We start from the raw sequence: 41,577 nt of genomic DNA, 5'->3' as shown, positions 1-41,577 counted from the left end.
GCGCCGGACGCACCCGGCGCGGCCCCCGCCACCCTCACGCCAGCCAGACCGGCAGCGGCCGCACACCCTCCCGCAGCGCCGCGGCGAACGCGGTGAACTCCTCCTGGCGCGCCGCCCCGGCCCGCATCGCCAGCGCTATCCGGCGCATCGGCGCGGGCTCCGCGAAGTACGCGGTGGCCAGCTGGTCGTTGCGCCCGGTCTCGACCCGTACCGCCGTACGCGGCAGCAGGGTCACGCCGAGCCCGCCGGCCACCAGCTGGACCAGTGTGGAGAGCCCGGCGGCCGTGGTCGTGACCGGCACTCCGTCGGCGCGGCCGGCCTCCCGGCAGATGTCCAGTGTCTGGTCCCGCAGACAGTGCCCCTCGTCGAGCAGCAGCAGATCCAGCTCGCGCAGGGCGTCCCGCGGGATGTCCGTACGCCCGGCCAGCCAGTGGTCGCGCGGGGTGACCAGTACGAACTCCTCTTCGTACAGGGGGAGTTCCACGACCCCCGGCGCCCCCAGCGGCACCGCGAGCAGCAGCAGGTCGAGCCGCCCGGCGGTCAGCCCCTCGATCAGCGACGAGGTCTGCTCCTCGTGCACCTGGAGGTCGAGGTCCGGGTACTCGCGGTGGACGAGCCGCAGCACGGTCGGCAGCAGATACGGGGCGACCGTGGGGATCACACCGAGCCTGAGCACCCCGGTGAAGGGCGCCCGTACCGCGTCGGCCTCGTCCATCAGCTCACCCACGGCGTCGAGCACCGCTCCGGCCCGCACCGCCAGCCGCTCCCCTGCGGGCGAGAGAAGCACCTTGCGGGTGGTCCGCTCCAGGAGCTGTACGCCGAGGACGTCCTCAAGCGCCGAGACGGCGCCGGAGAGCGCGGGCTGGCTCATCCCGATCGCGGCGGCCGCGTCCCGGAAGTGCAGATGCTCCGCCACGGCAGCGAAGGCCCGCAGCTGCGCCACGGTGGGCTGCTTGCCCCGGACGACGGCGCCGCCCGTATATATGTGGGTCACTGATAGGTACCTCCGATCACGACAACCAAGTCTAGCTATTTCTGTGATCAATGGATCCTGTGTCAGTCTGTAACCCGTCCAACCCCCAGGAACGCCCCAAAAGGGAATTCCGAAGCTGCAAGGAGAGTACGTGCTCACTGTCGGTGACCAGTTCCCCCAGTTCGACCTGACTGCCTGTGTGTCGCTGGAGAGCGGCAAGGAGTTCGCGCAGATCGACCACAAGACCTACGAGGGCAAGTGGAAGATCGTCTTCGCGTGGCCCAAGGACTTCACCTTCGTGTGCCCGACCGAGATCGCCGCCTTCGGCAAGCTGAACGAGGAGTTCGCCGACCGCGACGCGCAGGTCCTCGGCTTCTCCGGTGACTCCGAGTTCGTGCACCACGCCTGGCGCAAGGACCACCCGGACCTCACCGACCTGCCCTTCCCGATGATGGCCGACTCGAAGCACGAGCTCATGCGTGACCTCGGCATCGAGGGCGAGGACGGCTTCGCGCAGCGCGCCGTCTTCATCGTCGACCAGAACAACGAGATCCAGTTCACGATGGTGACCGCCGGTTCCGTGGGCCGTAACCCCAAGGAGGTCCTGCGGGTCCTCGACGCCCTGCAGACCGACGAGCTGTGCCCCTGCAACTGGACCAAGGGCGAGAACACCCTGGACCCGGTCGCGCTCCTCTCGGGCGAGTGAGCTGATTCCACGATGTCACTCGACGAACTGAAGTCCGCCATACCGGACTACGCCAAGGACCTGAAGCTGAACCTCGGTTCGGTGATCGGCAACAGCGACCTGCCGAAGCAGCAGCTGTGGGGCACCGTCCTCGCCTGCGCCATCGCTTCGCGCTCACCGCGGGTGCTGCGCGAGCTGGAGCCCGAGGCCAAGGCGAACCTCTCCCGCGAGGCGTACACGGCGGCCCGCTCCGCCGCGGCGGTCATGGCGATGAACAACGTCTTCTACCGGACCCGGCACCTGCTGTCGGACCCGGAGTACGGGACGCTCCGCGCCGGTCTGCGGATGAACGTGATCGGCAACCCCGGTGTGGAGAAGGCCGACTTCGAGCTCTGGTCGCTCGCCGTCTCCGCGATCAACGGCTGCGGCCAGTGCCTCGACTCGCACGAGCAGGTGCTCCGCAAGGCGGGCGTGGACCGCGAGACCATCCAGGAGGCCTTCAAGATCGCGGCCGTCCTGCAGGCGGTCGGCGTGACGCTCGACTCCGAGGCCGTGCTGGCCGAGTAGCGGTACGGAGACAGGAAACCCCGGTGACGTGCGGAAACGCACCACCGGGGTTTTCTGCACTCATCCGTTTGGGCGAACGGTTCCGGTACCGGACGGCCCGGCACCCGGCGGCCTACGATGAAGGTCTCGACATCAGCCACCAGGAGGCGCCATGTCTGCCGCAGCGGTCGAGCATCCCTGCCACGACGGGCCCGAGCCGAGCCTGCTCGAAACAGCCGATCTGATCACTGACCGGCTGCCGGGCCTCCGCGTCGAGATTCTCGGGGGAGAAATCACCGTGACCCCACCGCCGGACGGCCCTCACGGGGAATCCCTCACCGACCTGGTGCTCGCCTTCGCCTCCGCCGGGCTGCACAGCACCGAGTCCCGGGTGATCCAGGCCATCGGTCTGTGGCTGCCGACCGGCGCGGAGGACTTCGCCATCCCCGACCTCGCGGTGGTCGACGCGGACTACCGTGACCACCTGGTGGAGCACAACTGCTACGACCCGGCGGTCTTCCGGCTCGTCCTGGAGGTCACCTCGTCCAACTACAGGACCGATCTCCAGACCAAGGTCGGCACCTACGCGGCCGCGGGCATCCCCGTCTATGTGATCGTGGACCGCCGTAAGCAGCGTGTCCACGTTCTGACCGGTCCGCAGGATCAGGGGTACGCACAGCACGCGGTGTACGCCCCCGGGGCGATGTTCCCCGTTCCGGCGCCGGTCTCGCCCGACGGGAACGAGCGCGAACTCTCCGTGGACGCCGCCCTGCTGCTGTCCCGGGACTGACCGTCGCTCCCTGCCCGGGCTCCGCCCTCACCCGGTCCCGTCGGTCCCCAGCGCCGAAGTCTCGGCAGGCGGCATCGTCTCCGGTTCCGGGCCGGGCGCGGGCGGTGCCGTGACCGTCGCGTCGGAGGCCGCCGGCGCCGATGCCGTCCCCTGCGGGGGCCCGGCTTGCTGTCGGGGAGCGGCGGCCATGGCGTGCTTCATGCTGTACGCGCGGAGGTAGCCGACCACCGTATTGGTCACGGCCACCAGCGGAACCGCCACCACCGCTCCCCCGATGCCGGCGATCATGCCGCCCGCGGCCACCGAGAGGACCACCGCCAGCGGATGGACCCGGACCGCCCGGCCGAGGATGAACGGCTGGAGCACATGGCCCTCGATCTGCTGGACGGCGAGTACGACGATCAGCACCATCAGCGCCGTGAACGGCCCCTGGGTCACCAGCGCGACGACCACCGCGAGCGCACCGGAGATCACGGCGCCCACCAGCGGGATGAACGCGAACAGGAAGATGAAGACGGCCAGCGGGACGGCCAGCGGCACATCGAGGAAGAAGAGCCCGAGGCCGATGAAGATCGCGTCGATCATCGCCACTATCACCGTGCCGCGCACATAGGCGGTCAGTGTCCGCCAGGCGCGCGGGCCCGCGCCGGCGACTCCCGGACGGGCCTGGGCCGGGACGAGCTTGAGCGTCCACTGCCAGATGCGCGCCCCGTCGTACAGCAGGAAGAGCGTGGAGAACATCGCCAGCAGCATCCCGGTGAGGAACTCCACCATGACCGTGACGCCCTGGAGGCCGGCCGAGGTGATCTCGTTGGTGTTGGTGCCGACGGTGTCGCTCAGGTTCTTGGCGATCTCGTTGATCTGCTTGTCCGTCACATGGAACGGACTGTGCAGCAGCCAGCGCCGCAGCTCCTGGATGCCCTCCTGGACCCGGCTGGAGACCGTGTCCAGATTCTCCATCACCTGCCAGACCACGAACCAGCCGACGAGACCCATGATGACGAAGCCGAGGATCGCGGTCAGCGCGGTGGCGAGCCCCCGTGGCAGGCCGGCCCTGCGGAGCCTGGCGACCGTCGGCTGGAGGAGCGCCGTGACGAGCAGCGCGGCGACGAAGGCGAGGACGACCAGCTGGATGGCGCTGATGACCCGCATCAGCACCCAGAGGGTCCCCGCGAGGACAAGGAGCCGCCAGCCCGCCTCCGCGGCCACCCGCATGCCCCACGGCACCGCTGCCACCGGGTCGGGGCGGGCCGCGACGGCCGGCGCGTAGTCGGGGGGCGGCGGCACCTGGCCCGGCGCCGGATGGCCTTCGGCCCCTCCGGTGTGCGAGCCCGCTCCGTCGGTGACGCCGTCCGCGTCGTCCGCGGAGCGGCGCTCCTCCAGCCTCTCACCCAGATGGGTGAGTTCGGATCCCACGCGTTCCAGCCAGTCCGGCAGTTTCGACATGATGTTCCTCTTCCCCCGACCTCGCTCCTCATCCGGAGCCGACCGTACATGCAGGGAGCCCCCCGCCGTGGAGACGGCGGGGGGCTCCCTGAAGTTGAGCGGACAGGCGCTCTAGTACCAGCTGTTGGCCTGCCAGAACGACCATGCGCCACAGGGGCTGTGGTAGCGGCTGTTCATGTAGTTCAGGCCCCACTTTATCTGCGTGGCCGGGTTGGTCTGCCAGTCGGCACCCGCGGAGGCCATCTTCGAACCGGGGAGAGCCTGGACGAGACCGTAGGCACCGGAACCGGCGTTGGTCGCCTTGTAGTTCCAGCCGGACTCATGGCTCACGATGTTGCTGAAGCACTGGAACTGGTCGGACGGCATCATCTGCCGCGCCATGGCCTGGACCTGAGAGGCCGTGTACGAGCCCTGCGAGGAGAAGCTGCTCGCGTCGCGGACGGAAGAGCGGCTGGACGCCAGCTTCTTCTCCTCCGCGCGCTTCTTCGCGGCTTCCTTGGCCTTGGCGACCGCCTCGTCGGCGGCTGCCTTCTTGCTCTTCGCGTCCTTGGCGGCCTGGATACGGGCCGACTCCTCCGCGGACTTCTTCGCCGCCGCGTCGGCCTGCACCGCCTGGGTGTCGGCCTGCTCGGTCAGCGACGCGACCTGGGCCTGCTGGCCGTCAGGGACGTCTGCGAGGGTCGTCGTGTCCGCTGCGGAGGCTGCATCGATGTTGTCGCCTGCGGGCATGGTGCTGCCCGATGCGACGCCGACAACTGCTCCTACGGTGGTGACCGCAGTGGCTGACGCCACCGCGAATCCCCGGACCGAAATCCGGCTCACACGGTTTCCTTCCAGCAGCGACCGCTCGTGACCTCGCGGACGCAATCGTGCCCTTGGCGCGGGCCTCCCTGGCGTACAGGTCACGGGAGGCACTGACCCGGTGGACAACTCCCTTACGGAAGTGCCGCGTGGTACTCGGGCGGCATGCGGCGGCAAGTGTTGAGTTGTGTGGTGCCGCACCCCTGGGGGTGCACATGTGCCGCATGCGGGGCCTGACGGAAGCAAGACTCTGCCCGACGCCGCCGCTTCAAGGCAAACGTCGGTCGAGTGTTAAAGCTCACACCCCGTTTGGCGCACGAGTTTTCTGGAGATTGCTGCGCAACAGAGAGCCGCCCGGATAGGCTCCTGCGCCTTGCCGGGCGGCTCCAACTGGCCCCTACCGTAAGGGTGGGGGTTCTGGCAATACCCCTAGAGCTGTCCGTCCTCCAGCATTTCGGTCACCAGTGCGGCGATCTGCGAGCGCTCGGACCGGTTGAGGGTGACATGGGCGAAGAGCGGATGCCCCTTCAGTTTCTCCACGACGGCGACCACTCCGTCGTACCGGCCCACCCGCAGGTTGTCCCGCTGGGCGACGTCATGGGTCAGCACCACCCGCGAGTTCGAGCCGATCCTGGAGAGCACCGTCAGCAGGACGTTCCGCTCCAGGGACTGGGCCTCGTCCACGATGACGAACGCGTCATGCAGGGAGCGGCCCCGGATATGAGTGAGCGGCAGGACTTCGAGCATGCCCCGGCCGACCACTTCCTCGATCACGTCCCGGCTCGTCACCGAGGAGAGCGTGTCGAAGACCGCCTGCGCCCAGGGCCCCATCTTCTCGGACTCGGAGCCCGGCAGATAGCCGAGTTCCTGCCCGCCGACCGCGTACAGCGGACGGAAGACCATCACCTTCTGGTGCTGTCTGCGCTCCAGGACGGCCTCCAGGCCCGCGCAGAGCGCCAGAGCGGACTTGCCGGTGCCGGCCCGGCCGCCCATCGAGATGATGCCGATGTCCGGGTCGAGGAGCAGATCGAGGGCGATGCGCTGCTCGGCGCTGCGGCCGTGCAGCCCGAAGGCCTCGCGGTCGCCCCGTACGAGCTTCACATTGCCCTCGGCCGTGATCCGGCCCAGCGCCTTGCCGCGCTCGGACTGGAGCACCAGACCGGTGTGCACCGGCAGATCGGCGGCCTCCGGTACGTAGAGGGTGTCCTCGGAGAACAGGAGGTCCACCTGGTCGGGCGAGAGGGCCAGTTCGCTCATCCCGGTGTAGCCGGAGTCCGTGATCGCCAGTTCGGCGCGGTACTCCTCGGCGAGGAGCCCCACGGACGAGGCCTTGATACGCAGCGGGAGGTCCTTGGAGACGACGGTGACGTCGAACCCCTCGGCCTGGAGGTTGCGCGCGACCGCGAGGATGCGTGAGTCGTTGTCCCCGAGCCGGTAGCCGGCCGGGAGCACGCTGGGATCCGAGTGGTTGAGTTCGACACGGAGGGTCCCGCCGAGTTCCCCCATGGGAAGAGGGGCGTCGAGACGTCCGTACCGCACCCGGAGATCGTCCAGCAGGCGCAGCGCCTGCCGGGCGAAGTAGCCGAGCTCCGGATGGTGCCTCTTGGCCTCCAGTTCCGTGACCACGACGATCGGGAGCACCACCTCGTGCTCGTCGAACCGGGCCATGGCGTTGGGATCGGCCAGCAGGACGCTGGTGTCAAGAACGTAAGTGCGCCTGTCGGGCATGCGGCGCTTAGTGCTGGTCACCACGGAAGGACGTACCCCCTTTGGACACAAGCCTGAGGTCGGGGAGCGACGGCGTCGCGGGCTGCTGGGACCGGAGCGGGCCTCCACCAGCGCGGAGGCCGGACCCGGCCCTCCACGTCGTCTCCCGCGCTCACCGCACGGTCGTCCTGGTGCAAAGGGCCTCCCGGGCGAGCGGACCGGGCCGCTCACTGAGATACGACATCCGTGGACCGGACGTCGACCTGCATGGGGTATTCCCGCGAACGCCCGCGGCCATGCCACGGCGTACGACCGGTTCCTGCCAGTGGCGGTCAGGGCAGGGAGGTTTTCACCCGCACGTCATCCGTGGCTGACCGGCGCGACATCCGCGCTCCACCGGGTGCCGGCTCCGGAAAAGCGAATACTTCAGGCCATCACTCGAAAGGGTGCACGACGAGCGCGCCGCGGCGCGGTGGGTGCGGGACGGGAGGGGGCTCAGGCGCCGTAGCGCCGGTGGCGGGCCGCGTAGTCGCGCAGCGCCCGCAGGAAGTCGACCTTGCGGAAGGCGGGCCAGAAGACTTCGCAGAAGTAATACTCGGAGTGGGCGCTCTGCCAGAGCATGAACCCGGAGAGCCGCTGCTCCCCGCTGGTGCGGATCACCAGATCCGGGTCGGGCTGGCCGCGGGTGTAGAGGTGTTCCGAGATGCGCTCGACATCGACGGTTTCGGCCAGCTCCTCGAAGGACGTGCCCTTCTGGGCGTGCTCCAGGAGGAGGGAGCGGACCGCGTCGGCGATCTCCTGGCGGCCGCCGTAGCCGACCGCGACATTGACCAGTATCCCGGTGTTGCCCGTGGTGGCCTCTTCGGCCTCCTTGAGTACGGCCTGGGTGTGGCCGGGGAGCAGATCGAGCGCGCCGACGTGGTGGACCCGCCAGCGGCCGTCCGCCGCGAGGCCCCTGACGGTGTCCTCGATGATGCCGAAGAGCGCGGTCAGCTCCTCCTGGGGGCGGTCGAAGTTGTCCGTGGACAGCAGCCAGAGCGTGGCGACCTCGACATCGGTCTCCGCGCACCAGCCGAGAAACTCGGTGATCTTGTCGGCCCCGGCCTTGTGGCCCTGTGCGGCGGTGCCGCCGGACGCCTTGGCCCAGCGCCGGTTGCCGTCCAGGATGAGTCCGATGTGCTTGGGCACCTGGTCGTGGTCGAGGCGGCCTTCCACCCGACGTGCGTAGAGCCCGTACACCAGGTCGCGCAAGTTCACTGCGATTCACCTCGCGATGTCGTGCCGGACGCCCTGCCCGACGTGCTTTTCCGGCTGGGGGTCCCGGGATGCGTCCTCCCGGGAAGGCACTGCACGGAGTCCACAGCTCTGTGTCCATGGCTCTGTGCGGTGGCAATCGGCCCGAGCCGCCACAGTACTGCGCAGGGGTCATGACAGCCCAACCCGGTCTGTCACAAGTCCGTGATAGGGAAGGGCCTGTGACTGATTCTCTTCGTTATTTCGCCGCCGATGACCGATACGACTCCATGGAGTACCGGCGCACCGGCCGCAGTGGGCTGAAACTCCCCGCTGTCTCGCTCGGCCTGTGGCACAACTTCGGCGACGACCGCACGCTCGACTCACAGCGCGCGATCCTCCGCCGCGCCTTCGACACCGGCGTCACCCATTTCGACCTGGCGAACAACTACGGCCCGCCGGCCGGCTCCGCCGAGCTCAACTTCGGCAAGCTCTTCGCCCAGGACTTCGCACCGTACCGGCATGAACTGGTCATTTCGACCAAGGCCGGCTATCTGATGCACCCCGGCCCGTACGGCGAGTGGGGCTCGCGCAAGTATCTGCTGTCCTCGCTGGACGCCTCGCTCGCGCGGATGGGTCTCGACTACGTCGACATCTTCTACTCCCACCGCTTCGACCCGGAGACTCCCCTGGAGGAGACGATGGGCGCGCTGGCCTCCGCCGTGCAGCAGGGCAAGGCGCTGTACGTCGGGGTCTCCTCGTACAACAGTGAGCAGACCGCGGAGGCGGCCCGCATCCTCAAGGAGATGGGCGTCCCGGCGCTGATCCACCAGCCCTCGTACTCCATGATCAACCGCTGGACGGAGGAGGACAGGCTGCTCGACACCCTGGAGACGGCCGGTATGGGCTGCATCTCCTTCGTGCCGCTCGCGCAGGGCCTGCTCACCGGCAAGTACCTGAAGGGCATCCCGGAGGGTTCGCGCGCCACGCAGGGCAAGTCGCTCGACCCCCAGCTGCTCTCGGACGAGGTCGTGCGCCGGCTCAACGGGCTCAACGAGATCGCGAAGCGGCGCGGGCAGTCCCTGGCGCAGCTGGCGCTCAACTGGGTGCTGCGCGATCCGCGGATGACGTCCGCGCTCATCGGCGCCTCCAGCGTGAAGCAGCTCGACGAGAATGTGGCGGCGCTCACGGCGGCCCCGCTCTCCGCGGACGAACTGACGGAGATCGACTCGTTCGCCGTCGACACCGCGGGCACCAACATCTGGGCCGGCCGGAGCTGACCGCCGCGGGCGGATCAGGGCAGAAAAAACGGGCCGGTCCGTGGGGGGGATACGGACCGGCCCGAGGGGGGGTTTCCACCATAACCCTTCGTAAGTCGTGTTGGCGCCACGCCGTGCCCGGCCAATGCCGGGCGATTACGCTCCGAATCCGCCCAGCAGCAGACCGGTGAGCGCTCCCGCCACCATGAAAGGGCCGAACGGCATCGCGCTCTTGCGGCCCGCGCGCCCCCGCAGGATCAGGCCGACTCCGTACACCGCCCCGTAGACGAACCCCGCGAGGGTGCCGAGCAGCAGGACGCCCCAGCCGTACCAGCCGAGGGCCACTCCGAGACCGGCCGCCAGTTTGACGTCGCCGAAGCCCATGCCGTTCGGGTTGATCAGGAAGAGTACGAAGTAGCCGCCGCCCAGGGCGAGTCCGCCGAGCAGGGCGCCGGTCCAGGAGCCCCGTGCGCCGGGCAGCAGCGCGGCGGCCCCGAGCAGGGCCGCGGTCGCCGCCGCGATGGGCAGCGTGAGGATGTCGGGCAGCCGCTGCACCGCGCGGTCCACCAGGGCCAGCAGCACCAGGGCGGGCACGAGCAGCACCCAGACGGCCGCCTCCGGCGTGGCCCCCGCAGCCGCCGCGAGCGCGGCACAGCACAGGGCGGTGAGTACGGCGGTCACGGGGGTGCTGGGGCCGTACCACCCGTCGGCGCCGCGCGCGGGGCCGAGCCAGCCCGCGATCGGCTGCCCGGACGGGGTGGCGTCCTGCCAGGGAGCACCGGGGGCCACCGCGAGCCGGTAGGCGGGGCGCGGCAGCAGGGCCCCCACGGCGGCGCCGAAACAGGCGGCGATGACGACGATCAGCGCGGCAGACACCCGGCGAGTTTAGACCGGCCGGGTGGGGCGGGGGCGGGCGTGGCCGCGGGCCGGGCGGGCGGCGGGCGGCTGGTGTGGGCCGGCCCGGTGCCCGGCGGGCGGCGGATGTGGCCTGACCCGTGCCCGGCGGGCTGCGGGCGGCGGATGTGGCCTGACCCGTGCCCGGCGGGCTGCGGGCGGCGGATGTGGCCTGGCCCGTGCCCGGCGGGCGGCTGGTGTGGGCCGGCCCGGTGCCCGCCTCACCCGTGCCCGGCGGGCGGCAAGCGTGGGCCGGCCCGGCCGGGCGGCTCAGGGGTTCATCGGGGCTTGCGGGCCTCGATCAGGAAACGTGTCGTGTGCGCGATGAACGGTCCATCGGCCTCGATCTGCTCGTGGAGCGCCCGGAGCTGCGGCAGATACGCCTCGGTGGTGAAGCCGGGCACCATCCAGACCACCTTGCGCAGGAAGTAGACGACAGCCCCGATGTCGAGGAACTCGGTGCGCAGGCTCTCCAGCCGCAGATCGACCACCTCAAGGCCCGCCGCCAGCGCCGCGGTGCGGGCCGCCTCCGGGTCGCGCCCCTTGCGCGCCTCGGGCTGCGGGCCAAGGAAGTACTCGACAAGCTCGAAGACGCTCGCCGGGCCGACCTCCTGGGAGAAGTACGTACCCCCGGGCGCCAGCACCCGGGCGATCTCCTGCCAGTGCGCCTTCACCGGGTGGCGGCTGACGACCAGGTCGAAGGCGCCGTCGGCGAAGGGCAGCGGCGGCTCGTCAGGGTCGGCCACCACCACGGCGCCCAGCGGGTGCAGCAGGGCGGTGGCCCTGGCCACGTTCGGCGGCCATGCCTCGGTGGCGACCGTCAGCGGTGGCAGCTTCTCCACTCCGGCCAGTACCTCTCCGCCGCCGGTCTGGATGTCGAGCGCGGCCGAGGCACGGGCCATACGCTCCCCCATCGCGCGGGCGTAACCCCAGGAGGGCCGCTCCTCGGTGGCGCGCCCGTCCAGCCAGGAGAAGTCCCAGCCGTCGACGGATACGGAGTCGGCCTCGGCCACCAGCTCTTCAAAGGTCCTGGACATGGAGACCGAGTCTGGCAGGCCGGGCACCCCTCCCGCCAGCGCATTTACCTCCGGCAGGGTGCCGCCGCCCTCCACCGGTGGGCCTGTCAGGCCGAGATCTCGGCCACCGTGGGGCTGTTCGGGAAGTAGCCGGCCAGACCGGTGACCCGCAGCATCCGCAGATGCAGGGCGCGGGTGCAGACCAGGTCGATCGAACCGCCGCGGTCGAGCACCCGGCTCCTGGCCCGGCAGAGCACCCCGAGGGCGGCGCAGTCGATGAAGGTCGCGGGGCGGAGGTCGACGATCACCCGCGCGCCCTGGGGCGCGGTGGCGGCATCGGTGCACTCACGGATACGGGCGGCCGCGAGGAGGTCGATCTCGCCGCGCAGTTCGACCACGGTGAAGCGGCCCGCGGTGTAACTGCGGACGGCCGGGCCGGGGGCGGGCCGCCCTTCCGGCGTCGTGCTCTCCGCGTGCTTGTCCTGCTCTGTCTTCTCCGTGTGCTTTTCCTTAGCATTCATGGCCGACCCCCGGGTCGGTCGCTGTGACATCGGGTCGGCCGGCGGAAACGGGCCGGTCGTCGAGGGCCGGGGCGACCTGACACACCTTAAGAAGCGGCACGGTGCAGAAACGTGCATGCTTGCCGTGATTCACCTGGCCGGGTGAAGCAGCCGGTGAACGTCGTCCTGTCCGGAGAGAGTTGTCGGAGTGCCCCGCGCGTACCGGACCCGTGCGTACGGACCGGGCAGCGCCTAGGCTGGTCCGTACGGCATCGCGCGCCGGTCACCGGCCGGGTGAGGCGTGGAGGTGCCCGTGAGGTGCCCGTTGGAGGCATTCCACCGTGTCGGATCCAGACGCAGTGCCGGAAGCAGAAGCAGCAGCAGCGGAAGCAACGACAACCACGTCAGCGGGGGCAGCGGTACCGGGACCCGCATCACAGCCCGGGGCCGACGCGGCATCCGGGCCCTTCCCCGTCGAGCTGAACCACACCATCGTTCTTTCCCGGGACAAACGGGAGTCCGCCGACTTCCTGGCCGGCGTGCTCGGTCTGCAGGCCGGGGCGGAATGGGGGCCTTTCGTCCCTGTGGAGCTCAGCAATGGCGTGACCCTGGACTTCGCGTCCGTACCGCCCGGGTCCCCGCTCCCCGCCCAGCACTACGCCTTCCTCGTCCCCGAGGAAGCCTTCGACGGGATCTTCGCGAGGATGCGGGCCACCGGTACGGACTTCTACGCCGACCCGCACAAGAAGCAGCCCGGCGAGATCAACCACCTGTTCGGCGGCCGGGGTGTCTACTTCATGGACCCGTCGGGGCACGCCATGGAAGTGATCACACAGCCGTACGGCAACACGGGCTGATCCGGGGCTCCGGGTCCGGCGGGCCCCGGCTGTCCGGCGGGCTCGGGCCGGGGACCGCGCCGTTCGCTCCCTTGGCATGATGGTCCCGGTCGGACGGCCGTCGGCCGACCGGAGTACCGAGCACGAGGGAGCCCCTGTGGCGCGCCATCTGATCGTCGTGGACCCGGCAGGCGCGGGCGACCACCGCACCATCGGCGAGGCGCTGAACGCGGCGCGCGGCGGCTCGGTGATCAGCGTCAGGCCCGGGCGGTACGACGAGAACCTGGTCGTCACGAAGCTGGTCACCGTCGTGGCCCATGAGCCGGGCAGCACCGTCGAGATCGCGCCGCGCGGCGGCAGCGCCGTACAGGTGCTCGCCGAGGCCGTGAAGCTCTCCGGGCTGCGGCTGGTCGCGGGCGGGGGCGGCGACGAGGACGAGCCGGTGGTGGACGTACCGCGCGGCCAGGCGGCCCTGGAGGGGTGCGAGGTGTTCGGCAACTCCTGGGCCGCGCTGCTCTCCAGGGACGAGGGCTCGCTCGCCATGCGCGACACCACCGTGAGCAATCCGGCGGGCGCGGGGATCGTCGACCTGTCGTCGCGCACCAGCGTCGTCGAGCACTGTGTGCTTGAGCGGCTGGGGAGTTCGGGGATCGTGGTCGGCGAGGACGCGGCCACCGAGGTGCGCGGCTGCACCATCAGGGACGCGGGGGGCAACGGCGTCCTGGCCAACGGCCGGGCGCGCGGCACGTTCACGGATGTCACCGTGGTGCGGACCGTGAAGCCCGGTGTCGCCGTGGAGGAGAACGCCACGACACGGTTCACCGGGGTGCGGGCCGACGGCTGCGTGATCGGCTTCCACATATCGACGGCCGCGCAGACCGTACTGACCGGCTGCGCGGCCACCGGCGCCACCACCCACGGCGTCACCCTGTCGGGCGGTACGGACCCCGAGCTGACCGGGCTCCGGGTCGACCGGCCCGGCGGCCACGGCATCGCGGTCACCGGGCGCTCCCGCGGCACGTTCACCGACGCCCGTATCACCGGGGCCCGTTCGGCCGGCGTGCTCGTCCAGGACGGCTCGTCCACCGTGCTGATCCGTACCGAGGTGGCCGGGGGCGCCGCTGACGGCATCGTCCTCACCGGTGCCTGCACCGCCCGGCTGGACCGGGTCACCGTGACGGGCGCGGACGGGCACGGGATCGTCGTCGCGGACAGCGCGGACCCGGTGCTGCGCCGGATCGCGGTGACGGACACCGGCGGGCACGGCATCGACGTACGGGACGGGGCCCGCGGGAAGGCGGAGGCGTGCACGGTGACGTCGGCGGGCGGCTGCGGCATCCGGGCCGGGGGCGCGGGGCCCGCGTTCCAGGGCACGGTCGTACGGTCGGCCGCCCGGGCCGGGATCTCGGTCCGGGCGGGCGGCGCGGTCACGCTGGTCGACTGCGAGGTCGAGACGTCCGGCAGCGACGGCCTCGATGTGGACGGCGCGGGCGCCGAGCTGACGGCCGTCCGGGTGCGGGTGGGCGGCTCGGGGCGGCACGGGGTGAGCATCGGGGCCGACGCGAGCGCCGAGCTGACCGAGTGCGCGTTCACGGCGGGCGGCGGGGACGGGCTGCGGACGGTGAGCACGATGCGGGTGCGCGCGGCCGGGTGCACGGTCACCGGGAACAAGGGCGCTGGGGTACACCGCGGATCCACCGCGGGTGAGCTGGTGCTCGACCGGCTGACCAGCGAGGAGAACGGCGAGGCCGACATCACGGGCGAGAACGGCGGGCCGGAAGGGGCTCCCGGGGACCCGCGGGGCCCGCTGGCACGGCTGGACGAACTCGTCGGTCTGCGCGCCGTGAAGGAGCAGGTCGCCACCCTGGTCAACCTCAACCGGCTGGCCGAGCGGCGCCGCGAGGCGGGTCTCCCCGTTCCGGCCACCGCCCGCCATCTGGTGTTCGCGGGTCCGCCCGGCACCGGCAAGACCAGTGTCGCGCGGCTGTACGGGAGCATCCTCGCGGCGCTGGGCGTCCTGCGCTCCGGCCATCTGGTCGAGGTGGCCCGCGCCGATCTGGTGGCGAAGGTGGTCGGCGGCACCGCCATCAAGACCACCGAGGTCTTCGAACAGGCCCTGGGCGGTGTGCTGTTCATCGACGAGGCGTACGCGCTGACCCAGGGCGGCTCTTCGGGCGGCGGTGCTGACTTCGGCCGGGAGGCGGTAGACACCCTGGTGAAACTGATGGAGGACCACCGGGACGACGTGGTGGTCATCGCGGCCGGTTACTCGTCCGAGATGCACACCTTCCTGGCCTCCAACCCGGGGCTCGCGTCCCGCTTCAACCGCACGGTCGAGTTCGAGAACTACACGGTCCCCGAACTGATCACCATCGTCCGGACGCTGTGCGAGCAGAACCGCTACACGCTGGGTGACGAGACCGAGCGGGCGCTGTCCGTGCACTTCGAGCGGATGCACAAGGACGCCTCGTTCGGCAACGCGCGCGCGGCCCGCAAGGTCTTCGAGGAGCTCATCGACCGGCAGGCGCTGCGGCTCGCGGAGATGCCGGAGGTCTCCGACGACGACCTGACGACGCTGCTCCCTTCGGACGTGGGCGAACAGGCGGCGGCGGCGATCGGCGCGGGCGAGAGCGGGCCCGCCGACACCGACAGGATCGACGCGGTCATGGCGGAGCTGGCTTCGCTTGTCGGCCTCGACGAGGCCAAGTCGCAGGTGCAGGACCTGGTCAATCTGCTGGCGACGGCCCGCAGACGGCGGGCCGCGGGGCTCCCCGCCCCATCGGTCGGCCACCACCTGGTCTTCACCGGCCCGCCCGGGACCGGGAAGACGTCGGTGGCCCGGCTGTACGGGGAACTCCTCGGCGCGCTGGGGGTGCTGCCGCGCGGCCAGCTGATCGAGGTGGCGCGGGCGGACCTGGTGGGCCGGTATGTGGGGCACACCGCCCAGCTCACCCAGGAGGTCTTCGCGCGGGCGCGCGGCGGTGTGCTCTTCGTCGACGAGGCGTACGCGCTGACCCCGGGGGGTGGCTCGGGCTCGGACTTCGGCCAGGAGGCGGTCGACACCCTGGTGAAGCTGATGGAGGACCACCGGGACGACACCGCGGTGGTGGTCGCGGGATACGAGCGCGAGATGGACCGCTTCCTCGGCTCCAACCCCGGTCTTGGCTCCCGCTTCTCGCGCCGGGTGACGTTCGGCGCGTACTCGGCGGAAGATCTGGTGGAGATCGTGCGGCGCCAGTGCGAACGTGACGGGTACGACTGCGCGCCTGAGACGGTGGCGCTGCTCGGCCAGTACTTCGAAGAGGTGCCGCGTGACGAGAACTTCGGCAACGCGAGGTTCGCGCGCAAGGTGCTGGAGTCGATGATGACGCGGCAGGCGGGCAGGCTGAGCCGCGAGCCGGACGCGGGCGCGGCGGCGCTGCGGATGCTGCTGCCGGAGGATTTGGTGGTCTGAGGCTTGCTGGTCCGAGGAGTTGGCGTCTGAGGGCTTGGCGGTGCCGGGGGCTTCGCGGTGCCATGGGTTTGGCGGTGCCGAGGGCGTGGTGGTCTGAGGGCGTGGTGGTCTGAGGGCGTGGTGGTCTGAGGGCTTCGCGGTCTGAGGGCTTCGCGGTGCCGAGGGCTTCGCGGTGCCGGGGCCTTCACGGTGCCAGGGGCTTGGCTGTGCCGAAGGCGTGGTGGTCTGAGGGCTTCGCGGTCTGAGGGCTTCGCGGTGCCGAGGGCTTCGCGGTGCCATGGGTTTGGCGGTGCCAGGGGCTTGGCTGTGCCGGCGCTTGGTGGTGCTGGTGCGTCGTGGTGCCGGGCCCGGTGGCCGGCTGCCCGCTGCGGGGCGGCGGTGAAGGGTGAAGGGTGTCGGTGCGCCCGGGCCGGTCGATAGGATCATGGGCATGCCGCCCCGCCCCGTACAACTCCCGGCCGCAGCCGCCCTCGTCGTACTCCTCGCGGGTGCGGCCACCGTCGCGGGGGCGGCCGCGCCCGCCGCGGCCGACGACTCCCCGACGCTGCCCGCCGTCTCCTCCGCCCCGCCCACTGCGGGCGGCTGTGTCCGGCCGTCGAAGAAGCACTCCGACCTGACGCCCTGGCCCCAGCGGTACATCGCGCCCTCCCGGGCCTGGTCATCGGCGCGCGGCGACGGGGTGACCGTCGCCGTGGTCGACACCGGGGTGGATGCCAGCGGGGTGCCCGCGCTGGCCGGACGGGTGAAGGCGGGGCCCGATGTCGTGTCGGGCGGGACGGCGGGGAAGGACTGCGTCGGGCACGGCACGTTCGTGGCCGGGATCGTCGCGGCCGCGCAGAAGCCCGGCGTCGGCTTCGCCGGGGTGGCGCCCGCGGCGAAGATCCTGGCGGTCCGGGTGACCGGTAAGGACGGCTCCGCCGGCGCCGACCATGTGGCGGCCGGCATCCGGGCGGCGGTGGCCGGTGGGGCCCGGGTGGTGGATGTGCCGCTCGCGCTGAACCGCGGCAGCGCCTCGCTCACCTCCGCCGTCCGGGATGCCGTGCGGCACAACGTACTGGTCGTGGCCCCGGCGTACGGGATGAGCAACGAGTCGGGGGCCGCGGCCCCGGCCGCCTATCCGGCAGCGCTGCCCGGCGTGCTGGCCGTCGCCGGGCTCGCTCCCGGGGGCGGCCCCGACCAGAAGGCCGCGCCCGCGACGGCCCCCGGTATCGCCGCCCCCGGCACCAGCCTCATGAGCATCGGGCCGGGCGGCAGCGGGCACTTCAGCGGCAGCGGGGCCGACCTGGCGACGGGTTTCGTGGCCGGTACGGCCGCGCTGGTGGACAGTTACCGTCCCGGCCTGACCACCCGGCAGCTCACCGACCGGCTGACGTCGACGGCGTACCCGGGGGCGGCGACCGACCGTGCGCTGACGGGCGCGGGAACGGTCGATCCGGCGGGCGCGGTGACGGCTGTGCTGCCCACGTCCGCGCCCCGACCCGCGCGGCCCGAGCCCGCGCCGCAGCTCGCGGCCGCCACCGGGCACAGCGCCCACACGGGCGCGGTAGCGGTGGCCGGTGGCGCGGCGGGGCTCATCGCGCTGACGGCGTTCTTCGCGGTGGTGCTGCCCCGCGCACGGCGCCGCGGCTGGCGCGCGGGGGTCTGACCCGGGCGTCATGGAGCACGGCCGCGGCGGCGGCACCGTGGTGCCGGAGAACCGCGCCTTCCGGTCCCGCGTCCTTCCCCGGTGAGACGGAAGGCCCCGTCCGGTCGATCCGTGTGGCACGCAGCCGAGGGAGATGAGAATTCATGGGTCCTGAACAAGGGGCGATATCCATCATGGCGTTCGGCCTGCTCTTCGGGGCCGTCGGCGGCACGATCCTGTTCAGGACGCGTTGGCTGCGGCGCCACGGGGCACGGGCCTGCGGCACTGTCGTCCGGCTGGCCCGGAGTTCCGGTGAAAGCGGGACGAGCTACCACCCGGTGGTGCGGTACCGGACCGGCAACGGACGGCCGATGGAGGTCAGGTCCTCGCTCGGGAAGAGCAGGAGGACCAGCCTCCGCCCCGGCACGCCGGTCACCATCCTCTACGACCCGGCCAAGCCGCAGCGGATGGCCATCGACGGCTACTCCGGCGGCGGCAGCATGGTCGTCTTCTGTGTCTTCGGAGCTGTGATCTTCGTGATGGGCCTGCGGATACTGCTGTCGACGGTGGCGTGACGGAGCGTCCAGTCCAGAACGGCCGTACGTGCCCCGTTTCCGGCCGTACAGGCCCTAGTTCTGCGCTGTGGGGCGGACGACGATGTCGCCCACGTCGACACTGTCCGGCTGCTCGATGGCGAAGGCGATCGCGCGTGCGATGGCGTCCGGCGGGATGGCGATGTCGCCCATGCGGTCGAGGGCTTCGGCCCTCATCTCAGGAGCCATGGAATCCGAGAACTCCGTGCGCGTGAACCCGGGCGAGACGACGGTGACACGCAGACTGCCCCCGGCCTCCTGGCGCAGCCCCTCGGAGATGGTGCGTACGGCGTTCTTGGTGCCGGCGTACACCGACTGGAGCGGCACGATGCGCAGACCGGCGGTGGAGACGGTGTTCACGAAGTGCCCGGAGCCCTGCTCCCGGAAGACAGGCAGCGCCGCGGCGATCCCGTACAGGACACCTTTGAGGTTGACATCGATCATCTCCTCCCAGTCCTCGACGCGCAGTTCGTCCAGCGGGGAGATCAGACCGACCCCGGCGTTACTGACGAGCACGTCGATCCTGCCGTATTGGTCGCAGGCCAGCGCGACCAGGCTGGACAGGTCCTCCCGGCGCTTCACGTCCGTGCGTGCGTGGACGGCCTGGCCGCCGGCCTTCTCGATGCGGGCGACCAGCGCCTCAAGACGCTCGGGCCGGCGTGCGCCAAGCACCACCCTCGCTCCCCGCTCGGCCAGCAGCAGCGCGGTCGCCTCACCGATCCCGCTGCTGGCGCCCGTAATCACCACGACCTTGCCTTCGATTCCCGACACGAGATCCTCCGAAGCTCCGAAAATGGGCAGGGGCGCAGCGCACTGTCCACAGCGTCTACAGTGGAATTGGAGGCTCCGCCAGTTAGTCGCACTGTAAGTGGGCGCCCCTCCACTTCGCAAACAGGCACGAGGGAGCGAGCCGTCGATGGCACGGGATACAGGACGCCCACTGAGGGCTGACGCACAGCGCAACCGGGACAAGATCCTGGCCACAGCCGTGCGGGTGTTCACCGAAGAGGGGCTGGACGCCCACCTCGAACGCATCGCCAGGGAGGCCGGCGTCGGAACCGGCACGCTCTACCGCAACTTCCCGACCCGGGAGATCCTGATCGAGGCGGCCTACCGCAACGAAGTGGAGCGGCTGTGCGACGCCGCCCCCGAACTCTTGGCGACGATGCCGCCACCTGAGGCCCTGCACGCCTGGACACGCCGCTTCATCGACTACGTCACCGCGAAACTCGGCATGGCCGAAGCCCTGCGAGCCGTCGTCGCCTCGGGGGGCGACCCGTACGGCCACAGCCGCGACATGATCGAGGCCGCCATCACCGCCCTCATGGAAGCCGGTACCACCGCCGGCACCCTGCGCTCCGACATCCGCCCGGCCGACATGTTCGCCGCCCTCGCCGGAATCGCCCTCACTTCGGCGAAACCCGAGCAACGGGACCAGGCCGAACGCCTTCTCGACCTCATCCTGGACGGGCTGAAACCGCGGCAGCTCCCCGGAAGCTGACGGTACGAACCGGGGGCCTGCTTCGCCGCTCACTTCCACTCGTAGTCATCGGCAAGGGAGATCCGCGACCGTCAGACCGCGCGGTTCGGGGTCCTTGCACTGTGCCCGTCCGGATCGCGGCGACGCACTTCGCGGTCGGCTCCGCCTCGGCCCCCGTTCCGTTTGCTTCCGCCTACTTCTGCTTCCCCGCTTCCTGCTCCGCCCGCTCGTCGCGCAGCGCCGTCTGCACCTGCACCGTGTTGCGGCGCGTGATGTACAGACCGCGTCCGGGCGGGAGCAGGCGGGGCTTCGTACCGGCGACGATCTGCCCCTCGGCGGGCGGGCAGGACAGTTGCAGGACGGGGGTGTTGGCCTCGACGAGCCGGCGCAGCAGCTGGTCCGTCATCATCGAGCGGGACGCGCCGTTGGCGCTGCGGGCCACGACGATGTGCAGCCCCACCTCGGTGCCCTGCGCGAGATACGGCAGCAGCGGGGCGAACGCGTCGGGTCCGCCGCTGCCGATCAGCTCGTAGTCGTCGATGACGACGAACAGCCGCGGGCCCTTCCACCAGTCGCGCTTCGCCAGCCGCTCCGGTGCGATGTCCGGGCCGGGCACCCGGTCGGCCATGGCGCGGGCGGAGCCTGCGACCATCTCCTGCAACTGGGCTGGCCCCACCGCGTATCCGAGGCGGTGCGCCTCCGGTACGGCGCCCGCGAGGCGGCGGCGGTAGTCGGTGACCATGACACGGGCCTCGGCGGGACCGTAGCGCCGGGTGACGGCGTCGCAGACCATCGCGAGCAGGTTGGTCTTGCCCGATTCGGCGTCCCCGACCACGACCAGGTGCGGGTGCTCCTCGAAGTCGTGCCGGAATGCGTCCAGCTGGACGTCCCGCACACCGATCGGGACGCGCAGGTCGCCGTCAGGTGCGGGCAGTTCGGACGCGGGCAGGGTGAGCGGCAGCATCCGTACGGGCGGGGCCTCGGGGCCGTCCCACCCGGCGGCCGTCTCGCGGACCAGTGCGTCCACTCCGTCCGAGAGGGTGTCGACGGCGGGGTCCCCGTCGATCCTGGGCAGCGCGGCCAGGAAGTGGAGCCGTTCGTCGGTGAGTCCGCGGCCGGGGGACTTCGGTACGGTCGCGGCGGCCCGCATGTTGATCGCGGAGTCGACGGGGTCACCGAGCCGCAGCTCGAAGCGGGTGCCGAGCTGGTCGCGCAGGGCGCTGCCGATCTCGCCCCAGCGGGTGGCGGCGATGATCAGGTGGACGCCGAAGTTGAGTCCGCGGGACGCGATGAGCGTGAAGGTGGGCACCAGGTCCATGAAGTCCTGGCGGACCGTGTTCCAGCCGTCCACGACGAGGAAGACGTCGCCGTACGCGTCGTCGGCGAACTCACCGGCCGCGCGCCTGCGCCGGAAGTCGGCCATGGAGCCGAGGCCGTGCTCGGCGAACTGCCGCTCGCGGCGGGCGATCAGCGCGGTGATCTCGGCGACCGTACGGAGCAGCCGCTCCGGGTCGAGACGGCCGGTGACACCGCCGACGTGCGGGAGGCCGGAGAGCACGGCGAGCGCGCCGCCGCCCAGGTCCAGACAGTAGAACTGCACCTCGCGCGGGGTGTGCGTGCGGGCGATGGCGGTGATGAGCGTACGGACCAGGGTGCTCTTGCCGCTCTGCGGGCCGCCCGCGATGCCGACGTGTCCGCCCGCACCCGACAGATCGGCGGTCAGCTCGTCGCGCCGCTGGTCGAACGGGCGGTCCACGATGCCGACCGGCACGGTCAGCGGGCGGCGCGGACCGGCCGAGCCCGGCGGGGGCAGCAGCAGGTCGAGCGTGGGCGGTTCGGTGAGCGGGGGCAGCCACACCTGGTGGGCGTGGGGGCCCGACTCCTCAAGCCGTTCGACGGCGATGGTGAGCAGGCTGGCGGCGGCCTCCTCGGCCGGGCCCGCGCCGGGCTCGGCCGACTCCGGTTCGTTCCTCGGCAGTTGACGTGGGGCGACCCAGCCCGCGTGGAACGGCACGACCTGCCCGGCGACGACCGCCTGGCGTACGGCGGGGCGCACGACCCGGTAGGGCCCGGAGACGAAGGCGGCCTTGAACCGGGTGAGCGTGCCGACGTCGTTCTTCAGCAGGCCGCTTCCCGGCTGGGGCGGCAGCTCGTACGCGTCGGGAACGCCGAGCACGCCCCGGCTCTCCATCGCGGAGAAGGTACGCAGCCCGACCCGGTAGGAGAGGTGCGACTCCAGCTGGTGGATGCGGCCCTCGTCCAGGCGCTGCGAGGCGAGCAGCAGATGGACGCCGAGGCTGCGGCCGAGCCGTCCGATCATCACGAACAGGTCGAGGAAGTCGCGGTGCGCGGCGAGGAGTTCACTGAACTCGTCCACGACGACGAAGAGCGTGGGCAGCGGCGCGAGGTCGGCGCCGGTCTCGCGGGCCTTCTCGTACTCCAGCAGGGACGCGTAGTTGCCCGCCTTGCGCAACAGCTCCTGGCGGCGCATCAGTTCGCCGTGCAGGGCATCCCGCATGCGCTCCACGAGCGCGGTCTCGTCGGCCAGGTTGGTGATGACGGCCGAGGTGTGCGGCAGCCGGTCGAGGCCGAGGAAGGTCGCGCCGCCCTTGAAGTCGACGAGTACGAAGTTGAGCGTCTCGGAGGAGTGGGTGAGCGCGAGGCCGAGCACCAGGGTGCGCAGCAGCTCGGACTTTCCTGACCCGGTCGCGCCGATGAGCATGCCGTGCGGGCCCATGCCGCCCTGCGCCGACTCCTTGATGTCCAGGGTGACCTGGCTGCCGTCGGCGGCCAGGCCGATGGGGACGCGCAGCCGGTCGCCGGGCGCGCGCCGCTCGTGCAGCCTGGTGAGGTCGGCGGAGTGCAGATCGTGGATGCCGAGCAGGCCGGTCAGCTCCTGGTCCTCCTGGAGCGGCTGCTCGGAGCGGGCGGTGGCGCCGAGCCGGTAGGGGGCCACGGCTGAGGCCAGCGCGCGGGCCGCGTGCGGGCCGAGGGTCTCGGGGCGTCCGATGGAGGTCTCGGTGGCCTTGCCGTCGGGGTCGGTGGTGAGCATGGCGAGGTCGCCGGGGGTGACCCGGAAGCGCAGTGAGCCGCGCGCGGGGGCTCCGTCGAGGGCTCCGCGCACGTCGATGACCAGTGCATTGCGGTAGCCGTGCTCGGCGATACGGGCCCCGGCGGGGACCGCGGCGGTGTCCAGAACGATCACGGTGTACGGCTCGTCGCGGCTCGGCTCGGCGCCCGGCTCGAAGGGCGGACGCCCGCCGAACTCCTCACCGAGGAGCGGTTCGAGCTCGGAGACGGCTTCCGCGACCAGCCGGGCGGTGCCCGCGCCGTCGGAGTCGGACTGGTGCTGGGCGTGCGGCAGCCACTTCACCCACTCCCAGCCGGGGAGCGCGCCGCCGTCGGCGACGACCACCACGGCGAGGTCCTCCGGGGCGTGCAGGACGGCGAGCTGGCCGACGATGGAGCGGGCAGCGCCGCGCGCCGTCTCCAGATTCCGTTCGGACGCCGCGGCTTCCCCGGTGCCGCTCGCCGGGTCCGCGCCGCCGGACGCGTTCGCGCCGCCGGACAGCAGGACCACCCGGGCGAAGGAGCGCAGCCGGACCGCGATCGGCTGTCCCGGCACCGTCGAGTAGGCCCGGATGAAGCGCCGCAGCGCGTGGGCGCAGAGCGGTTCGAGGTCCTCGACGGGCTTGGTGGAGAGCGGGTTGAGGGTCAGTGCGAGCTGACGGGTGCCGGTGGCGACCCGGACCTCCGCGAAGTCCTCGTGGGTGGTGCGGCGCTCCCAGAGCCGGCCGCCGCGCGCCAGCGAGAGGAGCGAGCCGGGCTCCGGGTGGTGCCAGGCGTCGGCGCGCCGCTGCTCGTCGATGGCCTTGCGGATGCGGCGGCGGCTGGTGGCGAGGTAGCGCAGGTAGTCGCGCCGCTCACCGCGCAGCCGCCGTTTGCGGTCACCGGCGGCGCGGATGAACTGGCTGACCAGCATGCCGACGGCGGACAGCAGCATCATCCCGATGGCGACCCACATCAGTACGCCGCTGCTCTCACCGGGCCTGATGAAGATCAGCACCATGCCGAGCGAGCTGAGCGCCATGGGCAGATACGTGACGACGCCGCCCATGGCGCCCTGGGACTCGGGCAGTGCGGGCGGTTCCTGGAGGGTCAGCTCGCCCTGCGGCAGCTGCGGGCCCGGCCGGCGCGGCGGGCGCCGGAACGTGACGGTGCTCAAGAGGGCTGGGCCTTCCTCGTTCAAGGAAACAGTCGAATTACCCGGGAGTCAATGGGCGGGTAAGGAACAGTTGTTTGTTGTGCCGCAGAACAATTTCATCGGCCATCCGGCTTTGTGAGCGGAATGGTTGATCCGATGATCGGTTCGAACTCACGATAGTGTTCGCCCCGTTCCCGGGTCGACCCGCACCCCCGGACGGGAGAGAATCGAAACGCCGTGAGCGACACCACCGTCGGATTGTGCCGAATAACTGTAAGAGCGCCCGAAAATTCCTATGAGTTGGGCGTCCCGGTCGACGTACCGCTCGCCGATCTCGTCCCCGTCCTCGTCGAGTACGCGGGCGGAGATCTGCACGAGAAGGGCTCGTCCCACGGCGGCTGGACCCTCCAGCGGCTGGGCGCCGCGCCCCTGGACGAGGAGGGGACACCGCAGTCGCTGGAGCTGCGCGACGGCGAGACGCTGTACCTGCGGGCCCGTCACGAGTCACTTCCCGAAGTCGACTTCGACGATCTGGTCGACGGCATCGGCGAGACGCTGCGGGCCCGGCCCGACACCTGGCGCCCCGAACTGACCAGAAGGCTGCTGATCGGTCTGGCCGTGGCCGGGCTGACCGCCGCCCTGTTCACGGTCGTACTGCCGGGCCCCGTCGGCTGGCGGGCCGGCGCGGCCGCCGTACTCGCCGTACTGCTGCTCGCCGGGGCCACGGCCGCGTCGCGTGCCGTCGGGGACGCGGGGGCCGGCGCCGCTCTCGGGCTGATGGCTGTGCCGTATCTGGCGCTGGCGGGCGCGCTGTTGCCCACCGCCGCGCACGGTGAGGACGTGTTCGGGCCCCGGCTGCTGGCGGGCGGCGCGGCAGCGGCGGGCGCCGCGGTCCTCGCGCTGGCCGCGGTCGGCGCGTTCGCTCCGCTGTTCCTCGGCGCCTTCACCGTCGCCCTGTTCACCGCGGTCGGCGGCATGGTCTGCGCGTCCGGTGTGCCGCTGTCGCACACGGCCGGATATCTGGCGGTGGGCGCGGTCGCCACCGGGAGTTTCGTACCGGGTCTGGCCTTCCGGCTCGCGGGGCTGCGGCTGCCGCCGCTGCCGTCCAGCGCCGACGAACTCCAGGAGGGCATCGAGCCCTTCGAGGCCGAACGGGTCCGGGTGCGCGCCCGGCTGGCCGACGCGTACGCCACCGGCTGTTCAGCGGCGCTGGGGCTGATCCTGGCCGGCTGTGTCACAGCGCTGCTCACCGGCCCCGCATCGGACGGCTGGCCCGCGCCGGCCCTCGGGGTGGCGCTCGGCGTCCTGCTGCTCCTGCACACCCGGACCGTCGGCGGTGCCTGGCAGCGGCTGCTCCTGGCGGTGCCGGGGGCGTACGCCCTGGCGCTCGCGGCCTGCACGGACGCGGTCGGCACCGGCCTGCCGGGACGGCTGGAGGTCACCGGCATCCTGACGGCCGCCGCCGCGGCAGCGATGATCGCCGCCTGGACCGTGCCCGGCCGCAGGCTGGTGCCTTACTGGGGGCGCGCGGCCGACATCCTGCACAGCCTGGCCGCACTCGTGCTGCTGCCGCTCGCGCTGCTGCTGGCCGGGGTGTTCGGCACGCTGCGCGGCATCTGGGGCTGACAGCCCACCGGCAATGAGATCCGTGAAACCCGTAGTGAGCCCAGTGAGGTAGTGAGCCCAGTGAGGAACGTGCATGCAGTCCAGGCGTGACCAGGTCCAGGCCCATATGTTCGTCATGGGCCGGCTCTCCTCCGGCATGCAGCGCGCCGAACCGGACGCGGCGGACACACCGACCGCCCGTACCTGGCGCGGCATCATGTGGGGGCTGCTGGCCGCCGCTCTGGCCGCGCTGGTCACGACGTTGTACGGGCTGATCTCACCGGGCGGCGCGACGTCCTGGCGCACCGACGGGGCGCTCGTGGTGGTCAAGGACTCGGGGGCCCGTTACGTCTATGTCGGCGGCACGCTGCACCCCGTACTGAACGAGGCGTCGGCGCGGCTGCTGGCCGGGGACAAGATGACCGTCCAGCAGGTCGCGGCGGCCTCCATCGGGGACACCCCGCGCGGGACGCCGCTCGGCATCGTGGGCGCCCCGGACGGGCTGCCGAAGGGCTCGCTCGACCGGGGCACCTGGTCGGTGTGCGCGGGCCGCAAGGACACCGGGACCGGCGCCACCGGCACGGTCACCTCCGTGGTGATCGGCGCGGAGCCTGGCGGCAACGGACTGGGCGCGCACGACGGCGTGCTGGTGTCCTCACCCAGTGGCGGAGTCCAAATCCTCTGGCAGGGACGGAGGTTCGCGGTCGACACGAAGCACGGCGGGGCCGCGGCGCTCGGCTGGGCGGGCATCGCCCCGTACCCGGTCGGCGACGCCTTCCTCGCGTCGCTCGCCGCCGGGCCCGACCTGACGGCTCCCGCGGTGCCCGGCCGGGGTGGGGCAGGCCCGCGGCTGGCGGGGGCGGCGAGCCGGACCGGCCAGCTGTTCACCGCCGACGGCGGCCAGCACTATCTGCTGCGCCAGGACGGGCTCGTACCGCTGACCGACACCCTGCACCGGCTGCTGCTGGGCGACCCGCGCACCCAGGCGCAGGCGTACGGCGGCGGAGCGGTACGTGAACGCGCGGTGGGGCCGGCCGACCTGGCCGCCCACCAGGTCCCGGCCTCGGCCGGTGCGTCGCTCGCCGCCGACCTGCCCGCCACCGCGCCGCATGCGGTGCCGGCCGCCGCAGGTCAGGACGTGTGCGCGCGGGTGGCTTCCAGTGGCTCCGGGCACACCACGACCGTGGCGCTGGTCGCCGCGGCGCAGGTGCCGGGCGGGGCGCCGGACACCGAACCCGGCGTGCGGGCGGGGTGCCTGACGGCGGACCGGGTCTGGGTGCGACCGGGCGCGGGCGCCCTCGTGACGGCCCACTCCACGGCCGGGACCGGCTCCACCCGCTACCTGGTCACCGATGCGGGCGCCGCGTTCCCGGTGCCCGACGACGACGCCCTCAAGCAACTCGGTTACCCGGCGGGCGACGCGGTACGGCTGCCCGCGCCGCTGTTGGACCTGCTGCCGGCCGGGCCCGCCCTCGATCCGCAGGCACTGGCGCGGGGCGGAATCGTACGGGACGGGCAATCCGCCGCGAAAGGCGCCGGGAGCGAAAGAGTCGCAGACACCGGGAAACAAACCAATGAACTATGCGTCAACAATTGACGCCAAAGCTCAAGTGAAGATCAAATGTTGTTCCGGCAGGGTCAGTTGAGCACTTCTGATGAGTATCGTGGCGACACATGTCCGAATCCTGATGGGAATGAGGCCGACCATGGGTGACAGCACGCCTGGACTGTTCAACCGGCAGCAAGTCGACGTCGACAAGGCCCGCGCCGCTCTGGAGAACCACGTGGCCACCATGGCCCGTGCGGGCGCGACGGTGTCGGCGATCCACGACGACGTGCGGATGGCCTACGTCGCCGACTCGTCCAGCATCTTCAGCGGCAAGCTCCAGCAGTGGATGCAGGCTTACAACGACGTCAAGGGCAAGGTCGACGCGCTGCACGCCTCACTGGTGGCGGCCGACTCCATCCACAACACCAGTGAGATGGACGCCTCCCAGTACGCGAGCGCGTGGGACGGCGGCGGCAGCGGCTACTACCAGGCCCTCTCCGGCTGATCCTCGGCCGGTTCGCTCACCAGCACTGCCTCCCCCTCCCTTCCCCACCTCCCGAAAGGACGACCGGACATGGCGGACGTCACACTCGAAGTCCAGCGCGCCAACGCGGCCATCGACGACATGGTCAAGGCCAACACGGACATGGTGAACGCGCTCCAGGAACTGCTCAGTCAGCTCGGCCCCCTCAAGGCGTCCTTCTCCGGTCAGACCGCCACCGTGTACACGGACTTCCAGAACCAGGCCAACACCGCCATCGAGACGATGAACGCCCAGTTCGGCACGGGTGCGCAGTCCCTGAAGGAGATGGTCGACGGCCAGGTCGAGGGTGACAAGCGCGGCTCAGGGATGTTCTGACCATGGCCAAGGACGATGGCGACGACGGCGGGGACAGCGGCACCTTCAAGGTGACCGAGGGCTGGCTCAAGGGCGAGGCCAAAGCGAGGGTCGACAAGATCGCGGCCATGCTCACGGCTACGCCCGATTACACGGTGCTGAGCGGGTTCTCGGCCACGGATGGAAAGGGCTCCGGCAAGGCAATCCTCTCGGGCTCGGGCACCCTGGGCACGGACGCAGTTCTGCAAAGGCTGTTCGCTACACTCTGCTCCAGCCTGAAGACGCACGTGGACGCCCTCGGGAACGGCTTCAACCACCTCTCGATGGACATGGCGACCGTCGACACCATTCTCCAGAACAGCGAGGACGGCGCCGCCCTGACGGCGGCGGAGATGAACATGGAGTTGCAGCAAGCCCTCACGGACTTCGGCGGCAGCCCTCCGCCCAACCCCGCCCCGTAACTCCGGTGCGCCGCAACGGCACCGCTCGACGCCAGCGCCGGGCGGTGCCGGCCCACCCGGCGCCTGTACGGCTCCTCAGCCTCCCTCCGCACTGCTCAACCGTCCGCACAGCACCCGTAAGGAGCCCGCCATGGCTGACCGGAAGTGGGAGGACGCGCTCGCCGTCATCGCCGCCAAAGAGGGCGCCGGCCAGGGCACGGTGACCAACCGCAGCGCCGTGACCGCGGCCCCCTGGTTCGAGGCCGATCACCTGGTCAATCCCATGGCCTCCCGCAATGCAGGTACTCCCAGCGGCTATGACTTCGCCTGGTCGCAGGGCTGGAGCAGGACCAACTACGTTCAGCCCACCACCACGGGGAGCGGCGGGCAGACCACCACGGACTACACGTACCAGATCGGGTTCAAACTGGCGCCCGGCGCCCTGGACTCGAGCAAGGACAGCGCGCTGTACAAGTTCCTGAACGAACCCGTCGACATCATCGGGCCCCCGTTGAACACCCTGCTCGGCAACACCTCAGTCAGCCTGGGCAGTTTCGACTCGGCAAGCTCGATGCTGACAGGGATGCTCACCCATCTGACCGATGCGGAGAACGAACTCAAGTCCTGGGTCAAAGACATCAATGTGCCGGACTCCGAGATGCAGGGCACGGCGGCCGGGGCCCTCAGGCGGGCCCTCGTGGCCGTACAGCATCAGATCGCCTACCTCCACACGGAAGTAACGAACAAAGGGGACATCCCGCGTGCCCTCGACGATGCGCGTACCACGCTGCTGAGCACGCTGAACCAGCTGAACAACGCGCACAGCAGCTACATCACAGGCCCATTCGCCCAGCCGTACAACCATGTCGGCGGCCTGTTCTTCAATGCCCTCAGCACCGTGAAGCTCGACTTCGACGCGTCGGGAAGCCCCAGTCTCAACGTACCTGGATTCGGAGATCCGACGCAGCCGGGATTCTGGACCGCGCTGGAGCAGCTGTCGAAGGAGACCTGGCAGGGCGCGCTGTCCCCGCTGGACACCAGCGCCAACGACTCTCTGGCAAAGTTGGACTCGCAGTACCAGACAGCCATCGCAATGCTCCCGTCGAGCGCCCTCCCCGCGCCGCCCTACCGCGACCTCGACGCGCCGAAGCCCCCCGGGAACAACACGAACAACGGCGACAAGCCGCCGGGTGACGTCCCACCGCCGGGCGGCGGCAACGACACCGACGCCCCTCCCGGCAACGGCGACGCGCCTCCCGGCGGCAACGACGACAAGAAGCAGCCCCCGCCGCCCCCGACCTCGAAGGTCACCGGGCCGCCGAAGACCGATTCCAACGTCCCGCCCCCGCCGCCGCAGTCGAAGACGAACGGCCCCCCGAACATCGGCGGCAACAACACCGGCGCGAACAACACACTGCTCGACAATAACAACCAGTCGATCAAGGACTCGAAGGGCAACGAAACCCAGATCCCGCCCGGGTCCCACATCAACAAGGACCGCACGATCACCGGGCCCGACGGCAAGCTGCTGCTGGGTCCCGACAAGAAGCCCCTCATAGCGCCGCCGAACTCCCACATCGGCAGCAACAGCTACGTGAACGGCAACAGCGGCAGCAACAGCAAGCAGCAGCTGAAAGAACAGCAAGAACTGCAGGAGAAGCAGCTCAAGCAGCAGAAACTCAACCAGCAGCAGCAGCTGAAGGACCAGCAGGAGCTGCAGGAAAGGCAGCAGAAGCTGCAGCAGCTCAACCAGCAGCAGCAGTTGAAGCAGCGGAAGGCGCAGGAGGCTCAGGAGGTCGCGCAGGAGAATGCCTACCAGAAGGCTCTCTCCCACGTCCGCGGTCAGGCTCGTACCGAGACCGGCAACGAGTTCAAGGCCGGAGGCGGCGGCAGGAACAAGCTGAACCTGGAGGAGGGGCCGCCCCGGGTCAACGAGCGGCTCCCCAACAGCCGGAGCCTCGGCGACCCCAAGACCTCGCTCTCCGAGCGCGTCCGCCGCACCTCGGCCAATGAGCCCGATCTCGCCGCCGAGACCGCGGTCAGGGAGTCATCGGCGATGAACCGTACGTCGTCCAACGGCCAGCCGATGATGCCGCCCATGGGTGGCGGCGGAGGCGGCGGGGGCGGCGGGCGGGACCGCGAGCGCCGCACCTGGCTGGCGGAGGACGAAGAGACCTGGGGTACGTCCCAGGAAGCGACACCAGGAGTGATCGGCTGATGGATTCCGGATTTCAGTCACAGCTCAACGAGATGATGGGCAAGCTCCAGGAGCACCGCGATTCCCTCATCGCGGCCCAGCGTGAGCTGGCGGAGTACACCGTCACCGTGCAGTCGAAGGACCGGATGGTGACGGTCGTCGCGGGAGCCCAGGGCGACGTACGGGAGATCAAGTTCCATACGGACGGCTACCGCGACATGGCGCCGGCCGAGCTGGGCGCGGCGCTGGTCGAGGTCATCGGGCAGGCCAGGGAGCAGGCCGGGCAGAAGGTCCGCGAGACCGCTTCGCCGTTCCAGGGGGCGGGCGCCGCCCTGCGCAAGTCGATGACGGGCGGCTCGGAACTGGACGATCTGATGGGCCCGTTGCGGGAGATGTGGCCGAGCCCGGCAGGACCGGCGGGTACGGACAACACACCGGACACCGGCCGGAACGGCACGGGCAAGGGCGCCGGCCGGTCCACCGCGGCCAGGGGCAAGGGCGGTACGGCCGATGGCTGAGCAGATCACCACGGTCGACCAGCTCAAGCAGCAGTTCGCGCAGTACCCGCAGATCGGGACGCTGATCAAGCAGATCGGCGACTACCTGGATCAGATCGACAAGATCAATCTCGATGGCGGCGGCAAGGACGACGACATCGCCAAGCAGTACCACAAGACCATCGACCCCGGTATGACCCATCTGCACGACCTGCTGACCATGCTCAAGACCCTGGTCAACCAGGTCGGGTACACGGGGTCCGACGTGATGGGCCTGTTCGACCGGGTCGAGGACGAGGCCAAGGCCCTCGCGAACAGCTGGCAGAGCGACTCCACCACATAATGAGGCTGCACGGATGCTGACCCCCGATCCCGCAGTCGAGTGGATCATGCACGCCCTCACGGGCATGAAGTGGCCACAGGCCAACGAGGACGAGCTCCGCCACGCGGCGGAGCTCTACGACTCGGTGGGCGAGGACTACAAACAGCTCGACGACCAGCTCGTGCTGTTGCTCCAGGGCATCCAGAACAACTTCGAGGGCGACGCGGCCAACGCCTTCCTCCAGTTGGGCAAGGTCATCGCGGGCGGCGACGACTCGTTCCTCGACGTGGCGGCCGAGCAGTCGAAGACCATGGCGAAGGCCGCCCGGGACACCGCGACCCAGGCCGAGTACACGAAGTGGATGATGCTCGCCCAGCTCATCGAGCTGCTGGCCGAGTTCATGTACGCCATGGCGTTCTCGTGGGTACCCGGCTTCGGCGAAGCCCTGATGTCGGAACTGAGCTGGCGCACCTTCTTCACCCGGCTGTTCCTCAAGGCCCTGATCAAGGAGCTGATCAAGAGGATCGCCCAGCACGTCGCCCTCGGGGTCGGCATGGGCATAGCGATGGACCGCATCATCCAGCTGGTCCAGATCGGCCAGGGCAACCGGGACAAATTCGACAACAAGCTGCTGTGGGACGCCGTCAAGTTCGGCGCGATCCAGGGGCTGGCCACCGGTCCGCTCAGCCTGCTCGCCCCGGGGCTCGGCAAGTGGCTGGGCAACAAGATCGGCACGGGCCTGTCGAAGATCCTCACCAGGGAACTGAACACGGCCTTCAAGACCCTGGAGAAGGTCGGGGGCAAGGGCGCGGGTGACCTGGCCAAGAACGTGGCCAAGATCCTTGCCGACCACGACCTCAACCTCACCAAGGGCTTCACCAAGGTCGGGGGCAAGGAGTTCTCCAAGGGCGCGAGCGAGAACTTCATCAAGAACATGGGCAAGGAGTTCGCCAAAACCCCCTTCAACGGGCTGACGAAGGAGGAGGCCCGCGAGGTCGGGAAGACCTGGGCCAAGACCGTCACCGAGCACTGGTCGGGCCCGGCCAAGGGCTCGGCGGAAGCGCTCAGCAAGGAGCTCACCAAGGAGCTGAGCGGCAAGGTCGACAAGACCGCGCTGAAGGCGCTCGCCGACGACATGCCCAAGGCCCTGACGCACGCGGGATACCAGGGCAACAAGCGCTTCCGGCTGGGCGAGGTGGGCAGTGGGCTGCTCGTCGAGTCCATCGGCCAGAACCTCGGCGAGGGCTTCTACAACCTGATCTACCAGGGCGGCTTCTCCACGTCGTGGGACACGTTCGTCGCCGGCATGCTGACCGGTGGACTGAGCCACGCCGGACACGTCTACCTCGTCCACCCCGTCCTGCACTCCATGTCCCACCACTTCGACATGTCGGGGCTCGACGGCGCGTTCGACAAGGGCTTGGACAAGGACCTCGACCTGGGACAGGACAAGAACCAGGACGATGGCCTCGATTATCTCGACGTGGACGACGACCCCGACTATTTCAATCTGAGCGACAGCGACACGGAGTCGCTGTACGGCGGGACGACGACGGACACGGCGCACGGCCCGGGAAGCGACACCACCACCGGCCACCCGGTCACGTCCCACGAGCCGGTGGTACCGGTGAAGCCTGTGGCGACGTCCTCGTCGGACACGGCGCTCCGCACCGTCGACCACACGAACGACGCGCGGCACACGGACACTTCACACACGGACACTTCACCCACGGACACCTCGCAGTCGGAGCACCGGTCCGAAGCCCCGGTCACGCCGGTCGCCCCTCCGGTCTCGCAGACCGCGCCGAACACGTCCGTACCCCAGGCCCGCCCGGCACCGACCACTTCGCCGAACCTGTCGCCCGCCCAGACCTCGACGGTCAGCACGCCCCATGGGTCGCCCGCGACGCCCCGTCCGAACCGGTCTCCGCTGCTGCCGGACAACGGCGGAAGCGGCAGCATCGAGCTGAAGCCCCTGCGGCGCCCCACATCCACGGAGGCCGGCCCCACCCAGTTCGACTCGTCGCTCACGCGGACCACCGAACCGGTCACACACACGGACTCCACGGTGGACGAGATCACGGAGGCGGTCACGGATGCAGCGTCCTCCCCGGTGGAGCCGCTGCCCCACAACGCCCTCGTCTCCACCGAGCAGCACCAGCCCGGCGGGCAACAGCAGCCCGGACAACAAGCCGTAGAGCGACAGCAGTCGGCCCAGCACCAGCAGACCGAACAGCAGACCGAACAGCAGAATCCGGGCGACGCCCCCGCGCACGACCCCGCCCTGACGCCGCCCGCGCAGGGCCCCAAGCAGGTCCCGGATGACGGCCCCCGCCCTCCCCTCTGGCAGCACGACGTGCGCCAGTACGTCAAGAATCCCTGCGCCCGGACGACGCCGCTCCCCACCGGCTCCGCAACCGGCCACAGCAACACCGAGCTGCACCAGCCCCACCAGGGCGAGAGCATCGGCCGCACTCTGCACAACCAGCTCAACCGCAGGCTCGGCCGCGAACGTGCCGACTCCTCCGTGATCAGGGAGATCGACGACGCACTGGCCAGGAACCCGGGCTCGTTCCTCGGTGAGGGCCGCCGCTTCGTGGTCAAGCACAGCGTCCCCAACTCCCTCAAGGTGAGCCTCACCAGGGCGAAGCGGACCGTGATGACCGTCAAGGCCGTCCCGTACGCCGACAGGTGGACCCACCATCCGGACCCGGAGGCCCGCGACCCGCACAAGCTGGACACGTCCCAGCAGTTCCAGCAGCAGACCGGTACGAACACCGGCACCTCCCGGGGCACCGGGGCGCAACTGGGTCTCACCACCGGGGCTCTGCCGTCCACCACCCGTGTGCTGGTGGAGATCCGCGGGGGCGCCGGCCACACCCAGAAGCATGTCGTCGGCACCCACGACCAGCGTTCGTACCAGCGGGAGACACGCACGACGGGCGGCAGCGAGTCCTTCCGGCAGGACGTCTACTACCAGGTCGATTTCCACGAGAACCCGCACATCGAACCGTTCGGTACGGGCGTCAGGAACGGTATGACGACCCGGGTCTCCAAGGGCTCCGCCGTGCCGAAGGAGACGGAGATGCGCGTCCCGCGCAACTTCACCCCGCCGCCCGGCTCGCCGCTGGGCTCCCCGAACACCGAGGGCTTCGGACCGGTGAGGGGCATCTTCGACTGGGCGGTCCAGCGGATCGGCGCCCGGCCGGGCGGGTACAAGCACAAGCAGCTCAGCGACTACTTCAGCACGGACCACTTCCACGGCAGGTCCGACGAGATGGCCCGCGGGCCGCTGCCACCGCTCGACGTGCGGCGGCGCAACGGCACGTCCGCCGGCAGCTTCCAGGTGGGCAGGTCGATATCCGGCGAGCACCATCTGATCGAGGTGGTGGACGACGCGGAGATGCGCATCACGGACGCCATCACCGTGAAGAACGAGATCCTGGTCCAGGACAACCGGCGTTACGTGGTGGCCTTCTTCGGCGGTTCGCGATTCGCCATCCCGACCGCACAGGCGCCGCACATCTTCATGCAGCTCGGGCTCACCCTGCAGTACAGCCACGACTCCAGCGAGGTCACCCTCCAGGGCGGGAACGTGGGCCGCAAGATCACCGGGCGGGTCAAGGGGGGACCGACGGCCCTCTACCTCCAGGAGCTGAAGGTCCCCGTCACCTTCGATGGCCGCACGGAGACCTTCGACACCTGGAGTCTCGTACGGCTGCCGGTGCGCGAGGCGCGCGAGCGGGCGGGCTGGGACCCCGACATCCACACCCGTCCCGAGGGCAGCGAGCCACCGCTGCCCGCGCACTGGCGCGAGGGCGACTACGACCTGACCCACACCAGGGCCACCGACCTCACCATCGACGGCCACCACCCCGGGGACCCGGAGTCCCCGAACGCACTCGTCGACGGGGTGCTCGACTGGATCAACAGGAGGCACGGCGACTCGGTGCTGGTCACCCCCCGTCCGGGCACGGACAGGGCCAATCTGCGCGGTCGCTGGACCAGGTTCACCCAGGCCATCAGTGGCGAGCGGAGCCGGGCCGAGGCCAACACCCGCATCATCATGGCGAAGTTCGACGAGCGGAACCTGGCGGTGACTCTCAACGAACTCGCCCACGACGGGCTGTCCGTCAAACTGTTCGGCAGCAACCTGACCAAGCAGCACTTCTTCGAACTGAAACTGAAGGCCGAGCTTGGCCCGCCGGTCTACCGGGGCACCGACCGTGACGAGCTGACCCGCCAGACCAACAACGCCGGTGAACGCGTGGGAAACGCCCACAGCACCACGCACACCTTCGGGGCCCAGGCGACCGGCACCGCCGAACTGCGCTCGAACGAGACGTTCCGTACCGGTACGCCGGACCACATCGGCGTACTGGGGGCCAAGGCCGGCGCGACCCGCCAGCACACCCGCAGCAACGGCACCATGTCGACGGCCGGCCGCGAGGACGCGACGGCGACCCCGGCCGGGATTCATTCCTATCTGGCGAGGGGCGTGTTCAGAGCCGAGCTGGTGGGCGTTCACCAGTGGCACACGCCGTACCGGGTGCTCTCGTTCGGCCAGGCGGGGCGCAAGATCCACGAACCGGCCACTGTGGTCGGCCCGGACAGGACCCTCGGGAAGTTCAGTGTGCTGCTGCATCTCTCCGAGCAGCACACGCCGAAGATCGACCCGCACAGGGAGGGCGCGGCCAACCCGTACACGTCCGGCCGCGAGACCACGTCCAGGGCGCTGGACCCGCTGACCGAGACCGAGGACCTGTGGGCGCCGTCGCAGTGGCAGCTCACGGACTCGCTGAAGGACATCCCGGTCATCACCGTCCACGTGCCGACGGACCCGCACATGCAGGCGGCGGGTCCCCTGGTGGCGGACCGGGCCACCCGCGGAGAGTGGTCGCTGACGACCGCGGGGACGAGCCAGCACGAGCGGATGAAGAACGCCTTCGGCTCGATGTCGCTGACCGCCGACGCCGACCAGGTGTTCTCCCCGACGGGCAAGCAGCTCAACGACGTACGCGCCCCCGGTTTCCTGTACGGCGCGACGGGTGACATCCGCCTCGTCGGGCAGCGGGGGAATCCGACCGCCGTGAGCGGCCCCGTCGACCTCAGGCCGGAGCAGAACCGGAGCCTGGACCTGACGGTCTCCGGAGGGGACGGCAAGGGCTGGGTGCTGTCGTTCGACCTGAACGCGGGGCACTTCCCCGCGCAGGACACCGGTGTGCCCACCACGACGCGTTACGGCTTCGGCGCCACCCCGTACCAGCGTTCCAGCATGACGTCGAAGGGCGGCGGCCGGACCACCGGCCGGTCCGTCAATGTCGTTCCGGAGAACGGCTACTGGGTCCCGGTCACCGCGGACACGCAGTACCGCTTCGAGATGTCCGGCGACAAGCTCGGCGTCCTCAGCCCGTTCCGCTCGAAGCTGCCCGCGTGGAGCGGGCAGCTGGTGGCGAAGGCGAACGGCTGGCGCGGGCTGGTGTCGGAACAGTCCGCTCACGCGCTCGGTCTGTTCAACACGGGTATCGAGAGGGTGGCAAGCCTCGCCGATGGGGCCGGGGCCTGGTCGCACCCCTCGTGGTTCAAGGAGAGCCCGCTCGGGGTCTTCCCGGTGTCGGCGCCGCGCGAGCAGCACACGGAGCAGACGGTCACGGCGCCGGGCGAGCAGCACACCGGACAGACGGAGCAGGCCCGGCTGATGCGCACCCTGCGCAGTCTGCGGTTCACCCGCAACAGCCTGGAGGCCGTCAGGACGATGCTGTCGGAACGGCACGGGCAGGCCATGGTCGAGTCCGGCATTCCACAGCAGTACCGGGGCCGCGCGCCCTGGCGCGGTTTCACCGACAGCCTCCCTGTCGGGGGCAAGAACTACCGGGTGACGGTGCGGCAGGTCCCCGGCGACCGGACGGTCGAGGACTTCGGCTTCGGCGATATGGAGAACGGTCACTCCGTCACCACCAGCAACAGTGCGTCGCGGGGCGTCACCCGCTCCGGCGGCATCTCCTCGAACGCCACAGAACGCGTCACCGGGCCGACCGGTTCGATGGGCGGCCCGGTCGGTAACTCCAGCGACTCACGCGGAAAGAGCGGCGGCCACACCGGCTCGGAGTCGGCCACGGTGTCGCAGACGACCGTCATCCCCGGCCCCCTCGCCACCGTCTCCACCTCGTACAACGTCGAGGTCGAGATCCGGGACCACAAGGACCACGTCGTGCAGTCGCACACCTGGTCCGCGGGCAGCGCGAAGAGCCAGGAGCCGCTGGCGCTGCTCAAGCCGGGCGCGGACGCCGGAGGCGCCGTCCGCCTCCCGCAGCCCGCCGCGGTGGAGGTGTGGGGGGCGAAGACCGTGACGCCGGAGAACATCGGCGCACACATCACCCGGCACTTGTCCAACAACGGCCGCCCCGCCGGGCTGACGCCCGGCAACGGGGTGCACTTCACCCGGGTGCTCGGCTCCACGAACGTCGAGCACCTGGCCCATCTCACCCTGGCGAAGGCCGAGAACGGGTCTTTCAACGGGGATTACGCGGGCCAGGGGCGAGAGCCCGACGTGCGGCTCACCGGTGAGCAGCTGACCCAGGCGCGTGCCAGGGCCGCGGCACTCAAACTGCTGTCGCCCGGCCGGGGCGGCGGCGACACCCTGACGGCCGGCACCAACGAGCTGTCCCTGACCGGTGCGCTCATCGACGGTTCCGCGCTGCACGAGAACGGCTACCAGCCGCTCGGTCTGGTCGACGACACCGTCATCGGCGGTGCCACCGGAACCCTCCAGCTCCACCCGGCCTTCGACCTGTCGCGGGCCGAACTCCTCGCGACGGCGGACGTACGGATGGAGTACGCCACCGGCACAGGTGAGAGCTTCGACGTGGGTGAGGGGCGGTCCAGCGGCGGGACGGGCGGGCTTGGCGGCGACGCGATCGGGGCCGACTCGCACAAGACGACCTACCAGATCACCCCGGTCGTCGCGCCCGGCGTCGGCTCGTCGGAGGAGTACAAGTTCAACGAGGCGACCGCCGCCAAGATCAATATGAAGCCGAACACCGGGCGGGCGTTCCTCTTCTCCGTACCCACCAAGTGGCTGGCCGTGGCCGGGGTGCACCGCCACATCCAGGACGGCACCGTCGGCCGGCTGGCGGCCCGCAGCCTGGCCGGGGACGGCTACGACCCGGCGGGCCTCCAGGCCGGTGTGGCGGACACCAGGGCGCTCGCGTGGATCCGTGAGGACGTGGCCCGCGACCTGGGGCTCATCACCCCGCAGAACCACCCCGCGAAACTCTCCACCCAGTGGGACGACGTGGCCAAGGGGTGGAAAACGTGGAAGGCCAACCACGACGCGTACTGGAGCGCCCACCGTCCGCTCACCGACCTGGCGTTCGCGGTGCGGGACGCGCGGCACCGGCGGGACATGGCGACCGCTCCCGAGGAACGGCGGGTGGCGGAACAGGCGCTGAGCGCGGCGCGAACCGAACTGGCCGAGGTACGGGAGACGGTCCGGCCGGAGCTGGAGTCGCTGGCGACGAAGCTGAAGGCCGCCGGAGAGCACTACCACGCGCTGCGGTCGGCCGCCGACGCCCTCAACGACTGGTACCGGCGTCCGGAGAGCGAGCGCGCCGGCACCCCGGAACCCGATGGGCGGGCCTACGACGAGTCCGTGGAGCACGACCACGGGGTGAAGAAGCCGGAACACCCGGCCGAGTACACCGAGTCCAACGACGAGCAGGGCGAGATCATCGGCCTGGAGGACATGGCGTCCGGGCGGATCCACCCGGTCGGCCCGGTCCGGCACGACGGCAACGGCTTCTTCCACTCCCTGGCGGAACACCTGGTCCGGATCGACCCGGACCTGCTGGCGCGGCAGGACATCACGGTCCCCTCCGGCCGCGACCTCTCCGGTGTCGCGGGCGAGCTGCGCACCCTCTTCGGGAAGACCCTCCGCGAGGGCGGGAACAGCCCGCTGGCGGATTACACCCACCCGGACCTCACCGACAAGTTCGAGGAGGAAGAGGTCCGCGCGGCCGGGCTGGGGAGCCTGGTGGACGGCACCAGCGCCCAGAGCCGGGAGTACAAGGAAGGCAGGTGGATTCCGCACTCGGCGGGTGCCGCGACCGCGAACCACCGTGCCGTACTGCCCCCGGAGCAGCGGACCGCGCTCGCCGCGTCGCAGACGGAGCGGCCCGCCGACGAGAAGACGGCCGCCGAGTACAGCGCGGGTGACCTCTACCCGCCGCTGGCCGCCCGGCTGTTCGGCGTGCCGGTGACGGTGCTGGTGGACGGCAGGCGCCATACGTTCATGCCCGACGGGGGCGAGGCCACGGGCGGAGAGGGCGCCGGCGGGGTCGAACTGCTGCTGAAGGACGGCCACTACCGGCATGTGGACCAGACCAGGGATCTGAGGCCGCCGCAGGACCTGCCGTCCGACGACGACACCGACACCGACACCGACTACGGGTCCGACGAGGAGGGGTCCGACCTCGGGCCCGAACCCGGTACGCCCCGCCCGGTGCTCAAGGTGCCGGACGACGGCTATTCGCAGCTCACTTCGCTGCTGGTCAGCGCCCCCGAGGCGGTCGGGCCGAAGCTCCCCCACATCGGGCGGGGGCTGCGGGACCTGGTCGGCTCCCCCGACCGGCTGCGGGCCGCCGCCTCCGCCGCTTCCGGCGTCGAGCACCACCAGGGCCTGCACACCCTGGTGCTCGGCATGAAGGAGGCCGTGCACGCCCATGTACGGGACCTGGGCCCCCACGGGCTCGCCGAGCTGCTCCCCGATCTCCTCCCGGAGTTCACCCCGGGCAACCCGCGCGCCGCGCACCGGGCCCAGAACCTCCTGTTCAAGGAGGTGAAGGCGGCCGTCGCCGCATGGGAGCACAGCGGGGAATCCCCCTGGTCGAAGAGCTTCCTGCCGCTGCTCGCCGGGACGTTCGGGGTGGACCTCACCGTGCACACCGCGCCGTCCGGCACGGACCCCGGCGGGACGGACCGGTTCCAGCCTCCGCCGGGGGCCGGCGCGCCGCTGTCCGTACACCTCCGGCAGAACGGCTCGCACTTCGACGGGACGAGGGAGCCGACCGCCGCGCGTCCGCGCACCGAGTCGGCGAGCGTCCCGAACCTCTCGCCGGCCATGGCGCCACACATACAGCACACCGGTGCGCACGAGGCCCCGGAACCCACCCCGCCGCAGCACGCACCCGCTGCCCAGCACGCCGTCGCCGGCCTCCCCGCGGAGCGATCGCTGGGTACGGTCGAGGTCCGTCCGCCCAGCGAGCGGACCAGGGAGCTGGGAGGGGCCGCCGCCTCGGTCCGGGAGCGCGGTTTCGCCGTGGAGCGCATCCAGCTCGGCGACGGAGACGTCCGCGCCGACGTCACCATCCGGGTGTACCTGGACGTCCAGCAGGGCGCCACCGAAAACCACGTCATCCATGCCAGGGAGCTGGCCGCGCGGGGCATCGACACCTACTACAACCGTCCGGGTCACCGGTTGCCGAACGGCGATCTGCTCCATGTGGCCATAGAGTTCGTGGACAGCCCGGCCCAGGCGCACCGCTCGGTCAGACTGCACGCCGACCCCCACAGATCGGGCCGGGACGACAGCGGTACCTGGTACATCCCTGATCCGGGCAGCAAGGGATTCGACAAAGCGATCGTCATCGCCCACGAGGCCGGACATCTGCTCGGCTTCCAGGACCAGTACCGCGAGGCGCGGCCGGGGACGCCGTTCCGGCCGGTCTACGACGACAACTCGCTGATGTCCGCCTTCGGCATCGACAACGCGGGCCGGGTCCAGGTCGACATGGACCACCAGGCGCCGTTCACGTCCTCGCCGTACCTGCGGATCATGCCCCGCGACCTGCTCCAGCTGAAAACCTCCATCGACGCGGCCTGGTCGCACACACCCGACGTGACCGCCGCGCCCCACGACCGGGTGCGCGTGCGCATCCACCTGGACGTGCGCGAGCGGGTGCTGCGCGGCGATTCCCGCACCGGGAACACCGGTCTGCTCGCCCCACGCGGCCCGGGGGGGGGGGGGGGCCCCCCCCCCCCCCCCGCCCCCCCCCCCCCCCCCCCCGCCCCCCCCCCCGCCCCCCCCGGGC

28 protein-coding genes (1 of these 28 cut by a window edge) are annotated in these 41,577 nt (G+C 70.7%); 18 read left to right on the top strand and 10 right to left on the bottom strand.

All coding sequences use genetic code 11. The features are described 5' to 3' along the window. Positions 1–34: 34 nt before the first annotated feature. Positions 35–994 carry a hydrogen peroxide-inducible genes activator gene (locus tag ACFXBC_RS05360; RefSeq protein ID WP_385018918.1) on the bottom strand — a complete coding sequence of 320 codons (960 nt, stop codon included), beginning with the start codon at positions 992–994 and terminating at the stop codon, positions 35–37. Positions 995–1,124: 130 nt separating this feature from the next. Here ACFXBC_RS05360 and ACFXBC_RS05355 point away from each other — a divergent pair, with 130 nt between their 5' ends. From ACFXBC_RS05355 to ACFXBC_RS05345, 3 genes are all read left to right on the top strand, one after another. After that, complete coding sequence (locus ACFXBC_RS05355) at positions 1,125–1,679, top strand: peroxiredoxin (protein ID WP_164264525.1); 555 nt, start codon at positions 1,125–1,127, stop codon at positions 1,677–1,679. 12 nt (positions 1,680–1,691) lie between these two features. Beyond that, positions 1,692–2,225: an alkyl hydroperoxide reductase gene (locus ACFXBC_RS05350; protein WP_385018915.1), complete on the top strand. Its 534-nt coding sequence runs from the start codon at positions 1,692–1,694 to the stop codon at positions 2,223–2,225. Between the two features lie 151 nt (positions 2,226–2,376). Beyond that, positions 2,377–2,994: a Uma2 family endonuclease gene (locus ACFXBC_RS05345; RefSeq protein ID WP_385018913.1), complete on the top strand. Its 618-nt coding sequence runs from the start codon at positions 2,377–2,379 to the stop codon at positions 2,992–2,994. 27 nt (positions 2,995–3,021) lie between these two features. Here ACFXBC_RS05345 and ACFXBC_RS05340 read toward each other — a convergent pair whose 3' ends face one another. From ACFXBC_RS05340 to ACFXBC_RS05325, 4 genes are all read right to left on the bottom strand, one after another. Then, a complete protein-coding gene (locus tag ACFXBC_RS05340; protein WP_385018911.1) occupies positions 3,022–4,440 on the bottom strand; it encodes an AI-2E family transporter in 1,419 nt (472 codons plus the stop codon). 111 nt (positions 4,441–4,551) lie between these two features. Further along, positions 4,552–5,262 carry a transglycosylase SLT domain-containing protein gene (locus ACFXBC_RS05335; protein ID WP_385018909.1) on the bottom strand — a complete coding sequence of 237 codons (711 nt, stop codon included), beginning with the start codon at positions 5,260–5,262 and terminating at the stop codon, positions 4,552–4,554. A 408-nt stretch (positions 5,263–5,670) separates the two neighbouring features. Beyond that, positions 5,671–6,993, bottom strand: coding sequence for a PhoH family protein (locus ACFXBC_RS05330; protein ID WP_385018907.1), 1,323 nt, complete (start codon positions 6,991–6,993; stop codon positions 5,671–5,673). A gap of 450 nt (positions 6,994–7,443) precedes the next feature. Beyond that, positions 7,444–8,205, bottom strand: a complete 762-nt coding sequence (locus ACFXBC_RS05325; RefSeq protein WP_385018905.1) for an isoprenyl transferase — start codon at positions 8,203–8,205, stop codon at positions 7,444–7,446. 218 nt (positions 8,206–8,423) lie between these two features. On the opposite strand from ACFXBC_RS05325, the gene mgrA reads away from it, so the two are divergent. After that, entirely contained in the window at positions 8,424–9,461 is a 1,038-nt protein-coding gene (mgrA, locus tag ACFXBC_RS05320) for an L-glyceraldehyde 3-phosphate reductase (RefSeq protein WP_385018903.1), read from the top strand. Between the two features lie 135 nt (positions 9,462–9,596). On the opposite strand, the gene ACFXBC_RS05315 is transcribed toward mgrA, so the two are convergent. The 3 genes from ACFXBC_RS05315 to ACFXBC_RS05305 form a co-directional block, all read right to left on the bottom strand. Next, positions 9,597–10,316: a prepilin peptidase gene (locus ACFXBC_RS05315; RefSeq protein WP_385018901.1), complete on the bottom strand. Its 720-nt coding sequence runs from the start codon at positions 10,314–10,316 to the stop codon at positions 9,597–9,599. A gap of 296 nt (positions 10,317–10,612) precedes the next feature. Beyond that, complete coding sequence (locus ACFXBC_RS05310; RefSeq protein ID WP_385018899.1) at positions 10,613–11,371, bottom strand: class I SAM-dependent methyltransferase; 759 nt, start codon at positions 11,369–11,371, stop codon at positions 10,613–10,615. Positions 11,372–11,457: 86 nt separating this feature from the next. After that, positions 11,458–11,871 carry an anti-sigma factor antagonist gene (locus ACFXBC_RS05305; protein ID WP_385018896.1) on the bottom strand — a complete coding sequence of 138 codons (414 nt, stop codon included), beginning with the start codon at positions 11,869–11,871 and terminating at the stop codon, positions 11,458–11,460. Between the two features lie 458 nt (positions 11,872–12,329). On the opposite strand from ACFXBC_RS05305, the gene ACFXBC_RS05300 reads away from it, so the two are divergent. From ACFXBC_RS05300 to ACFXBC_RS05285, 4 genes are all read left to right on the top strand, one after another. Further along, positions 12,330–12,707 carry a VOC family protein gene (locus tag ACFXBC_RS05300; protein ID WP_385018926.1) on the top strand — a complete coding sequence of 126 codons (378 nt, stop codon included), beginning with the start codon at positions 12,330–12,332 and terminating at the stop codon, positions 12,705–12,707. A 136-nt stretch (positions 12,708–12,843) separates the two neighbouring features. Continuing rightward, a complete protein-coding gene (locus ACFXBC_RS05295; protein ID WP_385018894.1) occupies positions 12,844–16,140 on the top strand; it encodes a right-handed parallel beta-helix repeat-containing protein in 3,297 nt (1,098 codons plus the stop codon). Between the two features lie 430 nt (positions 16,141–16,570). Continuing rightward, entirely contained in the window at positions 16,571–17,785 is a 1,215-nt protein-coding gene (locus ACFXBC_RS05290; protein WP_385018892.1) for a S8 family serine peptidase, read from the top strand. 143 nt (positions 17,786–17,928) lie between these two features. After that, on the top strand, positions 17,929–18,339 hold the full coding sequence (locus ACFXBC_RS05285) for a DUF3592 domain-containing protein (protein ID WP_385018890.1): 411 nt from the start codon (positions 17,929–17,931) through the stop codon (positions 18,337–18,339). Between the two features lie 54 nt (positions 18,340–18,393). Here ACFXBC_RS05285 and ACFXBC_RS05280 read toward each other — a convergent pair whose 3' ends face one another. Further along, on the bottom strand, positions 18,394–19,128 hold the full coding sequence (locus tag ACFXBC_RS05280; RefSeq protein ID WP_385018888.1) for an SDR family oxidoreductase: 735 nt from the start codon (positions 19,126–19,128) through the stop codon (positions 18,394–18,396). Positions 19,129–19,273: 145 nt separating this feature from the next. On the opposite strand from ACFXBC_RS05280, the gene ACFXBC_RS05275 reads away from it, so the two are divergent. Beyond that, a complete protein-coding gene (locus ACFXBC_RS05275; RefSeq protein WP_385018886.1) occupies positions 19,274–19,858 on the top strand; it encodes a TetR/AcrR family transcriptional regulator in 585 nt (194 codons plus the stop codon). Positions 19,859–20,030: 172 nt separating this feature from the next. Here the strand turns inward: ACFXBC_RS05275 and eccCa are convergent, their stop codons facing one another. Then, on the bottom strand, positions 20,031–24,062 hold the full coding sequence (eccCa, locus tag ACFXBC_RS05270; protein WP_385018884.1) for a type VII secretion protein EccCa: 4,032 nt from the start codon (positions 24,060–24,062) through the stop codon (positions 20,031–20,033). 216 nt (positions 24,063–24,278) lie between these two features. Between eccCa and eccD the strand changes: the two genes are divergently transcribed. The 9 genes from eccD to ACFXBC_RS05225 form a co-directional block, all read left to right on the top strand. Next, positions 24,279–25,667 carry a type VII secretion integral membrane protein EccD gene (eccD, locus tag ACFXBC_RS05265; RefSeq protein ID WP_385018882.1) on the top strand — a complete coding sequence of 463 codons (1,389 nt, stop codon included), beginning with the start codon at positions 24,279–24,281 and terminating at the stop codon, positions 25,665–25,667. A 73-nt stretch (positions 25,668–25,740) separates the two neighbouring features. Then, complete coding sequence (gene eccB, locus ACFXBC_RS05260) at positions 25,741–27,243, top strand: type VII secretion protein EccB (protein WP_385018880.1); 1,503 nt, start codon at positions 25,741–25,743, stop codon at positions 27,241–27,243. 109 nt (positions 27,244–27,352) lie between these two features. After that, positions 27,353–27,700 (top strand): hypothetical protein, encoded by a 348-nt coding sequence (locus tag ACFXBC_RS05255; RefSeq protein ID WP_385018878.1) that lies wholly within the window; start codon positions 27,353–27,355, stop codon positions 27,698–27,700. A 69-nt stretch (positions 27,701–27,769) separates the two neighbouring features. Further along, positions 27,770–28,054: a WXG100 family type VII secretion target gene (locus tag ACFXBC_RS05250; RefSeq protein ID WP_385018876.1), complete on the top strand. Its 285-nt coding sequence runs from the start codon at positions 27,770–27,772 to the stop codon at positions 28,052–28,054. Positions 28,055–28,056: 2 nt separating this feature from the next. Then, a complete protein-coding gene (locus ACFXBC_RS05245; protein WP_385018874.1) occupies positions 28,057–28,494 on the top strand; it encodes a hypothetical protein in 438 nt (145 codons plus the stop codon). 130 nt (positions 28,495–28,624) lie between these two features. Continuing rightward, positions 28,625–30,691: a hypothetical protein gene (locus ACFXBC_RS05240; protein ID WP_385018872.1), complete on the top strand. Its 2,067-nt coding sequence runs from the start codon at positions 28,625–28,627 to the stop codon at positions 30,689–30,691. Next, the gene (locus ACFXBC_RS05235; protein WP_385018870.1) at positions 30,691–31,188 is read left to right on the top strand and encodes a YbaB/EbfC family nucleoid-associated protein; all 498 of its coding nucleotides are present in this window, start codon (positions 30,691–30,693) and stop codon (positions 31,186–31,188) included. Before ACFXBC_RS05240 ends, ACFXBC_RS05235 begins: the two co-directional genes overlap by 1 nt. Continuing rightward, entirely contained in the window at positions 31,181–31,510 is a 330-nt protein-coding gene (locus ACFXBC_RS05230) for a hypothetical protein (RefSeq protein ID WP_385018868.1), read from the top strand. The genes ACFXBC_RS05235 and ACFXBC_RS05230 overlap by 8 nt, the downstream gene beginning before the upstream one ends. Positions 31,511–41,113: 9,603 nt before the next feature. After that, positions 41,114–41,577, top strand: the 5' end (the start) of a protein-coding gene (locus tag ACFXBC_RS05225) for an EndoU domain-containing protein (RefSeq protein ID WP_385018924.1). It continues 17,494 nt past the right edge of the window; 464 of the gene's 17,958 nt are visible here — the first part of the coding sequence; the start codon lies at positions 41,114–41,116; its stop codon lies beyond the right edge, outside the window.

Source organism: Streptomyces sp. NPDC059398, assembly GCF_042751845.1.
Classification (GTDB): domain Bacteria; phylum Actinomycetota; class Actinomycetes; order Streptomycetales; family Streptomycetaceae; genus Streptomyces.
This window is presented reverse-complemented; position numbering and strand designations above follow the sequence as displayed.

Excerpts from the sequence above, each read along its gene's own strand:
- ACFXBC_RS05350 (WP_385018915.1), top strand. The coding sequence starts at position 1,692 with ATGTCACTCGACGAACTGAAGTCCGCCATACCGGACTACGCCAAGGAC.
- ACFXBC_RS05345 (WP_385018913.1), top strand. The coding sequence starts at position 2,377 with ATGTCTGCCGCAGCGGTCGAGCATCCCTGCCACGACGGGCCCGAGCCG.
- ACFXBC_RS05340 (WP_385018911.1), bottom strand. The coding sequence starts at position 4,440 with ATGTCGAAACTGCCGGACTGGCTGGAACGCGTGGGATCCGAACTCACC.
- ACFXBC_RS05310 (WP_385018899.1), bottom strand. The coding sequence starts at position 11,371 with ATGTCCAGGACCTTTGAAGAGCTGGTGGCCGAGGCCGACTCCGTATCC.
- ACFXBC_RS05305 (WP_385018896.1), bottom strand. The coding sequence starts at position 11,871 with ATGAATGCTAAGGAAAAGCACACGGAGAAGACAGAGCAGGACAAGCAC.
- ACFXBC_RS05290 (WP_385018892.1), top strand. The coding sequence starts at position 16,571 with ATGCCGCCCCGCCCCGTACAACTCCCGGCCGCAGCCGCCCTCGTCGTA.
- ACFXBC_RS05285 (WP_385018890.1), top strand. The coding sequence starts at position 17,929 with ATGGGTCCTGAACAAGGGGCGATATCCATCATGGCGTTCGGCCTGCTC.
- ACFXBC_RS05275 (WP_385018886.1), top strand. The coding sequence starts at position 19,274 with ATGGCACGGGATACAGGACGCCCACTGAGGGCTGACGCACAGCGCAAC.
- eccB (WP_385018880.1), top strand. The coding sequence starts at position 25,741 with ATGCAGTCCAGGCGTGACCAGGTCCAGGCCCATATGTTCGTCATGGGC.
- ACFXBC_RS05255 (WP_385018878.1), top strand. The coding sequence starts at position 27,353 with ATGGGTGACAGCACGCCTGGACTGTTCAACCGGCAGCAAGTCGACGTC.
- ACFXBC_RS05250 (WP_385018876.1), top strand. The coding sequence starts at position 27,770 with ATGGCGGACGTCACACTCGAAGTCCAGCGCGCCAACGCGGCCATCGAC.
- ACFXBC_RS05245 (WP_385018874.1), top strand. The coding sequence starts at position 28,057 with ATGGCCAAGGACGATGGCGACGACGGCGGGGACAGCGGCACCTTCAAG.
- ACFXBC_RS05240 (WP_385018872.1), top strand. The coding sequence starts at position 28,625 with ATGGCTGACCGGAAGTGGGAGGACGCGCTCGCCGTCATCGCCGCCAAA.
- ACFXBC_RS05235 (WP_385018870.1), top strand. The coding sequence starts at position 30,691 with ATGGATTCCGGATTTCAGTCACAGCTCAACGAGATGATGGGCAAGCTC.
- ACFXBC_RS05230 (WP_385018868.1), top strand. The coding sequence starts at position 31,181 with ATGGCTGAGCAGATCACCACGGTCGACCAGCTCAAGCAGCAGTTCGCG.